Origin of the sequence: Croceitalea dokdonensis DOKDO 023, from assembly GCF_001306415.1 — a bacterium.
Taxonomy (GTDB): domain Bacteria; phylum Bacteroidota; class Bacteroidia; order Flavobacteriales; family Flavobacteriaceae; genus Croceitalea; species Croceitalea dokdonensis.
This window is the reverse complement of record NZ_LDJX01000004.1, coordinates 325,858-383,277: the sequence shown is the minus strand read 5'-3', so window position 1 is coordinate 383,277 and position 57,420 is coordinate 325,858. Positions and strand designations below refer to the sequence as shown.

58 protein-coding genes and 5 tRNA genes (1 of these 63 only partly in view) are annotated in these 57,420 nt (G+C 41.4%); 36 read left to right on the top strand and 27 right to left on the bottom strand.

All coding sequences use genetic code 11. The annotated features are described in order from the left end of the window. Nucleotides 1-81: 81 nt before the first annotated feature. Nucleotides 82-468 carry a DUF1573 domain-containing protein gene (locus I595_RS10750; RefSeq protein ID WP_054559414.1) on the bottom strand — a complete coding sequence of 129 codons (387 nt, stop codon included), beginning with the start codon at nt 466-468 and terminating at the stop codon, nt 82-84. Between the two features lie 197 nt (nt 469-665). On the opposite strand from I595_RS10750, the gene I595_RS10745 reads away from it, so the two are divergent. Further along, nucleotides 666-3,320: a valine--tRNA ligase gene (locus I595_RS10745; RefSeq protein ID WP_054559413.1), complete on the top strand. Its 2,655-nt coding sequence runs from the start codon at nt 666-668 to the stop codon at nt 3,318-3,320. 2 nt (nt 3,321-3,322) lie between these two features. Here the strand turns inward: I595_RS10745 and I595_RS10740 are convergent, their stop codons facing one another. Further along, the gene (locus tag I595_RS10740; RefSeq protein WP_245628268.1) at nt 3,323-4,153 is read right to left on the bottom strand and encodes a DMT family transporter; all 831 of its coding nucleotides are present in this window, start codon (nt 4,151-4,153) and stop codon (nt 3,323-3,325) included. 142 nt (nt 4,154-4,295) lie between these two features. Between I595_RS10740 and I595_RS10735 the strand changes: the two genes are divergently transcribed. The 4 genes from I595_RS10735 (at nt 4,296) to I595_RS10720 (ending at nt 7,256) form a co-directional block, all read left to right on the top strand. Then, nucleotides 4,296-5,183 carry an MBL fold metallo-hydrolase gene (locus tag I595_RS10735; protein ID WP_245628267.1) on the top strand — a complete coding sequence of 296 codons (888 nt, stop codon included), beginning with the start codon at nt 4,296-4,298 and terminating at the stop codon, nt 5,181-5,183. 190 nt (nt 5,184-5,373) lie between these two features. Beyond that, complete coding sequence (locus I595_RS10730) at nt 5,374-5,811, top strand: OB-fold protein (RefSeq protein ID WP_054559411.1); 438 nt, start codon at nt 5,374-5,376, stop codon at nt 5,809-5,811. After that, on the top strand, nt 5,798-6,355 hold the full coding sequence (locus I595_RS10725; protein ID WP_054559410.1) for a YceI family protein: 558 nt from the start codon (nt 5,798-5,800) through the stop codon (nt 6,353-6,355). Before I595_RS10730 ends, I595_RS10725 begins: the two co-directional genes overlap by 14 nt. Then, nucleotides 6,345-7,256 carry a DUF5777 family beta-barrel protein gene (locus I595_RS10720; protein WP_054559409.1) on the top strand — a complete coding sequence of 304 codons (912 nt, stop codon included), beginning with the start codon at nt 6,345-6,347 and terminating at the stop codon, nt 7,254-7,256. The genes I595_RS10725 and I595_RS10720 overlap by 11 nt, the downstream gene beginning before the upstream one ends. A gap of 22 nt (nt 7,257-7,278) precedes the next feature. On the opposite strand, the gene I595_RS10715 is transcribed toward I595_RS10720, so the two are convergent. Further along, nucleotides 7,279-8,379, bottom strand: a complete 1,101-nt coding sequence (locus I595_RS10715; RefSeq protein ID WP_054559408.1) for a LytR/AlgR family response regulator transcription factor — start codon at nt 8,377-8,379, stop codon at nt 7,279-7,281. A 226-nt stretch (nt 8,380-8,605) separates the two neighbouring features. Here I595_RS10715 and I595_RS10710 point away from each other — a divergent pair, with 226 nt between their 5' ends. From I595_RS10710 to I595_RS10695, 4 genes are all read left to right on the top strand, one after another. After that, entirely contained in the window at nt 8,606-10,942 is a 2,337-nt protein-coding gene (locus I595_RS10710) for a spondin domain-containing protein (protein WP_054559407.1), read from the top strand. A gap of 124 nt (nt 10,943-11,066) precedes the next feature. Next, nucleotides 11,067-13,361 (top strand): FdhF/YdeP family oxidoreductase, encoded by a 2,295-nt coding sequence (locus I595_RS10705; protein WP_054559406.1) that lies wholly within the window; start codon nt 11,067-11,069, stop codon nt 13,359-13,361. A gap of 74 nt (nt 13,362-13,435) precedes the next feature. Then, complete coding sequence (locus I595_RS10700) at nt 13,436-14,824, top strand: Gfo/Idh/MocA family protein (RefSeq protein ID WP_054559405.1); 1,389 nt, start codon at nt 13,436-13,438, stop codon at nt 14,822-14,824. An 11-nt stretch (nt 14,825-14,835) separates the two neighbouring features. Then, complete coding sequence (locus I595_RS10695; RefSeq protein ID WP_054559404.1) at nt 14,836-16,104, top strand: sterol desaturase family protein; 1,269 nt, start codon at nt 14,836-14,838, stop codon at nt 16,102-16,104. On the opposite strand, the gene I595_RS10690 is transcribed toward I595_RS10695, so the two are convergent. Genes I595_RS10690 through rsfS form a run of 6 tightly spaced genes read right to left on the bottom strand, consistent with a single transcriptional unit; the run spans nt 16,101 to nt 20,856 of the window. Then, nucleotides 16,101-16,361, bottom strand: a complete 261-nt coding sequence (locus I595_RS10690; protein ID WP_054559403.1) for an acyl-CoA-binding protein — start codon at nt 16,359-16,361, stop codon at nt 16,101-16,103. The genes I595_RS10695 and I595_RS10690 overlap by 4 nt on opposite strands. Next, a complete protein-coding gene (locus I595_RS10685; RefSeq protein WP_054559402.1) occupies nt 16,362-17,027 on the bottom strand; it encodes a phosphatidylserine decarboxylase family protein in 666 nt (221 codons plus the stop codon). Then, nucleotides 17,017-17,820, bottom strand: a complete 804-nt coding sequence (locus tag I595_RS10680) for a phosphatidate cytidylyltransferase (protein ID WP_054559401.1) — start codon at nt 17,818-17,820, stop codon at nt 17,017-17,019. Before I595_RS10680 ends, I595_RS10685 begins: the two co-directional genes overlap by 11 nt. A gap of 2 nt (nt 17,821-17,822) precedes the next feature. Beyond that, nucleotides 17,823-18,431 (bottom strand): LUD domain-containing protein, encoded by a 609-nt coding sequence (locus I595_RS10675; protein WP_054559400.1) that lies wholly within the window; start codon nt 18,429-18,431, stop codon nt 17,823-17,825. A gap of 31 nt (nt 18,432-18,462) precedes the next feature. Further along, on the bottom strand, nt 18,463-20,475 hold the full coding sequence (ftsH, locus tag I595_RS10670; RefSeq protein ID WP_054559399.1) for an ATP-dependent zinc metalloprotease FtsH: 2,013 nt from the start codon (nt 20,473-20,475) through the stop codon (nt 18,463-18,465). Nucleotides 20,476-20,478: 3 nt separating this feature from the next. Next, nucleotides 20,479-20,856, bottom strand: coding sequence for a ribosome silencing factor (gene rsfS, locus I595_RS10665; RefSeq protein WP_054559398.1), 378 nt, complete (start codon nt 20,854-20,856; stop codon nt 20,479-20,481). A 92-nt stretch (nt 20,857-20,948) separates the two neighbouring features. On the opposite strand from rsfS, the gene I595_RS10660 reads away from it, so the two are divergent. Further along, a complete protein-coding gene (locus I595_RS10660; RefSeq protein WP_054559397.1) occupies nt 20,949-21,680 on the top strand; it encodes a biotin--[acetyl-CoA-carboxylase] ligase in 732 nt (243 codons plus the stop codon). Here I595_RS10660 and I595_RS10655 read toward each other — a convergent pair. Both I595_RS10655 and pyrE read right to left on the bottom strand, forming a co-directional pair. Beyond that, nucleotides 21,677-22,072 (bottom strand): hypothetical protein, encoded by a 396-nt coding sequence (locus tag I595_RS10655; RefSeq protein WP_054559396.1) that lies wholly within the window; start codon nt 22,070-22,072, stop codon nt 21,677-21,679. The genes I595_RS10660 and I595_RS10655 overlap by 4 nt on opposite strands. 4 nt (nt 22,073-22,076) lie before the next feature. Next, entirely contained in the window at nt 22,077-22,718 is a 642-nt protein-coding gene (gene pyrE / locus I595_RS10650) for an orotate phosphoribosyltransferase (RefSeq protein ID WP_054559395.1), read from the bottom strand. 7 nt (nt 22,719-22,725) lie between these two features. Between pyrE and I595_RS10645 the strand changes: the two genes are divergently transcribed. Then, nucleotides 22,726-23,325, top strand: coding sequence for an NUDIX hydrolase (locus tag I595_RS10645; RefSeq protein WP_054559460.1), 600 nt, complete (start codon nt 22,726-22,728; stop codon nt 23,323-23,325). A 158-nt stretch (nt 23,326-23,483) separates the two neighbouring features. Here I595_RS10645 and I595_RS10640 read toward each other — a convergent pair whose 3' ends face one another. From I595_RS10640 to I595_RS10625, 4 genes are all read right to left on the bottom strand, one after another. Then, nucleotides 23,484-23,891: a response regulator gene (locus tag I595_RS10640; protein WP_054559394.1), complete on the bottom strand. Its 408-nt coding sequence runs from the start codon at nt 23,889-23,891 to the stop codon at nt 23,484-23,486. After that, entirely contained in the window at nt 23,878-25,710 is a 1,833-nt protein-coding gene (locus I595_RS10635; protein WP_157449721.1) for a PAS domain S-box protein, read from the bottom strand. The genes I595_RS10640 and I595_RS10635 overlap by 14 nt, the downstream gene beginning before the upstream one ends. Before the next feature lie 182 nt (nt 25,711-25,892). Continuing rightward, nucleotides 25,893-26,345, bottom strand: a complete 453-nt coding sequence (gene coaD / locus I595_RS10630) for a pantetheine-phosphate adenylyltransferase (protein ID WP_054559392.1) — start codon at nt 26,343-26,345, stop codon at nt 25,893-25,895. A 15-nt stretch (nt 26,346-26,360) separates the two neighbouring features. Beyond that, complete coding sequence (locus I595_RS10625; RefSeq protein ID WP_054559459.1) at nt 26,361-27,350, bottom strand: D-alanine--D-alanine ligase; 990 nt, start codon at nt 27,348-27,350, stop codon at nt 26,361-26,363. 74 nt (nt 27,351-27,424) lie between these two features. On the opposite strand from I595_RS10625, the gene I595_RS10620 reads away from it, so the two are divergent. From I595_RS10620 to I595_RS10605, 4 genes are all read left to right on the top strand, one after another. Further along, nucleotides 27,425-28,012 carry a PASTA domain-containing protein gene (locus I595_RS10620; RefSeq protein ID WP_054559458.1) on the top strand — a complete coding sequence of 196 codons (588 nt, stop codon included), beginning with the start codon at nt 27,425-27,427 and terminating at the stop codon, nt 28,010-28,012. Next, on the top strand, nt 28,013-29,035 hold the full coding sequence (locus tag I595_RS10615; protein ID WP_054559391.1) for an RluA family pseudouridine synthase: 1,023 nt from the start codon (nt 28,013-28,015) through the stop codon (nt 29,033-29,035). Nucleotides 29,036-29,200: 165 nt separating this feature from the next. Further along, nucleotides 29,201-29,962 (top strand): peroxide stress protein YaaA, encoded by a 762-nt coding sequence (gene yaaA, locus I595_RS10610; protein WP_054559390.1) that lies wholly within the window; start codon nt 29,201-29,203, stop codon nt 29,960-29,962. A gap of 44 nt (nt 29,963-30,006) precedes the next feature. Next, nucleotides 30,007-30,369, top strand: coding sequence for a hypothetical protein (locus tag I595_RS10605; protein WP_054559389.1), 363 nt, complete (start codon nt 30,007-30,009; stop codon nt 30,367-30,369). Here I595_RS10605 and I595_RS17170 read toward each other — a convergent pair. Continuing rightward, entirely contained in the window at nt 30,366-30,500 is a 135-nt protein-coding gene (locus tag I595_RS17170; RefSeq protein ID WP_083467571.1) for a 30S ribosomal protein THX, read from the bottom strand. The genes I595_RS10605 and I595_RS17170 overlap by 4 nt on opposite strands. A gap of 166 nt (nt 30,501-30,666) precedes the next feature. On the opposite strand from I595_RS17170, the gene I595_RS10600 reads away from it, so the two are divergent. After that, nucleotides 30,667-31,332 (top strand): uracil-DNA glycosylase family protein, encoded by a 666-nt coding sequence (locus tag I595_RS10600; RefSeq protein ID WP_054559388.1) that lies wholly within the window; start codon nt 30,667-30,669, stop codon nt 31,330-31,332. Between the two features lie 121 nt (nt 31,333-31,453). After that, on the top strand, nt 31,454-34,000 hold the full coding sequence (locus I595_RS10595; protein WP_054559457.1) for a phosphoenolpyruvate carboxylase: 2,547 nt from the start codon (nt 31,454-31,456) through the stop codon (nt 33,998-34,000). Here the strand turns inward: I595_RS10595 and I595_RS10590 are convergent. The 11 genes from I595_RS10590 to I595_RS10540 form a co-directional block, all read right to left on the bottom strand. After that, entirely contained in the window at nt 33,997-35,493 is a 1,497-nt protein-coding gene (locus tag I595_RS10590) for a M20/M25/M40 family metallo-hydrolase (protein WP_054559387.1), read from the bottom strand. The genes I595_RS10595 and I595_RS10590 overlap by 4 nt on opposite strands. Nucleotides 35,494-35,653: 160 nt before the next feature. Further along, a complete protein-coding gene (trpA, locus tag I595_RS10585; protein WP_054559386.1) occupies nt 35,654-36,436 on the bottom strand; it encodes a tryptophan synthase subunit alpha in 783 nt (260 codons plus the stop codon). A 41-nt stretch (nt 36,437-36,477) separates the two neighbouring features. Continuing rightward, on the bottom strand, nt 36,478-37,689 hold the full coding sequence (gene trpB, locus I595_RS10580) for a tryptophan synthase subunit beta (RefSeq protein ID WP_245628266.1): 1,212 nt from the start codon (nt 37,687-37,689) through the stop codon (nt 36,478-36,480). A 46-nt stretch (nt 37,690-37,735) separates the two neighbouring features. Continuing rightward, the gene (locus tag I595_RS10575; protein WP_054559385.1) at nt 37,736-38,374 is read right to left on the bottom strand and encodes a phosphoribosylanthranilate isomerase; all 639 of its coding nucleotides are present in this window, start codon (nt 38,372-38,374) and stop codon (nt 37,736-37,738) included. 126 nt (nt 38,375-38,500) lie between these two features. Next, nucleotides 38,501-39,286: an indole-3-glycerol phosphate synthase TrpC gene (gene trpC / locus I595_RS10570; protein WP_054559384.1), complete on the bottom strand. Its 786-nt coding sequence runs from the start codon at nt 39,284-39,286 to the stop codon at nt 38,501-38,503. Between the two features lie 21 nt (nt 39,287-39,307). After that, entirely contained in the window at nt 39,308-40,303 is a 996-nt protein-coding gene (trpD, locus tag I595_RS10565) for an anthranilate phosphoribosyltransferase (RefSeq protein WP_054559383.1), read from the bottom strand. A gap of 108 nt (nt 40,304-40,411) precedes the next feature. Then, nucleotides 40,412-40,969 carry an anthranilate synthase component II gene (locus I595_RS10560; protein ID WP_054559455.1) on the bottom strand — a complete coding sequence of 186 codons (558 nt, stop codon included), beginning with the start codon at nt 40,967-40,969 and terminating at the stop codon, nt 40,412-40,414. 117 nt (nt 40,970-41,086) lie between these two features. Continuing rightward, nucleotides 41,087-42,484 (bottom strand): anthranilate synthase component I family protein, encoded by a 1,398-nt coding sequence (locus I595_RS10555; protein WP_054559382.1) that lies wholly within the window; start codon nt 42,482-42,484, stop codon nt 41,087-41,089. 269 nt (nt 42,485-42,753) lie between these two features. Continuing rightward, entirely contained in the window at nt 42,754-43,329 is a 576-nt protein-coding gene (locus I595_RS10550) for a YceI family protein (RefSeq protein WP_054559381.1), read from the bottom strand. A 29-nt stretch (nt 43,330-43,358) separates the two neighbouring features. Further along, complete coding sequence (locus I595_RS10545) at nt 43,359-43,991, bottom strand: NAD(P)H-dependent oxidoreductase (protein ID WP_054559380.1); 633 nt, start codon at nt 43,989-43,991, stop codon at nt 43,359-43,361. Between the two features lies 1 nt (nt 43,992). Further along, nucleotides 43,993-44,439, bottom strand: a complete 447-nt coding sequence (locus I595_RS10540) for a MarR family winged helix-turn-helix transcriptional regulator (RefSeq protein WP_054559379.1) — start codon at nt 44,437-44,439, stop codon at nt 43,993-43,995. Nucleotides 44,440-44,569: 130 nt separating this feature from the next. On the opposite strand from I595_RS10540, the gene I595_RS10535 reads away from it, so the two are divergent. The 19 genes from I595_RS10535 to secE all read left to right on the top strand — a co-directional run. Then, nucleotides 44,570-45,112 carry a TlpA disulfide reductase family protein gene (locus I595_RS10535; RefSeq protein ID WP_054559378.1) on the top strand — a complete coding sequence of 181 codons (543 nt, stop codon included), beginning with the start codon at nt 44,570-44,572 and terminating at the stop codon, nt 45,110-45,112. Nucleotides 45,113-45,130: 18 nt separating this feature from the next. Beyond that, complete coding sequence (locus tag I595_RS10530) at nt 45,131-45,721, top strand: thioredoxin family protein (RefSeq protein ID WP_054559377.1); 591 nt, start codon at nt 45,131-45,133, stop codon at nt 45,719-45,721. Nucleotides 45,722-45,756: 35 nt separating this feature from the next. Further along, complete coding sequence (locus I595_RS10525; protein WP_054559376.1) at nt 45,757-46,065, top strand: rhodanese-like domain-containing protein; 309 nt, start codon at nt 45,757-45,759, stop codon at nt 46,063-46,065. A 24-nt stretch (nt 46,066-46,089) separates the two neighbouring features. Next, on the top strand, nt 46,090-47,373 hold the full coding sequence (locus tag I595_RS10520) for a DUF2851 family protein (protein WP_054559375.1): 1,284 nt from the start codon (nt 46,090-46,092) through the stop codon (nt 47,371-47,373). A gap of 8 nt (nt 47,374-47,381) precedes the next feature. Continuing rightward, a complete protein-coding gene (locus tag I595_RS10515) occupies nt 47,382-47,609 on the top strand; it encodes a PspC domain-containing protein (protein WP_054559374.1) in 228 nt (75 codons plus the stop codon). Nucleotides 47,610-47,612: 3 nt separating this feature from the next. Next, nucleotides 47,613-48,620: a potassium channel family protein gene (locus I595_RS10510; protein ID WP_054559373.1), complete on the top strand. Its 1,008-nt coding sequence runs from the start codon at nt 47,613-47,615 to the stop codon at nt 48,618-48,620. Nucleotides 48,621-48,786: 166 nt separating this feature from the next. Beyond that, complete coding sequence (locus I595_RS10505; protein ID WP_054559372.1) at nt 48,787-50,856, top strand: amino acid carrier protein; 2,070 nt, start codon at nt 48,787-48,789, stop codon at nt 50,854-50,856. Between the two features lie 14 nt (nt 50,857-50,870). After that, nucleotides 50,871-51,734, top strand: a complete 864-nt coding sequence (locus tag I595_RS10500) for a ComEA family DNA-binding protein (RefSeq protein WP_054559371.1) — start codon at nt 50,871-50,873, stop codon at nt 51,732-51,734. Nucleotides 51,735-51,744: 10 nt separating this feature from the next. Next, entirely contained in the window at nt 51,745-52,911 is a 1,167-nt protein-coding gene (locus I595_RS10495; RefSeq protein ID WP_054559370.1) for an acyl-CoA dehydrogenase family protein, read from the top strand. Between the two features lie 111 nt (nt 52,912-53,022). Continuing rightward, nucleotides 53,023-53,217: a 30S ribosomal protein S21 gene (gene rpsU / locus I595_RS10490; RefSeq protein WP_054559369.1), complete on the top strand. Its 195-nt coding sequence runs from the start codon at nt 53,023-53,025 to the stop codon at nt 53,215-53,217. 192 nt (nt 53,218-53,409) lie between these two features. Continuing rightward, a complete protein-coding gene (locus I595_RS10485) occupies nt 53,410-54,300 on the top strand; it encodes a tyrosine-type recombinase/integrase (protein ID WP_054559368.1) in 891 nt (296 codons plus the stop codon). Between the two features lie 49 nt (nt 54,301-54,349). Beyond that, on the top strand, nt 54,350-54,652 hold the full coding sequence (gene hpf, locus I595_RS10480) for a ribosome hibernation-promoting factor, HPF/YfiA family (RefSeq protein ID WP_054559367.1): 303 nt from the start codon (nt 54,350-54,352) through the stop codon (nt 54,650-54,652). Between the two features lie 100 nt (nt 54,653-54,752). Continuing rightward, nucleotides 54,753-54,826: transfer RNA gene (locus I595_RS10475), tRNA-Thr, on the top strand. Nucleotides 54,827-54,926: 100 nt separating this feature from the next. Continuing rightward, a tRNA-Tyr gene (locus I595_RS10470) sits at nt 54,927-55,008 on the top strand. A gap of 17 nt (nt 55,009-55,025) precedes the next feature. Further along, nucleotides 55,026-55,098 (top strand) — tRNA-Gly (locus I595_RS10465). Between the two features lie 64 nt (nt 55,099-55,162). Continuing rightward, nucleotides 55,163-55,234, top strand: a tRNA-Thr gene (locus I595_RS10460). A gap of 265 nt (nt 55,235-55,499) precedes the next feature. Next, the gene (gene tuf, locus I595_RS10455) at nt 55,500-56,687 is read left to right on the top strand and encodes an elongation factor Tu (RefSeq protein WP_054559366.1); all 1,188 of its coding nucleotides are present in this window, start codon (nt 55,500-55,502) and stop codon (nt 56,685-56,687) included. A gap of 123 nt (nt 56,688-56,810) precedes the next feature. After that, a tRNA-Trp gene (locus I595_RS10450) sits at nt 56,811-56,883 on the top strand. A 360-nt stretch (nt 56,884-57,243) separates the two neighbouring features. Further along, on the top strand, nt 57,244-57,420 hold the 5' portion of the coding sequence (gene secE, locus I595_RS10445; protein WP_054559365.1) for a preprotein translocase subunit SecE. The gene runs 12 nt beyond the window's last position; only the first 177 of its 189 coding nucleotides appear in the window; its start codon is at nt 57,244-57,246; the stop codon falls past the right edge of the window.

Sequence of the window (57,420 nt, the reverse complement as noted above, 5' to 3'; positions counted from 1 at the left end):
GTCCATGTTTTTCCTTGTTTTTGGGTATAAAAAAACCCTAACATGTTTATGTTAGGGTTCGTGATTTTATAAGAGCTTCTTTTATTTGGCGCCTTCACCTTTAATGGTGCCTTTAATCTTCAATACCTTGGTAGGTGTATCCGCGTTAGAGGTCACGGTAATGGCCTTTCTAATGGGACCTACACGTCTGGTGTCATATTTTACTTGGATTTCTCCGGATTCTCCCGGTAAAATTGGAGCATCCGGTTTCTTGGGGATGGTGCATCCACAACTGGATTTTACATCGCTGATGACCAAGGGGGCGTTGCCTGTATTGGTAAATTCAAATACACGGATGCCATCACTTCCCTTTTCAATTTCACCGTAATCTACGGTTTCCGTTTTAAATTCAATTTTGGCAACTTGGTCCTGTGCTTTTACAGTGAAAGCCAAAAGGCCAACAAATAATAAAAGTAGTGTTTTTTTCATCTTTTTAATTTTTGAGGAATTTCAAATGTATTATGTTTTAAAGCATCATCCAAAATTCTTTTGTCATCTAATAACGTTACTTACTTTTGTTTCGTATTTAAAAGATCAACCATTCGATAAGAATCGCATAAAATTAACATGCTTATTCTTTGCCAAACGGTTCATCGCCCTTAATTGCTCAAAAACTATACCGAAAAATGGAGATTCCATCTAAATATGATGCCGCCAAGGTTGAGGAACACTGGTACGAGTACTGGACAAAACACAATTTTTTCTCCTCCAAACCAGATGACAGGGAACCCTATACTATTGTGATACCCCCACCCAATGTAACTGGGGTCTTGCATATGGGCCATATGCTCAATAATACCATCCAGGATGTGTTGATCAGAAAGGCGCGGCTCCAAGGAAAAAATGCCTGTTGGGTTCCCGGTATGGATCATGCGTCCATTGCCACGGAGGCAAAAGTAGTAGCCAAGCTCAAAGCGGAGGGCATTGATAAATCCAATTTGTCACGGGAAGAATTTTTAAAACACGCTTGGGACTGGACCGATGAATATGGGGGCGTTATCCTACAGCAACTAAAAAAATTGGGTTGTTCCTGTGATTGGGACCGTACTAAGTTTACCATGGATGACGATATGTCTGCCTCTGTAATTAAGGTATTTGTTGATTTATTCAATAAGGGGTTGATATACAGGGGATACCGAATGGTGAACTGGGACCCTGAAGCCCAAACCACGCTTTCCGATGAGGAGGTTAACTATGAGGAGCGGCAGGGTAATCTCTATTATATAACATACCAAATTGCAAATGAAGATGGCACCCCGTTAGAGGGGCAGGCACAGGTGCTTACCATTGCAACAACCAGACCTGAAACCATTTTGGGCGATACCGCCATCTGCATCCATCCCAATGATGATCGATTTGCCCATTTAAAAGGGAAAAAGGCCATAGTTCCCATTTGTGATAGGGTCATCCCCATTATTGAGGATGAGTATGTAGATGTTGAATTTGGTACCGGATGCTTAAAAGTAACCCCTGCACACGATGAAAACGACAAAAATTTAGGGGACAAGCACCAATTGGAGGTCATTGATATTTTTAATGCAGACGCCACCTTAAATTCCTTTGGAATGCATTACCAGGGTAAGGACCGTTTTGTAGTGCGAAAGGAAATTGCGAGGGAATTGGAGGAAAAGGGTCACTTAATCAAAACGGAACAGCACATCCATAAGGTAGGCACCTCTGAACGCACCAAGGCGGTGATTGAGCCAAGGCTTTCTGATCAGTGGTTCTTAAAAATGGAAGGCCTGGCCCAACCGGCACTGGATGCAGTCTTGGAAACGGGGGACGTCAAACTTTTTCCGGATAAGTTTAAAAATACCTATCGCCATTGGATGGAAAACATAAGGGATTGGAATATCTCCAGACAATTATGGTGGGGCCAGCAAATCCCAGCTTTCTATTTTGGAGATGGTAAAGAAGATTTTGTTGTGGCAGAAACCAAAGCGGAGGCTTTGGAATTGGCAAAACAAAAAACCAACAATCCAGCCCTTAGCTTGGACAACCTTAGGCAAGATCCAGATGTGCTGGACACTTGGTTTTCTTCTTGGCTATGGCCCATTAGTGTCTTTGGTGGAATTTTAGCACCGGATAATGAAGAGATTAACTATTACTACCCCACCAACGACTTGGTCACAGGTCCAGATATCCTGTTCTTTTGGGTAGCCAGAATGATTGTTGCTGGGTATGAATTTCGTAAAGAGCGGCCTTATGAGAATGTATACCTCACCGGGTTGGTGCGGGACAAGCAAAGACGTAAAATGTCCAAACAACTGGGCAACTCACCAGATGCACTGAAATTAATGGAAAAATACGGTGCTGACGGAGTTCGTGTAGGTTTATTGTTGAGTTCTGCCGCTGGAAATGATTTAATGTTTGATGAGGCCCTTTGCCAACAGGGAAAGAACTTTGCCAATAAAATATGGAATGCCTTTAGGCTGGTAAAAGGTTGGGAGGTAGCCGATATGGAGCAACCTAAGGCTACGAAAATAGGCTTGGACTGGTATACTTCCAAATTCTTTGAAACCTTGGTAGAAATTGAAGACCATTTTAGCAAATATCGAATTTCTGATGCGTTGATGGCCATCTACAAATTGGTATGGGACGATTTCTGCTCATGGTTGTTGGAAATCGTAAAACCGGAGTATCAAAAACCGATTGATAAAAGCACCTTGGCCCAAGTGGTTTCTTTATTTGAAGCCAATTTAAAGTTGCTACATCCTTTTATGCCTTTTTTAAGTGAAGAGGTTTGGCAACATATGGCACCAAGAACACCAGAGCAGGCACTTTGCGTGGCCCAATGGCCTAAAAAAATGCAGACCGATGGCAGGTTGATAGCGGAGTTTGATTTTGCCAAAGAAGTGATAACTGGCATTAGAAACGTGCGCAAAGAAAAAAATATTCCGGTTAAAGAGGTACTGGAACTGATGGAGCTCAATTCAGAAAACGCAAGTGCCCGCATGGATTCCATTATTAAAAAATTGGGCAATCTGTCCAGTATAGAGTCAGTGGAACATGCGGTAGACGGTGCTTTGAGCTTTAGGGTAAAGAGCAATGAATACTTTATACCCATTATGGGTGCCATTGATGTGCAGGCCGAGATCCAGAAAATTAATGACGAGCTAAAGTATACTAGGGGTTTTTTACAATCGGTCCAAAAGAAACTATCCAATGAACGGTTTGTGAACAATGCACCGACGCAGGTGGTGGAAATGGAACGTAAAAAAGTAGCGGATGCCGAAGCTAAAATAGAAACCCTGGAGAAGAGCTTGGCGAGTCTGGGGTAGGTTTATGTTTTTTTAACCAAGGTATTACCCATCAATCCGGCAATAATCATAAAAAGCCCAAGAAAACTGAGAAGGGTATAGGTATCACCAAACCAGAAAACGCCAATCCCAATGGTGAAAATTACCTCGGCATATTTAATGGGGGCAACAATGTGGGTTGGTGCCGCCTGAAAGGCTTTGGTCATATACACTTGGCCCACATAACCAAAAACCCCTAGGCTGCCAAGTAACAACCAGTCCCATTCTTGGGGCTGTATCCAAGAAAAACTACTTAATGCCCCGCCAATAAGCGTTGCCAAGAACATAAAGTAGTTCACTACAACCACGGGATGGTCTCCCTTCCCTATTTTTCGGATTAAAATGTAAACCATTCCCGTAAATAGGGATGCGAGGATGACCAAGGCCAATCCTAGGGTACTCATGGATTCATCAAAACCCTTTAACATCAAAACACCCAAAAAAGCTATGAGAAAGAAAAGCCATTGTACCGGTTTAATTTTTTCTTTCAAAAAGAGCACTGCGAATAGGGCTGCAAATATCGGGGCTATATACCTTAGGGAAACTGCGGTGCCCACATTCAAATACTTAAAGGAGAAAAAGAATAGGCTCATGGAAACAAGTCCCGTAATGGCACGCAGTACCAATAACTTTCTTTGGTTTCCTAAAAGGTTGATGTTTCTGGAAAGTAGGTATGTAGTCGCAAATACACATGAGGTCAAAGACCTGAAAAAAACCAATTGAAAGCCCGGAATGTGGTCCAAATATTTTATGATGGCGTTCATTATAGAAAATGACGCCGTACTTATGAGCATAAAAAGAATTGCCTTTTTCACCTAGTTCAGTAAAGCGTACAAAGCTACCCCAAATTTGTAGCTTTTCTTGCGTAAACCAGCTAGTGATTGGGAAACATCTGTGGGATTGTGCTTATTGCAGGGAATTTGGTAACTTCCTTGCATGGAACACGCACTATTATTTATGAAAAGAATTACTGTAATCACGGTAATCTTTGCCGCTTTTACTTCTTATGGACAACGGGATTGGGAAAAGGTGGAAATCACCTCCGAGCAGCTCTCAGAGCATATTTATGTACTATTTGGTTCCGGTGGAAACATTGGCCTCGCCATTGGGGAAGAAACTGCCTATGTCATTGATGACCAATTTGGCCCGTTGACAGATAAGATTTTGGCACATATTACAAGCTTAACGGATAAACCTGTTAAATGGGTCCTAAATACCCACTGGCATGGAGACCATACCGGAGGCAATGCAAATATGGCCAACCAAGGCGCGACCATTATTGCCCACGAGAACGTGCGTAAAAGAATGGCCGCAGAACAAGATAGGGGAGGAGGTAGAATTGTGGAGCCTTCCCCCAAGGAGGCCTTACCGGTGATTACTTTTAATGATAAGCTAACCTTACACTTGGATAACGGCAACGATATGCATGCCATGCATGTAAATGATGCCCACACAGACGGTGATGCCTACTACTATTTTCCGGAAGATAATGTAATTCATATGGGGGATAACTTTTTTGTAGGGCGCTATCCGTACATAGACTTAAATTCTGGTGGGGATATTGATGGCCTCATCAGCAATATTAGTATGACACTGGGTATCATAGATGATAAAACCAAGATTATCCCTGGGCATGGGCCGGTTGCATCCAAGAAGGAACTGGAAGATTACCTTGGGGTAATTAAACAATTACGTACCCTGGTCAAGAACGCAAGGAAAGCGGGAAACACCTTGGAACAGACCCAGCAATTGGGATTGTCTAAACCATGGGATGCCACTCATGGCCAAGGTTTTATCAATGCGGAAAGAATTATTGAATTCATTTATAAATCTGCGGATGATTAAATATCCATCTTGTAAAAAAATTCAGCTTTAACCCTTTTTTTTCACCTTCATGCAAGTTTTTTATGATTCTGTCCAGTTTGATTATTTCTTTGGTGGAGCAAAGGGAAATTCCTTGCTATGAAAACTAACGGGTAAGCTAATTTAGTCCCCACTAAAACTTACCCGTTTTTAAATAAAAGGGGGATATTGCGTGGTTATAAAAAAAACACATAAAATCATTTTTTCCATTATCATTGTGTCCGTGGTGATTGGTTTTGTCCTATTCAATTCCCAAGCATCGCTGAATGACAATATTATGGCCAATAATAAGGCCACTGTACTTCCAATAGATCAGATGATTCAAGTGTTCCAGAATGATGCCCTATCTGCAAAAGAACAATACATAAACCAATTGGTTCAAGTAAAAGGACGGGTTCATGATATTACCTATCTAAACGATCGCCAAACCATTATCTTAAAAGGGGTTGAATTTCAAGATAGTTACATTATATGCGATATGTCCCAGGAGGATACCAATGTTGATAAGAGCATTCAAATAGGTCAAGAAATTAGTTTAAAAGGGGTTTGTAAGGGATTTCTTTTAGATGTAATATTATTAAATTGTGTTAGAATCAATGAAGTACCTTAGATTAAAGATTATCGTATACCTTTTATTCCATCACTTAACAGCAACAGGCCAAAGTGATAGAATGATATGTAGACAGGGCAACGTTACCTTCTTCTCCTATACCGCGGTTGAGAACATAGAAGCGGTCAATAATCAGGTAGTAAGTGTCGCAGACCTGGGCAGTGGGGAAATTGCAGTGCAAATGTTAATGAGGGCCTTTGTTTTTAAAAAAGCACTGATGGAAGAACATTTTAACGAGAGTTATGTTGAGTCCGATATTTTTCCAAAACTGACCTTTACGGGCAACATAGAAGATTTTATAAATAACAGGCCATCGTCAGGGGAGTCAAGAATGATAAGGGGTTTAATGGATTTCCATGGCGTTCAAAAGCAGGTTTTGGTGAAGACTAAAATTGAGATGCAAGATGCCAAGTTGGTATTAAGTGGAAATTTTAATGTTTTAATCGATGATTTTGATATAAAAGTACCTGCTTTGTTGGTGCCCAATATTTCCAAAGAAATACAAATAACTTACAGGTTTGAATATGAAGTTTATGAAGATTAGTAAACCAGCTTTTATTTTTTACATCCTACTTTTTGTAAATACCTTGCTGGCGCAAGACCAAGGGTTAATGCAAATATTGGAGCAGGAAGTTGGGGATACCACGTTCTTTGCCCAAGCAAGTTTTAAGACCAACCGCATTGTGCTCACACAATCCATTGAGACCAGAAAAAAGGGTACAATGGAATTTGTTTTGGGAACGCGGTATTGGAACATACCCAATAATGATAATAGCCAGAGTTTTGGAGCCGACCGTTTTTCAGGCCACTTAGGTGTCCAATACGCATTTACGGATAGGTTTACCGCAGGTATGGGAATAGCCACGGCGGATGGCATATTAAATAGTTTTCTTAAATACCGGTTAATTAGACAAAAACAAGACGGAACGGTGCCTTTTGGCGTTACCTTACTTCAAGGCTCTTCCTATTTTTCTAGAGATGCAGGGATTTTTGCATTGCCAGAAAACACTTCACAACGGTGGTCTTATGTGAGCCAGGTGTTGATCGCCAGAAAGTTCAATAATAATTTTTCCCTTCAATTGAGCCCAACCTATTTAAGGATGGGTAGTGAACAGCCGGTTATTGGACAGCAAAACTTATTTCTTTTGGGAACGGGGGCCCGGTATAAATTAAGTAATCATGTTTCCCTTACCTCTGAATATGGCTTGCTTTTTAATAGGAACAAGGGAGGAACAGAAGGATTTGACTTGTTTGGACTTGGTGTCAATTGGGAAATGGGGGATTTAATCATGCAATTTTCCATGACAAACTCCAAGAGTTTTGATGATATTTCCATCTACTCCTTTAACCCAAATAATTTTCATTTCCGTCCAGGAGGATTACACGTAGGGGTAAATGCTACCTATGTACTACATTTTAAAAAGCAAAAACCAAATAGAAAATAATATTGGGTGGCCTTTTTGGAATTTACAGATTTAACCACTTTTTAAATTCAGCAGCTTTATTTTTCCCAATAATAATGTCTACCTCAGACTTTGGTTTTACCAAAAGCTTAAGCTGGTTGTTCCCATATCTAATTATTTTTTCCAACGAGATAATGGAAACAATAAATTGTCTATTGGCCCTAAAGAAAAAACTGTTATCCAAGTCTGAATATATCTCGTCCAAACTAGAATTTGTCGTGGATTTTTTCCCCTGCATATCTACAACATACGTTATCGTATTTTCTGTATAGATATAGGCAATTTGATCCAGAGGAACGGATAAGAGCTCATTACGCAGATACGTCAACAGCCTTTTTTTTCCGCTGTCCTTTTGATTTAAGCTCTCTTCCGGAGTAATTGCTTTTTCCTCATTTTTGTCCGCAACCACTCTTTTTTGATAGCTACCTATATCTTTGTTCAACTTTGCCAGATTGATGATTTCTGTTTCCAGGGTTTCGTTTTTGAGTTCCAGTTTTTTCTCATACTTGCTACCGATGATTCTAAAACTTATAACGCTACCCAGAACTATGGCAAAACCCATTAGCCCAAATAAGGTATAGAACCTGTTTTTTATATCGATTAGTTGTTTTTTGATTCCTCCCGTATTGGCATGTCCCGCGATTATCCAATCAGAATTTGGTACGGCACCAAGTGCAATTAAGTGGGACTGCGTGGGTGTGGAGTTGCTTACTATTTCATAGAAATTTCCTAGCCCCACTTCACTGTTCATGCTAAACCCAGAAGAATCGTCGTTGGCCACCAATGTACCCACTAATGTAATGTCTGGATGGACAATTCTTTTGCCGGACCAATCCAAGACGCTCATAAAACTATTTTGGTTGTTAGAATTTTTGATGGTTGCCTGTAAGTGTTGTTGAATGTCCGTGGTATTGATTCCGTTGGAAAACTGAAAACCTACAAGGGACGCAAATTCATTGGTATTTCTTTTAATGGATTCCAACTGTACGGAAAGCATCTGCTCTGCGCTCAATTTCACAAAATACTTGGCAGATATGCCTCCAATAATTATAAAGAGAAGGGATATCGCTAAAAAGGTGTAGAGGTAAAGACGATCTTTCCGCATGTTAAGATATTAAGTGATGCTAAATATAGTGAACATGACCATTCTTGGGGGATAAAAAAAGATATGTCCTTCTAAGGTCAGTGTTTATAGGCAATTCCAGAATTCACTTTTAAACCCCATAATTCCTGTTCAACCAGTTTTACTCGTTTTAGGGTGTTTCTTCTGCCTTCTTTTGTCCTGTGATTGAAAACAAATAAAAAACGTATAACAATTTAAAACAAGTATCATGAAAAGAAATCTATTAAAAATTACGGCGCTGTCATTTTTAGCGTTTGCATGTACAGAGGATGATGTAGTGCAGGAAATTGAGGAAACAAATCCACCAATAGAGACGGGCCAAGCGCGTTTGGTCATTAATGAGGTAGAGTACCTTGGAAATAGGGTCGAGATTTTTAACGCAGGGGACGCAGCAGCGGACGTTTCTGGCCATTGGTTCTGTTTTGGGCCGGGAGAATATGCCCAAATTAGTGATCTTCAAAGGGAGGGCGACTTAAATGTAGCTCCGGGACAATACCTTTCTGTCTCATTGGATAAGCCAAGGGAAGCAGGTGGCCTAGGGCTTTATTCTGTTAACCAATTTACCAATGCCGATGCCATTGTGGATTTTGTTCAATGGGGTGCGGCAGGAAACCCGCGTGAAAGTGTAGCGGTAGAGGCAGGTATCTGGACCGCTGGTGAGTTTGTGCCAGTACAACGTAGTGCGGAAAACAGTATTATATTTGATGGTGACGGGCAAGGAGCCGCCAATTGGTCAGAAACTACCTCCATCACTATAGGTGCGGAAAATGTACTAACCATGCCGGAGGCCTTAAAGCAATCCATTGTCATCAACGAAGTTCAGTATGGTAATTTAAATTATATAGAATTATACAACAACGGTGATACGGGCATTGACCTTTCCAATTATTGGTTATGTCTGGGTCCCGGACAGTATGCCCAAATTGGTAATCTATCGCCAAAATCCGGTGATATCAATTTGGAATCAGGTAACTATGTGGTGCTTCCAATGAATATGCCCGATACACAAGGTGGTTTGGGACTATATTCCACAAATCAGTTTACCAATGCAGAAGCGATTGTTGATTTTGTTCAATGGGGTGCCGCCGGAAGCGCACGTGAGAACGTAGCGGTAGAGGCAGGTATCTGGACCACAGGGGATTTTGTGCCAACCGTGGGCTTGTCTGCCAGTATGGAATATGATGGTGAAGGGGATGCGGCAACAGATTGGGCTCCCGAGGCTATTCCTTCATTGGGGGAACCTAACGATGCTGCGGTAAAAACCACTGTTTTTAATGTGACCATAAGTAATGTGATCAACTATTTAAACGTACACACGTTCACTACCCCAGTTGGTCAGTCCAATCCAGGTCCTTTAACGGAAGAGGGAGGTCAGTATCAAATTCAATTCCAAGCTGTTCCTGGAACTAGGTTTACACCAGTGACCATGATGGGAAATAGTAACGATTGGTTTTTGGCGCCCGAAGATTTAAATGGGATAGCATTATGGAGCAATGGTGCGGCACTAAATGGTGTTGACATTGCTAGTGAATTGATTCTTTATGATTTAGGTACTGAGGCCGATAATGATCCGGCCACTTTCCCACCCGCAGGTGCCAATGTAGGTCCTGCAGATGCCAATCCTTTGGTCAGAGTCGTGGAGGGAAATAGCAATAGAGGGGATTTTTACTTGTCTGCCATATTGGATTATACCCCAGGAAACGGTACTGAGGCCGGTACATTTACTTTAACCATTACCAAAAAGGCAACCAACTTTGTGGTAACCCCTGGAATAGCTGTGTTACACGCATTGGCCAATCCATTATTTACATTGGGTGAGCAAGATAGAGGTGTTGGTTTGGAAGCTATAGCCGAAGACGGGAATCCAATGCCGCTATACAATTGGTTTACGGAAACTGGTACCCAGGGTACGCCATTACGTTTGGCCTCTTCTTTGAGTGTGTTTTCCCCGGGAGTGGTGTATGCGTTTAATGGTGAGAGTGATCCATTAGTGGGCCAAGGTCAAGAAAATAATTCTGAAAACGGACTGGAAGAAATCGCAGAAGATGGAAATAACGCTGTAGCTATGGAATATCTAAGGGCAAAAGGCGTCCCAGTCGCCGCAAGCAATGAAATGGCGCCTGTTGGTCCCGGTGGTGAACTTACCTTTACCTTGGAAGTTCCTGATGGACAGAATTTTAAATTTGGTTTTGCCACTATGTTTGTTGCCAGTAATGATTGGTTCCTATCTTATAATAACGCAGGTTTTCCCTTATTTGATGAAGCGGGCGCGCCCGTATCTGGCTTTGGGGCAAGTGAAAAGTCTTACTTGTATGATTCTGGTACGGAAGTAGATGAGCCAGTTGGTTTTGGCATGAACCAAGCCCCAAGACAAAGTGCCGCCAATCAAGGTGGGGCAGATGACAATCCCTTGATTAGAAGGGTAAGTGCCCTAACAGATGTTCAATTTGGAAAAGGTACCATTTCCAGTGGACCTGGGGTTGTCTGGCTGCAAGACCCTAGAGGTGGTTATAACCTTGTTCGTGTTGAAATCAGACCACAATAAGAAGTTTTTTTGGTGTTTTAGTTTGGGAAGGGGCCGTTCTTTTTGGAACGGCCCTTTTTTGCTACCCTAACCTTACTGTATTGCCTATTTACAAATAAAAGGTAACTTTAAAAAACTTTGCAAGATGCCAGAACTTAAAAAACGTAATATCTCCACCGTTGGGGATACTTCCTTTACCAAACTTAAGCTTACCAAGCCTCCAGAATACGCAGCTGGCCTAACGGCGTTGCAAACAACGGTTGCGCACCTAAACAAAGAATCTGGGGTGTTTAAATCGCTGGCTACCTTGGGTAAAATGAACCAAAAAGATGGTTTTGATTGTCCCGGATGTGCATGGCCAGACCCTGAGGAGCCTTCCAAGCTTGGGGAATATTGTGAAAATGGTGCTAAGGCCATTGCAGAGGAAACCACTTTTGAGCGTGCCAATGCCGATTTTTTTGCAACATATTCCGTTGAGAAAATGTCCCAGTGGACAGATATGCAGATTGGGAAGAGTGGCCGTTTAACAGAACCCATGGTCCTAAGGCCGGACTCTGTGAATTATGAACCTATTTCCTGGGAAGATGCTTTTGGGCTGGTTGCCCAGCAATTACATCAATTGGACTCACCGGACCAAGCTATTTTTTATACCTCGGGTAGGTCCAGTAATGAAGCTGCGTTTTTGTACGGCTTGTTTGTACGTGCCTTTGGTACCAACAATATGCCAGATTGTTCCAATATGTGCCACGAATCCAGTGGTGTTGCACTGACAGAAACGCTTGGTATTGGAAAGGGTTCCGTTACCTTGGACGATCTGTATGAAGCTGAGGTGGTCATGGTCATTGGCCAAAATCCCGGCACCAACCATCCTAGAATGCTTTCCGCATTGGAAAAGTGCAAGAAGAACGGGGGTAAAATAATAACTGTTAACCCGCTGGAAGAAGCTGGGTTGGTTCGATTTAAAAATCCACAAAAAATAAATGGAATCCTAGGTTCTGGAACTAGCCTGACGGATGTTTTTTTGCAAGTAAAGATTAATGAGGATGTTGCCTTGTTAAAACTTATAATGAAACGTTTATTGGCCATGGAGAGAGGTGGCTCCAAAGTTTTTGATACGGAATTTATTGCTTCAAAAACTGCCGGATATCAAGAATTACAGGCAGATTTGGACCGTTATGATGAAATGGAACTATTGGAACGTTGCGGTGTACCTTCAGATATCATAGACCTGGCCGTTTCCATTTTAGCGGAACGGAAAAGAATTATTATTTGTTGGGCCATGGGACTCACCCAACATAAGAACGGGGTGGATAATATTAGAGAATGTGTTAATCTGCTATTGTTGAAAGGAAGCATTGGTAAAAGAGGGGCGGGAACCTGCCCAGTTCGGGGACATAGCAATGTGCAGGGCGATCGCAGCGTTGGAATCATGCACCACGTTTCCAAACCTTTAAACCAAGCCTTGAAAAAAGTGTTTGGTTTTGATGCCCCAGAAAAGGAGGGATTGGACACAGTAGGCTGCGTAAAAGCCATGTATAGGGGAGATGCCAAAATTTTTGTTGCACTGGGCGGCAATTTTGTGTCTGCCGTATCCGATACCAACTACACCGCCCAAGCCCTGCAAAACTGTGATTTAACGGTCTCCATTGCCACCAAATTAAATAGGGGACACTTGATTACCGGTAAAACGGCCCTTATTCTTCCTACTTTAGGCCGTACAGAGCGTGACGCCTACAATAGTAAGACCCGTTTTGTGACCGTTGAGAACAGTATGGGGAAAGTACACCAGAGCCAAGGCGGTCGTAATCCCATTAGCGAGTACCTAAAAAGTGAACCAAGCATTGTTGCGGGCTTGGCAAATGCCTATTTTAAGGGTAATTCTTCCGTGGACTGGTTGGCCTTGGGTGCGGATTATGGCCTAATACGGGAGAAGATTTCCCAGGTTTATGAAGGCTATGAAGACTATACCAAACGTTCTAAAGGTTCTGGCTTTTATTTACCCAATAATGCTAGGGTAGGGGATTTTTCCAAGCTTCCAGGGGGTAAGGCACAGTTTTCCATAAACCAGCTAGCATCCCATAGGTTGGCAGAGGATGAATTTGTTTTAATGACCATACGGAGCCATGATCAATTCAATACCACCATTTATGATTTGAATGATAGGTATCGGGGTATTTATGGGGAGCGCAGGATTGTATTTATGAATCCCAATGATATCAAGGACAAAGGCTATGAAAAGTTGCAAGTAGTGAACCTCACGTCTTACTATCAGGGAAAACTGAGACGGGCGGTACAGTTTAAAATTGTACCATATAATATTCCCAAAGGGAATCTTGCAGCTTATTTTCCAGAAACCAATGTATTGGTACCCATAGATGAGTTTGCGACCAAAAGCAATACCCCAATTAGTAAATCTATCGTGGTAAAAATAGAAGTCTAAATCCTCTAATTAATGACATCAGTTGTTGTAGCAAAGTTTCTGCAAACAACATCATACTACAAAACCAAGACATTATGTCAAAAATCAATAGGCGGCATTTTATAAAAAAAACATCCCTCACCGCAGCTGCGGTTTCCACAATGCCAAGTTATCTTAAAGCAGGGTCAGAAATTCCTTTTAATCAGCGGTACATGGGTGGGTTTGCTGCCCCTAAGCTAGAAAACGTGCGTGCGGCGTTTATAGGTGTTGGCGCCCGTGGCGGGTACCATCTTAAATTTCTGGCCGCTTTGCCAAATACGGAGGTCGTAGCCATATGTGATGTTTATGAAGATTTGGTGAATGAAAAGATTGGATGGGTGCGTGAGGTTGCGGAAGATGGCAGGCACCAAAATATCGCATCCTATTTTGGGGATGAAAACCAATGGCGAACCATGTTAAAAGAAGTAAGGCCAGATGTTGTTTTCATAGCGACCAACTGGGCCAATCATGCGCCTATGGCCGTAGAATCTATGGAAAACGGTGCCCATGCTTTTGTAGAGGTGCCCATGGCGGTAACCCTGGATGAGCTTTGGGATATTGTCAATACTAGTGAACGTACCCAGCGCCATTGTATGATGCTGGAAAACGTGAACTATAGTAGGGACGAACTTATGTTTTTAAACATGTGCAGACAAGGTGTCATTGGGGACATCTTACATGCAGAGGCCGCTTACATCCATGAGTTGCGCTGGCAGATGGAAGAGCAGAAAAGGGGTACAGGCTCTTGGCGCACCCACCATTATGCCAATAGGAATGGAAATTTGTATCCCACCCATGGTCTTGGACCAGTGGCCCAATACATGAATTTGGCAAGGGGGGATGATATGTTTGGTATGCTTGTTTCTATGTCCACCGCTGCCAAGGGGCGGGCAGCCTATGCCAAACAGAATTACCCACCCAATCATAAATGGAACCAACTAAAGTTTAAAGGAGGGGATTTAAACACCTCCATAATCAGAACCTTAATGGGTAGGACCATAATGGTACAGTGGGATGAGACCAGCCCCAGACCTTATACCCGGCACAATCTGGTTCAGGGGACCCAAGGGATTTTAGCAGGATTTCCTACTAGGGTTGCCTTGGAAGGAGGGGTGGAGGGCCTAACCAAAGACCACCATTCTTGGGTGCAGGGCGAAGCACTCGAAAAGCTTTATGAGAAATATGACCATCCACTCTATAAAAGACTTAACCAAGCGGCCAAAGGCAGTGGACACGGCGGGATGGACGGAATCATGGTTTACCGAATCGTGGAATGTCTCCAAAAAGGACTTCCGCTAGATCAAAACGTATATGAAGGTTGTTTGTGGAGTGCCATAGCGCCACTTAGCGAACTTTCTGTCCAAGGGGTGGGCACCCCTCAGTTATTTCCCGATTTTACGAGAGGAAGATGGAAGACCACGGCACCTTTGCAAATTGTGACCTAATTTAAGCCGTTATGGAAACTTATGCGAAAGCCTTGGTTTACGCCATTCCCTTTTTTACAGGGTCGGTTTTGCTAGAAGTCTTATATGGACACTTTGTCAAGGACCAAAAGCACAGGGTAATGGACACCGTAAGTAGTCTTAGTTCCGGCTTAACCAATATCATCAAGGATTCTTTGGGCCTTGTGGTGGTTTTGGTCAGTTACCCCATATTACTAAAGCATGTGGCCCTCTTTTCTTTACAGACTTCTTGGTATGTTTGGGTATTGGCATTTATAGCGATAGACTTTGCTGGCTACTGGAATCATAGATTAAGCCACCACATCAACATTTTTTGGAATCAACATGTAATTCATCATAGCAGCGAGGAATTTAATTTGGCCTGCGCACTGCGGCAGTCCATTTCAAATGTGGTTGGATACTTTGCCTTATTATTAATTCCTGCCGCGGTGTTGGGCGTTCCCAATGACGTTATTGCCGTACTGGCGCCAATTCATCTATTTGCACAGTTTTGGTACCACACCCAACACATTGGGGAATTAGGGTGGTTAGAGTATGTTATCGTTACTCCTTCACAACATCGTGTCCACCATGCCATTAACCCAGAATACATTGATAAAAACCTTGGTCAGATTCTCTGTGTTTGGGATAGAATTTTTGGAACATTTCAAAAAGAGCTTCCAGAAGTACCACCCCAATACGGGGTGCTAATGCCAGCGGGCACTTGGAACCCTATCATCATCAATTTTCAACATCTGTGGAGATTGGTTCTAGATGCATGGCGAACCCAGAGTTGGTGGGATAAATTGCGTATCTGGTTTATGCCCACGGGTTGGCGTCCTTTGGATATGATGGAAAAATATCCCATTGCCGCGATCAAAGATGTATATCAATTTAAAAAATATGGACCCCAAGTGTCCATGGCTTTACAGGGATACGCAATTTTTCAATTGCTGGTGAGCACTGCGCTGCTGCTGTTTATGTTTTACAACTATGGAGAAATTGGCTTTAAACAACTGCTGGTATTTGGCGCTTTTGTTTTTATTGGTATATACGGATATACCGCACTTATGGATAAAAAAACCTATGCTCTTTGGATTGAGTTGGTCAGAAGTGTGGCAGGAATGTTGGTAGTTGTATTAACGGGTGATTGGTTTGGTATTAATGCTTATTTTGGTTACGGAAGTATTATGGTGTTTCTCTATTTTACCGTTACGCTTATTGCCGGGATCTACTTTACAATTTTTGAAAGTTTAGACAACCCAAATGGTTATGTAGCCTAGGAATTACGAAGTTCTTTGTCTACCAAGGCAATATAATTCTCCATGGCCTCTTTCCTACTAATATTCTGTGCCTGTATAAGGGCGTTGGCCTTAAATGCGTTGATCAGTGGGGTTTTGCTACCAGGGTTGTTATAATTTTTGTTGGCAATCTTGTAATAGGCATAAAGCTTTAATAGCAAATCCGCCGGAAGGGGTTCACTGTAGTTGCTAACGAAGTCCACGGCATCTTTAAAAGCTATCTGTAACGCCTTTTTCATTTATTCTTGTTTGTCTGGAAGCATGGCAATACAAGTTTTTGCACCGGTTACGGTTTGGTCTAGGGATACGCATATCTTACTATTTAAAGGTAAAAATAAATCTACCCTTGAACCAAATTTAATAAACCCAGCGTCTTGTCCCTGGATTACTTGTTGTCCTTCCTCTGCATAATTTACAATGCGCCGGGCCAAGGCACCTGCAATTTGTCTGTATAATATTTCACCAAACTTTGGGGTTCTGATAACCACGGTGGTACGTTCGTTTTCTGTACTGGATTTTGGGTGCCAAGCCACCAGATACTTCCCTGGATGGTATTTGCTATAGGTTATGGTGCCGCTGGCCGCATACCTGGTTACATGAACGTTTATTGGGGACATAAAGATGGAAACCTGTCTTCGCTTACCTTTAAAATATTCAGTTTCCTCAACTTCTTCAATTACCACTACCTTTCCGTCCACAGGGGCAAGAATCTCATCAAAATTTGGAGTTACCTTGCGCGATGGGTTTCTAAAGAATTGTAAAATAAGAATGAGAAAGGTCAAGGCAACTACCTGCAGCAATACACGTAACCATGGAACGTCAATAAAGAATTGCGATGCCAAAATGGCTATGGCAACCAAAATAAAGGTTAACAAAATTATTTTCTGTCCTTCTCTATGAAACATAAAAAAATAGTTTTAACGTAAAATATGCAAAAGGTGCCGCAAAAATTAAACTATCCAACCGATCCCAAATTCCACCGTGGCCAGGAAGAATTGCGCCGCTATCCTTAACACCGGCCATGCGCTTAAACTTGGACTGCAGCAAATCGCCAAAAGCACCCATGACCACAATGATGACCGCCAACCCAATCCATTGGGCAATATTAATTTTGGATTCTATCATGGACAGCAGGTACGCTGCTATCAACGCAAAAATAAGTCCTCCCAAGGATCCTTCAATGGTTTTTTTAGGGGAAACTGACGGAAATAGCTTTGTTTTACCAATGGTGCGGCCTACTGCATACGCAAAAGTGTCACTTACCCATATCAAGACAAAAATCCCAGCTATCAACAATTTGGCAAATTCATTGTCATTATAAGGAATCATCGTCAAAAAAATAAAACCTCCAGAAATATAAAAAATACCGATGAGGTAGAGATGGATGGTGGAAAATGGTTTTTTTTTCTTTGAGAAGAGGAAAAATAACAAGGCAATATCTATGATAAGGGTGATGGCCAACAAGATGAGTACAGGCAATTCATCATGAATCAAATAAATATAAGCCCACCATAGTGCCAAATAAGCAATGAAGATGTAATACCCCTTAATTCCTACAATGCGCTTGTACTCATAAAGGCAGCCAAGGCCAAAAGCCATGAATAAAAAATCAAACGCATCAGAATTTAGAAAAACAGTGGATAACAAAAGAACAACGTAAACTATGCCGGTAAGGGATCGTCTTAAAAGTTCTTTCATTGTTAGTAGTCTTCTAACAGCAAAAGATATACATTTTTTGTAGCACTGCCGTAGGATAGAAAATCATTTTTATTTTCTGAAGTGAGCTCAAAATGTTTTAGGGTAGTAATATTATCGGGAATCTGTTTTGGGTATTTACCTTTTATGACTTGCAACCCTTTACTTATGGTGTCCACGATTTGACTAGTAGTAGCATAAACAATGAGGTGTGAGGGAAGTTCATGCAATTTTGTTTCTTTTAGCTGTTTGGAGCAAACCAAAATAGAACCGTCTTGGGCTATTAAGTGCTCGCAGGTGGTAAAAAAGACTTCTGCATCCTTACGATTGTCGGTGAAAGGAAGTTTTTCCGTCGCAAACCGTTCATTGATACGCTTGTCCAGGGTAAACAGTGGTTTGTTCTGCCAGTTATTTTCCGCTATGATGTTATGGAGGGCATCAAGGACTTCGTTGAAGTTTTCACAGTATAAAAATTTTCCACCGTTTTTTTTAAAGTATATGGTAAACTTTTCATCTATGGGTATTTTAAGATCGGGCATATGCTCTCCCCGGGTCTCCGCTGTTTCCTTTGTGACCTTTTTTCCCCCGCCAAAAAGTTTGCCAAATATCCCCATATAGGTTGTGGTGCTTTTAGGATAGCGAGGATTATTCCTTGCTATCCGCTGCTTTTACTTCGTCCTCCTCCGCTGGTTCTTCTTTTATGGTAGGTTTGGAGGATACTAATTTTGCTTCTTCAATTTCTTTTTCAAAAGGTCTTTTACCAAAGATTTTTTCTAAATCGTCCTTAAAGATAACCTCTTTGTCCAATAGGCGTTCTGCCAATTCGGTTAATTTATCTTTATGCTTCTCTAAGAGTTCAATGGCCCTTTTGTATTGCTTTTCTATAATTTTAGAGATTTCCTCATCAATGCGTTGGGCAGTTTCCTCACTGTAGGGTTTGGAAAACCCATATTCATTCTGTCCAGAGGAATCATAGTAGGTAATATTGCCCAATTCTTCGTTTAAACCATAGATAGTGACCATGGCACGTGCTTGTTTGGTTACTTTTTCCAAATCGCTTAGGGCACCGGTAGAAATTTTATTGAAAATCACTTTTTCTGCTGCACGCCCTCCCATGGTGGCACACATTTCGTCCAACATCTGATCTGGTCTAACAATCAAACGCTCTTCTGGTAAATACCAAGCAGCCCCAAGAGATTGTCCTCTTGGAACAATGGTGACCTTGACCAAAGGGGCTGCATGTTCCAACATCCAGCTTACCGTGGCATGACCCGCTTCATGGAAAGCAATGGTTTTCTTTTCTTCTTGGGTTATAATTTTATTTTTCTTTTCAAGACCTCCCACGATACGGTCCACTGCATCCAAAAAGTCTTGTTTACTAACCGCTTTTTTTTCCTTTCTGGCAGCGATTAGAGCAGCTTCATTACAAACGTTGGCTATATCCGCCCCGGAAAAACCTGGGGTTTGCTTGGCAAGAAAATCTAAATCTAAGGTTTCGGAAGTCTTTATGGGTCTTAAATGGACTTCAAAGATTTCTTTACGTTCTCTAATATCTGGTAGGTCAACGTAAATCTGCCTATCAAATCTACCCGCACGCATTAAGGCTTTGTCCAGTACATCTGCACGGTTGGTTGCGGCCAAAACAATGACATTGGTGTTGGTTCCAAAACCATCCATTTCCGTTAGGAGTTGGTTTAAGGTGTTTTCTCGCTCATCATTGGACCCCGTAAAATTGTTTTTACCCCTAGCCCTACCAATGGCATCAATTTCATCAATAAATATAATGGCCGGTGATTTATCCTTTGCTTGTTTAAACAGGTCACGCACACGGGAGGCACCAACACCTACAAACATTTCCACAAAGTCAGAACCGGACAAGGAGAAAAAGGGCACTTTAGCTTCACCTGCCACTGCTTTGGCTAGTAAAGTTTTACCAGTTCCTGGAGGCCCTACCAAAAGTGCTCCTTTGGGTATCTTGCCTCCTAAAGAGGTGTATTTGTCCGGATTCTTTAAAAATTCCACGATCTCTTCTATTTCTTCTTTGGCACCTTCTAGCCCAGCTACATCTTTAAAGGAGGTACGAGTATCGGTTTTTTCATCAAAGAGTTTTGCTTTGGATTTCCCGATATTAAAAATTTGCCCTCCTGCGCCTCCAGCACCACCACCAGACATGCGTCTCATTAAATAGATCCAAATACCAATGATAATGATAAACGGTAATAAGGAGACCAGGAAACTCCCAATTAAATCGGATTCCGTATCAAAGTCTACCGTGGTATCTAAGTTGTTTTCTGCTTTGATTTGTTTGATTTCATCTTCAAAATTTTGCAGATCACCATAGTCCAATACGTATTGCGGTACGGCTCCCGTAGATGGTAATAGTGGCTTTTCCGCAACGTCCTTGTGGACACTTTTCTGCAGCGCCTCATTGGTAAGGAAGACTTTTGCCTGTCTGGTGTTGGTGATAATGAGAATTTTCTCAATATCGCCGTTTCTCAGGTATTCTTGGACTTCGGAAGTATTCGTTTTTTTAGTGTTGGAAAAACTACTGCTGCTAAAAAACTGAAAACCAAGTATCAGTAAAGCGATGGTTCCATATATCCACCAAGCATTAAAACGAGGTTTTTTAGGGGAATTTGAATTATTTTCTTTTGCCATTATTTAATTGTTGTAACTACTTTCTACCACGGTAACTTTGGCATCTCCCCAAAGTCCCTCAATATCGTAGTATTCTCTTATTTGTTTTTGAAAAACATGGACCACCACGTTCACGTAGTCCATCAGTACCCATTCTGCGTTCTCAGAACCTTCTACATGCCAGGGTTTATCCTTTATTGCTTTGCTAACGGTCTTTTGGATTGAGGAAACAATTGCATTGACATGGGTGTTGGATGTTCCGTTGCAGATGATAAAATAATCACAAACAGTGTTTTCTATTTCCCTTAAATCCAATAAGTTGATATCAACTCCTTTAACTTCTTCTATTCCCGATAAGACTAAGGCAATGAGTTCATCCGCACCGGCTTTGCTCTTCTGCATTAAAAAATTTTAAATTTGTACAAAGTTATTACTTTTTTGTTTTGTCGTAGTGTCAATTTAACATTACCTTCTAACTGTTCTCAACACTATAAATGCATATAGTCAAACTTGATGCCATCGGTTCTACCAATAGCTATTTAAAGTCATTGTACACAGAGAAAGGGGCAAAGGATATGACAGTTGTGGTTACCGATACCCAAACGGACGGCCGCGGGCAAAGGGGTGCAGTTTGGGAGACTGAACCTGGTAAAAACCTCACATTCAGTTTGTTGAAGTATTTTTCTGGTCTTGGTGTTGATGAGCACGCTAAATTAAATTGTTTGGTGGCCTTGGCCATTTTTAGGGTCCTGCAAGAGTGGGGAATACCTAACGTAAGACTTAAATGGCCTAACGACATAATGTCAGGTAATCAAAAGATTTGCGGAATCTTAGTGGAAAATATGCTCCGGGGTAATGAAATTGCAAGTTCCATAATTGGTATCGGATTAAATGTGAATCAAACAAATTTTACAAACTTGCCCAAAGCAACCTCAATTTACCTAGCTCTAGGCAAAGCCATGGATTTAGAATGGGCCCTAAGGACTTTGATCGTCGGGTTACGGGCAAATCTTGAGACTATTTCCCAACAATCATGGCTAGATGTTAGAAAGAGCTATGAGGAAGTACTGTACAAAAAAGATAGGGTATCCATTTTTTCATGTAAGGACAACGCTCCGTTTAACGGTATAATTAAAGGAATCACTAGAAATGGGGAATTAAAAGTGCTTTTGGAGGATGATACGATCCAACACTACGCCGTAAAGCAAATTCGCCTACATTCTTAGGTAATTTTGGCCAAATTGTTGGAAAGGGTCTCCATAAAGTTGGTGATGGGGGTTTTGATCATCATAGCCATCATTGCGTTAAATTCACCTGTAAAGCTTAAGACAACCTCGGTCTCCCCATCGGAAACGGAAATTAAATCTGCCGTTAGGGTAAAAGGAAGTTTGTCACTTGCCGCACCGTAAACCAACTGGTCGTTAGGGGTGGTGTTTTTTTGCTTTAATACAATTTCTGGCATACCGCTCAATCCAAAGCGGAAAGTGTCAGCATCCAATACTTCAAACTTGGCTATGTTATCAGGCATTAATTGCTCAAAGTTTTTGACGTCCAATAGAAAATCAAATACCTCTTTTTTTGGTTTTTGAACTAATTTCTTATCTATTTCAATATGCATACGATTATTTTTTCCAAAGGGCAGGGTTTTCACGCCACTCCAGTAGGGTTTCTACCAAGTCCTCTTTTACATAATGCGTTTCAGAGGCTTGGTTTATTAAATGGTGGTAGTCGCTCAGGGTATGCAAGGGCACATCTTCCTTATCAAAATTCTCACTGGCCACGGAAAATCCGTACGTAAAAATTGCCAGCATCCCTTTGACATTGGCTCCTGAATTTTTTAATGCGGTTACCGCGTTTAAACTACTCTTGCCAGTGCTTATGAGGTCTTCAATGACCACAACAGTTTGGTTTTCCTGCAATAGACCCTCTATTTGGTTTTGTCTACCATGGGATTTTGGCTCCGGTCTCACATAAATGAAAGGTAGGCCTAGTGCTTCTGCAACTAAAATACCTATACCTATCGCCCCAGTGGCCACACCAGCAATGACATCTGGCTTACCGTAGAGCTGCTCCACTTGTTTTGCCATCTGGTCCCTAACATAATTTCTAATGGTAGGAAAGCTTAAAATGATTCTATTGTCACAATATATCGGGGATTTCCAACCTGATGCCCATGTAAACGGATTTTCTGGATTCAACTTAATTGCATTAATTTGCAACAGCAGCTCAGCCGTTTTTTTGGCAGTGTTTTTATCTAAAATCATGGCGCAAATGTATAAAGTTTTTGTTAATGAATCACCCTTGATCTTAACAAACGAAAAGCCTGAAAATAGTGTTGGCAATGTTTTTTTAATGCAAAATGATGACATCCAATATGCCATTACGTCGCTTTCCAAAAAACTACTGGCCAAAGCCTATATCTATGATCCCAGTGAACATTTATTGGAGAAGTTCAGCAGTAAAATTCCTATAGTCGTGGCCGCTGGCGGACTAGTACGGAATAAAAAGGGGAAGGTACTCTTTATTTATAGAAACGATAAATGGGATCTTCCCAAGGGAAAATTGGATAAAGGGGAATCCATTGAAGCGGCAGCCATACGCGAGATCGAAGAAGAAACAGGCGTAACGGGATTGGTCATAGATAAGTACCTAAAAACTACCTACCATATCTTTAAAAGAAACGGGACCTACAAACTTAAAAAAGTGTATTGGTTTAGTATGGATACTAAGTTTAAAGGGGATTTGGTCCCACAAAAGAACGAAGGTATTACCAAGGTAAAATGGCTCAGCGAGGAGAAAATTGAGAAGGCGCTGGAAAACTCCTACTTAAACATTAAGTTATTGTTCCACAAAGCTGAGGAGGATAGCTAGGGGTTAAAAAGAAAAAGGTTGGCGTACCTGTTGCATATTTCCTGATGGCCCTAAGTTCACGCCCCTAGGCGTAAATTATTCCCCAAGTGAAATCCGTAATTCACCCGTATATGATGTCCCTAGTGCCTTTAGTAACCCCCTACAATCGGGAATACCTCCTAAGACGCGATATTCACGGATAGTAGTTGTTCAATATCAATTTGGTAAATGGGTTTGTTGTCATATTTGATGATATGGTGGCTCTTCATTTTATATTCTTTCCATTTCATTTGATCGTACTTGTCTATAGAGGAGGTTAGTATGTTGATGAGCAATTTTTGGGCAATGGGCAACTTCACCAATTCTTCCAAGAATTGCCATCCATCCATAATAGGCATGTTGATATCAAGAAAAAGTACGTTTGGTAAGGCGTCTTTTTCCATATCTGCCAAAATCCCGGACAAGGCTGTTTTTCCGTTTTCAAATTGCAGCACCTCACAATCAGGGTCTACCCGGCTTAATAATTTTTTTATGCCAAACTGTGTGATGAGGTCATCATCTATGATATATACCTTATTTATTTTCATTGCCCAAGATTACTTTAAATGTGGTTCCTTTATTAATTTCACTGAATACTTCTATGCCACCGCCCATGGACTGTAACTGGTTCTTAACCAAGTAAAGGCCTATTCCCCTTGCATCTTTATTGTTATGAAAAGTCTTGTACATACCAAAAAGTTTGTCGCCGTATTTTTTAAGGTCTATCCCCAAACCGTTGTCAGATATACTTAGAATTACATAGTCATCTTCTTGCTTGGCAGAAAGGATGATTTCTGGACTACGTTGCGGATGTTTATATTTTACAGCGTTGGTCAGCAGGTTTAAGATCACGCTTTCCAGATAAGCAGGTACGGCCAGTACTTCAAGTTTTTTTGGAACGTTGTTTATGACGGTAGCATGGTGTTTGGTCATGAATGCGCTGATGTTCTCCTTAACTATGTTGATTTGTTCCCAAAGGACTATGGATTTCTTTTCCAGATTCATGTTGGTACTGATATCTACTACCTCATTTAAATTTTCCAAGGTATCCATTAAGTTGTCCGATGCCTTGGTCAGCATTTTTAAAATTTTGGATTTTTCAACTTCTTGTTTCTCATTGACCAAAAAGTCCAAGAGCATGGAAAAATTGGCAGTATGGGATCTTAGATTATGGGAAACAATGTGCGCAAAATTGATGAGTTTTTTGTTTTGGAGCGAGGTAACATTGATGAGGTCATTAAGCTGTTCTTCCTTTTGCACCATTACTGTCATATCTATACTGATGCCTATAATGCCTTTACTACTGCCATGAGCATCTAACCACGGTATTTTAGAGGTCAAAAAATGTGTCTTGGATCCATCATGTTTAATAGTGATCGATCTTTTGGATAAAATGGGTTTTTTGCTCTGTAATACTTGCAGGTCCTCTTGCCTGGAAATTTCTGCCGTTTGCTCCGGATACAGGTCAAAATCCGTCTTTCCGATCACATCTTCCATCCTCTCCACGCCCAGATACGAGGCCTCAGCTTTATTCAGGAGAATTTTCTTGAATTCTTTGTCTTTGATATAAATATTAAGGGGTAGGTTATCTATTAGGGTCCTAAGCAACGCTTCACTCTCTTTGATCTTGTTCTCCGCCTCAACTTGTTCAGAAATATCTTGGAAGGTCCCAACCAACTTTACAATTTCACCGTTTTCCTTTATGGCCCTACCCGCCGAGGTTACCCATTTGGGCACGCCCTTGGACGATATTATTTTTGAGGTCACGTTCCAAGGATTTCCATTACTGATGCATTTATGGACCAGCATGGCTATCGTATTTTGGTAATGACCCTTTTCATAGAAATTAAGTGCCGTTTCTATGTCAGGCTCGTAGTCCGGTTCCACGTCATGAATTGTTTTGGTCATTGCAGACCAACTTACCGTACCCGCTTGTATATCATAAATCCATGTGCCTACTTTGGATATTTCTGACTGGTGCCTTAACAAACGTTCTAGTCTTTCAATGGTTTTGACCCCCGTAGTGTTTGTGTCCAGTTCCTCTATTTCCAATATGGCGCCAATGATTACTTCCTCTTGGTCATACCAGGGTGTTGCATTAACGTTAACTGTTTTATTGAAGGTGGCAATGGTAAATTCTCGGCCTAGTCCGTTAAACACCTTGTTTATGTTTGCATCGATGCTATTTGGTGGGATACCGAACATATCTAGCAGCGACATTCCTAAACCAACCCTGTGATCATAACCTAAGAAAGAGGCCAATTTTTCAGAAATATGGATGATGGTATATGCATGGTTAATGCATACTACCTTATTGGGCAGCTGTTTTATGAGGAATCCGGTTGGTGTTGTCAACTTAGTTTTCAAAATACAGGATTTAAGATTTGGGGTGATATTGGTTGTATTTTCCTACAATTATAGTAGTATATAACCGTAATATTTAAAAATTGTTGTGAATGGCGGAAAACCCGTGGTTTGGTGTAGCGTGCCTTTAATATGGGCGGAATGGCGCCATGGCGGTATAGATGTAGGACTGGTTCACCCCAGCATTAAACCCTAACGCTGTCTGGAACCAATCCCTTGTAATCCCCATGGTTTCTGATAACATCCCGCACTATGGAAGAGCTGATGTAGGATTTTCCGGAAGAGGTCAATAAAAAAACGGTTTCTATTTCAGATAGTTTTCTATTGGTATGGGCAATAGCTTTTTCAAATTCAAAATCCCCGGGGTTTCGTAATCCCCTTAAAATAAAATCGGCCTTTATTTCCTTACAAAAGTCTACGGTTAGGCCTTTATAGGTCACAATTTTTATCTTTGGCTCATCCTTAAAGGCTTCTGTGATAAACCTTTTGCGCTGTTCCAAGCTAAACATGTACTTTTTATCCGCATTAATGCCTATGGCGATAAAAAGCTCGTCAAATAAGGTAACACCGCGTTGGATAATATCGTAATGCCCCAACGTTAGGGGATCAAAGGAACCGGGAAATAGTGCGCGCCTCATACGGTAAAGCTTTGCCTAAATGTAAGGATTATTCTTTAAGGCTTCCTCAATGGCACTATCGAATAATGCATCTAGGGAAATACCGGCGGCCATTGCCTGTTGTGGCAATAGGCTCTCCTCTGTGAGTCCCGGCGTGGTATTCATTTCAAGTAAATAGGGCTCGTCACCAAGAAAAATAAATTCGCTCCTAGAGAACCCCTTCATTTTAACCAGTTGGTATATTTTTTTTGCTAGATGGGTTACCTTTTCCTTTTGTGCATTGGAAATTCTTGCCGGTGTTATTTCTTGGCTTTTGCCTTGATACTTTGCCTCATAATCAAAAAAATCGTTATCGCTGACAATTTCGGTAATTGGCAGTACGGTAACCTTGCCTTGGTAGGTAATGACCCCAACGGAAACTTCCGTTCCATCTAAAAACTGTTCTATAATAATTTCATCATCCTCCTTAAATGCTAGGGCAATGGCCTCGTTGAGCGCTTCTTTTTTATAGACCTTGGAAATACCAAAACTACTCCCGGCACGGTTGGCTTTTACAAAGCAGGGCAGCCCCACTTTTTTTATAATGGCATCTTCATCAATAGTTTCGCCTTGGTTTAAGTGATAAGATTTTGCACAAAGGATTCCATAAGGTTTTAAACTGCTCAAAAAATCCCGTTTGTTAAAAGTGAGTGCCGCTTGGTACGATCCACAGGAAGTATGCGGAACCTTCAGTAATTCAAAATAAGCTTGTAGCAGACCATCCTCTCCCGGAGTTCCATGAATGGCATTGAAAACGCAGTGGAAATTTACCTTAACATCATCTATGGTACAACTAAAATCATCTTTGTTAATTGGGTGTTTTGCCCCGTTTTTGTCCAAATAGAACCAGCCATCTTGTTGAATATATATTCCATAACAATGGTATTTATTTTGGTCCAACTTATCCATGACAACAGCGGCACTTTTAAGTGATATTTCATATTCACTGGAAAACCCGCCCATGATTACCGCAATGTTTTTTTTCATATTTGGCATTTATGAGTTGCCAAAGTAAGTAAAAATGGGCTGTTTTTCTATCTTTGTTTGGTTAACGAATGGGCATGAAAGATTTTTTCCAATTTTTAAAAAGTAAAACGTTTTTGATACAACTGGTTCTTGCCCTGGTGGTCTTAGTGGTCATTTGTTTTGGTGCGTTACGCTGGTTAAAGAGCACTACCAACCATGGGGAATTTGTGGAAGTGCCGGATTTTTCAAAGATGTCTGTCCAAGAAATGCGTGATGTAGCTGAGAATAGAGGCCTGCGTTATGAGGTCTTGGATTCCACCAATTATAACCCAGATTTTCCAAGGTTTTCCATTTTAGACCAGAATCCGGCAGCAGGCACCAAGGTAAAGAACAATCGTAAAGTATATTTTACCGTGAATCCTTCCGGATATAAAAAGGTGACCGTTCCGGATATTGTGCAGGTTACCAGAAGGAATGCCAGTTCCATGTTACGCGCGGTTGGTTTGGACGTGCAACGTGTCACCTACATTGATGAACTGGGTAAGGACATGGTATACCGGATAAAATATAAGGGGAAATACGTAAAACCAGGCGATAAGTTGCCCAAGACCTCCAAAGTGGAACTTATCTGTGGTAATGGGACCATTACCGCCGGTGCACGTATTCAAGCGGAATCCAACTAGATGATCCAAGATACACCATTAGAACCCGGACAAGAAGACCTTTTTGAGCATTTTAAGTTTGTGGCCTCAAAAGGACAGGAGCCTTTAAGGGTAGATAAGTTTTTGATGAATTTTATTGAAAACGCCACCCGAAGCAAAATCCAGAAGGCAGCAAAAGATGGGAATATTTGGGTGAACGGCACCATGGTAAAGCAAAATTACAAGGTTAAGGCGGGTGATGAGGTAAAGGTTTTGTTTGAGCACCCACCTTATGAATTTTTGTTGACACCAGAGGATATTCCCTTGGATATTGTTTATGAGGATGATGCCCTATTGGTAGTCAATAAAAAAGCGGGAATGGTAGTGCATCCCGGACACGGCAATTATTCTGGCACCCTGATCAACGCCCTGATCTATCATTTTGATCATTTGCCCAATAATAGTTCCAACAGGCCGGGTCTTGTGCATCGCATTGATAAGGATACGTCCGGTCTTTTGGTCGTGGCAAAGACAGAGACCGCCATGACCCATTTGGCCAAACAATTTTTTGACAAGTCCAGTGAGCGGGAATACGTAGCCTTGGTCTGGGGCAACGTAGAGGCAGATGAAGGAACCATTGAAGGTAATTTGGCCAGACATCCCAAAAATAGATTACAAATGGCTGTTTTCCCTGATGGGGAGGAAGGCAAGGAGGCAGTAACCCATTACAAGGTATTGGAAAGATTGGGCTATGTTACCTTAGTGAGCTGTAAATTGGAAACGGGAAGAACGCATCAAATAAGGGTGCATATGAAACATATTGGCCACACCCTTTTTAATGACGAACGTTACGGTGGTGATAAGGTACTAAAGGGAACCACTTTTACCAAGTACAAACAGTTTGTGGACAATGCATTTAAAGTTTTGCCCCGCCAGGCGCTACATGCCAAGACCCTAGGATTTAAGCACCCGGTAACCGGAAAGTTGATGCAATTTGACTCCGACTTGCCCATGGATATGGAACAATGTATTGAAAAATGGCGGGCATATTCCAAGTTTGCCTAGAGTTTTACCTGGATGTAAAGGAGGTATTTTTAACCCATTTACATAAAGCTACATCATCAAAATGGGCTACGATAAGTTCTATCGATCTACAAATTTAAAAAGTCCATTTACCACGAATGGAAATTCCTATTGAAAGGTGTTATTTTTGAATAAAATAGACGTGAAATGAAAATTGTAGTTTCTCCCGCCAAATCCCTCAATTATGAACAGCCATTGCCCACCGCTAAATTTACTGGGCCGCAGCTCTTGGAAAAAGCTCAAATTATACATAAGGTCTTGGTGAAAAAGAAACCAAAAGACCTTGCCTCCCTAATGTCCATTTCGGATAATTTGGCGCAAATAAACTGGCAAAGAAACCAAGATTTTTCCCTTCCATTTACCCCAGAAAATGCTAGGCCTGCCGTATTTGCTTTTAATGGCGATGTCTATCAAGGACTGGATGCCTACACATTGCCGCTTGCAAAATTAGATCGTTTACAGAATACCCTTAGGATTCTGTCCGGACTTTACGGTATGCTTAGACCCTTGGATTTGATGCAGCCGTATCGGCTGGAAATGGGCACACAGCTCAAGGTGGGCAGAAAGAAGAATTTATATGAGTTTTGGAAGGATACCTTAACAGAACATTTAAACCAGGAATTGGAAGATGGTGAGGTTTTTGTGAACTTGGCCAGTAATGAATATTTCTCCGCCATTGATGAAAAGCAGCTAAAAACCACCGTAATCACCCCAATTTTCAAGGATTGGAAGAACGATACCCTTAAGATTATCAGTTTTTATGCCAAGAAAGCCAGGGGTTCCATGGTCCGCTACATCATAGACAACGATGCTAAAACATTAGAGGATATCAAGGGTTTTAACTATGATGACTACATCTTTAGTAAGGAGCACACCTTAAAGGAAAATCAACCAGTATTCATTAGATAGAATATTTTTTTTCATTCCCCGTTCTTATAGTAAACCTCAAGGTTATGAAAAAGGGAATAGTGGCATTTATGGCGTGCATGGCCATAGCCGTCTCCTGCGCAGATAGGGATGACGAGCTAATGACGGCCAATATCAGAATACGGAACAACACTGCAGTAGATTTTAACCTCGTAGAGGTCATACAGGATAGCCTATTTTATGAAAACGTATCCGCAGATGGTTTTTCCGATTACATCTCCTTTGAAGAAGCGTTTCCACAAATGCCATTGACCATTGTTACGGATAGCACAACATTTAACTACACCGTAAATGATAGCCTTCAGGAACTTTTACCTGTAGGATTGTATACCTATGAAATTGATTTTACGGATAACGGTGCGGTACAGGTTACCTTTAAGGTAGATTAACTTTTTTTAGTGGTTTCCGTGGCAATTTTCTCCTCAACGGTCACCCGTTTCCTGATTTTTCTTCGTCGTCTTGCCCCGTAGGATTTGTTGGCTATTTTACCTCGTTTTGTTTTAATGTCCCCTTTGCCCATAATTGATGTTTCTTGTGATTAATTGGATGCGCTTCACTAAAATACGTTGTTAAAAAAACCTCCATTCGTAAGACACGGTACTGGTTAGTACTATTTTATCTTTCTTTCCTTAAAATAATAATTTTTAGCAATAAAACAAAACAACTGGAAACAGATATCTTTGGGCATGTTTTTGCACAAACACCCTTATGAACCATTTTTATTTCCTGGCGTAAGAAAAGTGATTGTAGGGACCTTACCGCCTCCAAGGTTTAGCCTTGGCCAACTAAAAGATGGGGACGTGGATTTCTGTTATGGAAGCCGAGATGGCCAGTTGTGGAAAATAATTGACCGTATCCATGATCTGGATTTATTGTACGAGACATCGGAAGCTGCCATCCAACAACGAATACAGTTCCTTAAAAGCAATCTCATTGGGATATGTGATATCGTATCTTCTGCCGTGCGACATAAAATAGACGCCTCCGATATGGGAATGCAGGAAGTAAGATTGCGGGATATGCTTTATTATCTTCAACAATTTTCAACTGTTGAAACCCTTTTGTTAACGGGTGGCAACAGTAAAAATGGACCGGAATATTTTTTAAGAAAGCAATTAAGGGAACATCAAATAAAGCTTAGGGTCATTAATGATGAGGTGCCTAGAATCCACTGTTTTGTCCATCCCAAGACCAAGAAGAGCATCCGTGTGGTTTCCCTAACGGCACCCTCTGGTGCCGCCAATAGGGCGGTAGGTAGTTTGCCTGCTTACAAAACCTTAAAGCGTAAGAATCCAGAATTCAATACCATTGATTTTAGAATATTGCAGTACCAAGCCCATTTTAAAGACTAATTTGTGTCAAGGTCTTACCTGAAATATCAATCTTGTGATTTGATTCTAAAACAACCAATAATCTCCCTTTTATTACGATCTTTAACCTTTTAGTGTACCTACCATATATGATATAACTATGATGCAGCAAAACAAACGGTTAAAGGAGTTTAAAAAATCCGTCACCAATAAATACAATATCTATAACAGTCTATTTCTGAGTCTGCCCTATGCCGAAATGGAAAATTTTGGAACCTTGGTTCGGTTACTTTTTGATCAATGCGGGAAAGGGCTCAAGAAAGGGAAAAACCCGCAAGATATTCTGGATAATTTCTTTACCCATTTTACCGATATCAAAACTGAACGGGAACGGTTGGATTTTATGTTCAGGATCATCCAGTATGTGGAAAGGCAGGTAGTCCTCTATGACAGCGTTGAGGATGCCGCATTTCCCAAATTACAACAATACACGGGTTCATCAAGGATTAAGGATTATTTCCAGTTTATAGATCAAAGCAAAAATTGGGATAAAATCACTAAACAACTGTCCACTTTTAGCGCAAGGATTGTCCTAACGGCACATCCAACCCAATTTTACACACCGGCCGTTTTGGATATTATTTCCGAATTAAGGAGTTTAATAGATGAAAACAGGATTGATGATATTGATCTTACCATTCAACAATTAGGTTTAACCTCCTTGTTGAACGCCAAAAAGCCCACGCCGCTAGATGAGGCTAAAAACATCATCTACATTCTTAGACATACCTATTACGATGCGGTAGGGGAATTGTTCCAGTACATTAAAAAGAACACCAGGGATTATGATTTTGATAACTACAATATTTTAAAATTGGGCTTTTGGCCTGGCGGAGATCGTGACGGCAATCCCTTTGTGACCGCTAAGATTACCAATCAGGTAGCGGATGAACTCCGGTTGAATTTGATGAAGTGTTATTACAATGAGCTTAAAGTTCTCCGCAAAAAATTAAGCTTTGAAAAGGTCCAATCCTCGCTAAACGGATTAAATGTAAAACTTTACAAGGCCATGTTCCAAGAGAACTTTGTGATATCCTATGGGGAAATCATCGCACATTTAGAGGAAGCCAAGTCCTTGTTGGAAACCCATTACCATGGGCTGTATCTAGATCAATTAAAAAAATTGATGGACAAGGTACATATCTTCAAGACCCATTTTGCCAGTTTGGATATTAGACAAGACCATAGCAAACACTATGAAGTAGTCACAGAGGTATTAAAAAAACAAGGTGCCATTAAGGAAGCTTTGGAGGAACTTACAAAAGAAGAACTCGCGGATTGGTGTCTCAATAAGGAACTACAGCTAAATCCAGATGATTATTCAGTAGATATCGTTAAGGATACCATTGCCAATATCCAACAATTAAAATCCATTCAGGCCAAAAACGGGGAAGAGGGTTGTAATAGGTATATCATTAGCAATTCGGAAGATATTTTCTCTGTATTATTTGTTTTTGGATTGTTTAGATGGAGTGGTTTTAAGGAGAAAGACATCAGTTTTGATATAATTCCTTTGTTTGAGACCATGAAGGGGATGGACGCCTCTGAAACGGTAATGCAAACCTTGTTTGATATCCCCGCCTACCGTGACCATTTAGAACGCCGGGGCGATGCCCATACCATAATGCTAGGTTTTTCTGACGGCACCAAGGACGGTGGTTATTTAAAAGCCAATTGGTCCATATTAAAGACCAAGGAAACCTTGAGCAGGGTATGTAAAAAGAATGGGATAAAAGCAAAGTTTTTTGATGGGCGTGGTGGCCCGCCGGCCAGGGGTGGCGGCAAGACCCACCGTTTCTATGCCGCACAGACAAAGGCCGTGGCCAACCATGAAATTCAATTGACCATACAGGGGCAGACCATTACCAGTACCTACGGCACCAAAGAACAGTTTATACATAACGCGGAGCAACTCCTTACGGCGGGTTTAAGCAATAACCTTTTTGGTAAGGAGCATGTTATTTCCGCTGCGGATAGAAGATTGATTGAATCTCTTTCTGAAATGAGCTATGCGAAGTATGAATCTTTAAAGCAGCATCCAAAGTTTATTCCATACCTAGAGCACAGGAGTACTTTAAAATATTACACAAAAGCCAATATTGGGAGTCGCCCTGGTAAACGCGGGAACAAAAAACAATTGACCTTATCTGATTTAAGGGCCATTTCATTTGTTGGATCCTGGAGTCAATTAAAACAAAATGTTCCTGGATATTTTGGTCTTGGAACTGCCATAAAAAAATGTAAGGATGAGGGTAGGATGGCAGCGGTAAAAAAATTGTATAAAGAAGTTCCTTTTTTTAGGGCGTTAATGCATAATAGCATGATGTCACTGGCAAAAAGTAATTTTGAACTTACTGCATATATGAAAGACGACCCTGAATTTGGGGAATTCTGGACTATTCTTTACGATGAGTACCAGCTCTCCGAGAAAATGCTTTTAGAGGTCTCTGGACATAAAATATTGATGGAAGACGAAGCGGTTTCTAGGGAGTCCGTAAAAATCCGTGAAAATATTGTGTTGCCCTTGTTGGTCATTCAACAAAATGCATTGTACCAGATTACCCAAAACACGGAGTACAAAGAGCTTTATGAAAAAATTGTGACTCGTTCCTTATATGGTAATATCAACGCGAGTAGGAATTCGGCCTAGTTAAAACTGCCCAATATTCCATAGAAGGCCCGGATGCCATAGGCCAGTTGCCCAATCTTTAAATTTTCATTGGGGCTGTGTTGGTTGTTGTCCGGATTCACCATTGGGACGATAAAGGCTGGCACCTGCAGTTCGTTAATAAACGGTGCAATAGGTACCGTACCTCCCATAATACGAATCTGAACCACCTCTTCTTTAAAGGTCTCCTCTAAAATTTGGACCAATTTCTTTCCAAAAGGATTGTTTAGATCGGTTCTGAATGCATCCGTCACGTTACCCTCTTTTATGGTGACGATTTTGTTGTTCTCTAAGCGTTGCTCCTTGGTGGGAACGGTGTCCAAGATGGTGAATCCTTGTTTGGCAATATGGCTTTTGACCAATGTTTTAAGTTTATTGCCATCGGACTCTGGTACCAATCTTAGGTCTAATTCCGCGGTAGCGGTAGCGGGAACAATGGTCCTTGCTTGATCTCCGATCCAGCCGGACCCCAATCCGCGTATGTTTAAGCTGGGAAACTGTAAACTCTCTTGGTAAAAACCCCCAACTTTTTCTGCTGTTTTAAACTGTAATCTTTCTGCAATTTTAGCATTGTTGTCCGGCACACTTCTTAAAATGGCCTGTGTACCCTCATCCAGGGAGATGCCGTCATAATAGCCTTTTATGGTGACACGGCCTTCGTTGTCTTTCATGCTGGCCAATAGTTGCGCCAATTGAAATCCTGGGTTTGGCGCGTAATTGCCATAATGTCCGCTATGTTGGGGCTTGATTGGCCCATAGGTGGTGATTCCCAAGGTGGTAATGCCACGGCAACCGTATACTAAGGTAGGCTTTTCCGAAGCATGGACTGGGCCATCATTGATGATCAAAAAATCTGCCTCTAACAGTTCTCGATATTGTTTTACGGCCGTTGGTAGGGGCTTACTGCTTCTTTCCTCTTCACCGTCCAAGATAACCTTTACGTTATATTGTAGTTCCCTCCCATCTTTGTTGAGGAGGTCTATGGCATTTAAGAACATGATAATGGGCCCTTTGTCATCAGAGGTAGAGCGTCCAAACAACCTCCAATTATAATTAATATCCTCCAGCATTTCCTCAAAGGGATGGGTCTGCCAACCGTTATCAGTAGGCTCTTTTAAGACCACCTGGTACGGATTTGGTTGTGCCCACTTGGAGGCATCAACGGATTGCCCATCAAAATGCATATAAAACAGCACTGTTGGCTTGTTGTCCTGCATGGGCAGTGCTGCAAAAAACAAAGGGTGGTTTTCCGTAGGGAGTTCGGTGGTGTTAAAGCCCCTAGCGTTAAAATTTTTCTTTAGCCAAATCAAATTATCTTCTATGGCCTCCCTGTCCAAGGCGTCATTGGGCAGCGACACAAAATCACGAAGTTCATTAATGGCCTTGGCCACCTGAGATTTAACTGCGGTTGAATCTTGGGCCTGTATTGCGATACAAAAAATGAAGATAACTAGGGAATTACAAAATCTTTTCATTCGGTAACTTTATTAGGTTAAAAACTAGTACAAAATGGTGGGTATGCCAAAAAACCATGGTAAGGATTTTAAATTAAGGCCGATACCAACAGGGATCTTATAATCCTGTAAAAGAATCCTTAGATATATGACCAAATTATGGAGACCAAAGTAAGACCAATTACCTAATTCTTTGAATAAAGTCTGATATTGATGCTACCCCATGTTCCGTCAGGTGCTTTATAAATGCTGAGCCTATAATGCCCCCTTTTGCGGTTTTGGTGGCCTGTTGAAACGTTTGGGCATCTTTGATGCCAAACCCTACAATTTGTGGGTTTTTTAGGTTCATGGAGGCAACACGTTTAAAATAAGCTTCCTGTTCCGTTCCAAAACCAGATTTAGAACCGGTGACGCTGGCGGAGCTTACCATGTATATAAACCCTTCCGAGGCTTCGTCTATTTCCCTGATGCGTTCTTCGCTGGTCTGCGGAGTGATGAGAAAAATATTGATCAGTCCGTATTTTTTAAAAATCGCCTCATATTCTTCTTGGTACACATCCAAAGGTAGGTCTGGCATAATGATGCCATCAATGCCAATTTCATGGCATTTTTTGCAAAAGGCTTCCACACCGTATTGGAGCATGGGATTAAAGTATCCCATGGCAATCAAAGGAATGGAGACCAAATCCCGAACCCCGCGCAACTGCTCAAACAACTTTTCCGTGGTCATCCCATTTTTAAGTGCTACGGTGGAGCTCTCCTGTATGGTAGGGCCGTCTGCCAAGGGATCGCTAAAGGGCAAACCAATTTCAACCATGTCCACCCCATTCTTTTCCAGTTGTTGAATGATGGTCACGGTATCGTCCAGGTTTGGATAACCAGAGGTGAAATAGATAGAGAGCAACTTTCCTGGCGCTCCTGTAGCCTGGTTTTTCTGTTGCATTTTTTGGTTGATTCTGTTCATAGGTTTTCGGTCATTTCATTTACGCCGTAACGGATATGAAATTAAAGTTTGAAATAATCAATATAGGTTTGTAAATCCTTATCCCCCCGTCCAGAAAGGCTAATGACCACAATGTCATCAGGTTCAAAGGTCTTATGTTGGAAAATGGCAAAGGCATGGCCCGTTTCTATGGCCGGAATTATACCTTCCAATTGCGAAAGTTCTAGGCCTGCCGTCATGGCTTCATCATCGGTGGCGGAATAAAACGCTGCCCTTCCAGAGGTATATAAATGTGAATGCATTGGCCCTACGCCAGGATAATCCAATCCTGCGGAAATGGAGTAAGGTTCCGTAATTTGCCCGTCTTCTGTTTGCATCAGCATGGTCTTACAGCCGTGTATGATTCCAACCTTACCTAATGCTGAGGTTGCCGCGCTTTCTCCGGTTTCCACTCCTTTACCAGCAGCTTCAACCGCTATAATACCAACTTCTGGCTGGTCCAAAAAATGGTGATAGGTTCCTGCTGCATTGCTTCCACCGCCGATACAGGCCACCACATAATCTGGATTTTCACGTCCTTCCTTCTCTTTCAACTGCCATTTTATTTCTTCGGAAATCACGGATTGAAACCGTGTAACCATATCAGGGTAGGGGTGTGGCCCAATGGCCGAACCAATGATGTAATGGGTATCTACTGGATTGTTTATCCAATCCCGTATAGCTTCGTTGGTGGCGTCCTTTAAGGTGCGACTACCAGATAACGCTGGCCTTACGGTAGCCCCGAGCATTTTCATGCGGGCCACATTGGGCGCCTGGCGGGCAATATCTATTTCACCCATATAAACAATGCATTCCATGCCCATTAAGGCACATACCGTGGCGGTGGCCACACCGTGCTGGCCGGCACCAGTTTCTGCAATAATACGGGTCTTCCCTAATTTCTTTGCCATTAAAATCTGTCCAATGGTATTGTTTACCTTGTGTGCCCCTGTGTGATTAAGGTCCTCACGTTTTAGGTAAACTTTGGTTTGATGTTTTTTAGAAAGGCGTTTTGCATAATACAACGGGGAGGGACGGCCCACGTAATCCTTTAAAAGTTGATGGAATTCCTTTTGAAAGGAATCCTCGTACATAATCTCCAAATACCTTTGGCGCAGCTCTTCTACGTTCGGGTAGAGCATTTCAGGGATAAAAGCCCCGCCGAACTCCCCGTAATAGCCGCGTTGGTCTGCATGGTAGCCCCCGATAAATTCTTTTTTCATTTCTGTTTTCATAGCATCATGTTGAGCTAAGCCTAATAATCTTAAAGGATTATGGCATCTAGTTGAGCTCTTTTAATTTGTTTGCAAATTTCTTTAATTTTTTAATATCCTTCAATCCCGCTTTTGTTTCAAAACTGCTGTTTACATCAATAGCATGGCAATAACGCGCTTCTTTTCGCTGCAAAAAGGCTTTAATATCCCCTACGTTGTCCAAACCAATCCCGCCGCTCAAAAAATAGGGTTTTGTTGAGGGGTATTCTTCAAGTACTTTCCAGTCAAAGGTATACCCATTGCCGCCCGGTAGTTTTCCCTTGGTGTCAAAAAGGAAATAATCACATACATCTTCGTAAGCCGTCAATTCCTTAAAATTAAATTGGTCTTTAATGGAAAATACTTTGATAATGCTGCGCACATTGCCCACACTACGTGTTGTGCTCCGCAATGCTTCACAGTAGTCTGGGGTTTCCTTTCCATGGAGCTGTAAGGCATCCAAATCATAAGTGTCCATTGCTTTTAAAACATCATTCATAGGGGCATCCACAAAAACCCCTACTTTTTGTATTCCGGGCTGTACTGGGGGCATTGCACCCTCAAAAAAACGTGATGAGCCTTGCCAAAAAATAAAACCTAAATAGTCTGGTTGCAATGCCGCAACCTCAAGCGGGTTATATTTCATGCCACATACCTTTAGTTTCATATCAAATCCATTTTGCCAGATAGGGAACTTCTATCGCCTACAAAAAAGGAAAAGGTGAATAGAAAGGTGTCCCAACCAAGCTTAATCTGTGTATTGTCGTGCATCATCTATTTATAAAACCTAACCTCAATTTTTTAACTTATGAATAAATGCCTTGGCACTTTCCCCAGGATTTTCCGTTTTCATAAAATTCTCACCAATTAAAAAACCGTGGTACCCGTAAGTCTTTAAGTCCTTGATAGCGTCAATGGAACTAATGCCACTTTCGGAGACTTTCACAAACTCTGCGGGAATAAGTTTGGAGAGGCTTTTACTGGTTTCTAAACTTACCGTAAACGTTTTGAGATTACGATTGTTAACCCCTAACATATCCACATTGGGCATAAGCCCTTTGTGCAGTTCTTCTTGGTTATGAACCTCTAATAAGACTTCTAACCCTAAGCTCTTTGCTGTTTCTGATAGGGTTTTTATCTGCTCCCTTGTTAACACTGCTGCAATGAGTAGGATGATATCCGCGCCAAAGGCCTTTGCTTCCAGAAGTTGGTACTCATCCACAATAAATTCTTTTCTGAGTAGGGGCATGCTTACGGAGGCCCGTGCCAGTAAAAGGTCTTCCAGCGATCCCCCAAAATACTTAATGTCCGTGAGCACGCTCATACCGCAAGCACCCGCATTTTCATAGGCTTTTGCTACTTGGCCCACATTGGTATGTTGATTAATGGTCTGTTTTGATGGGGAGCGTCTTTTATGCTCTGCGATAATTCCAGAGCTGCTATTTTTTAAGGCATTTGCCAAGGAAGCGGTATTGCGGGAAAACAGAACCGATTGCTCCAATTGCGATGCAGGAACCAGGCTTTTTTTTAAGGCGATTTCTTTGTATTTATCCGCAACTATTTTTTCTAGTATGTTCATGTGCTACCCAATTAAACAATGTTAATGCTTGCTGATTTCTTGTAACTTTTTCAAGGCTTTCAATCCCAGACCATTCATTAGTGACTCCTTGGCTTTTTCAAAACCCTTTTTTGGGGTGGTACCCTCTACGGTGGCAATGGCTATACCGGCATTGGCGCAAACTACGTTGTTTTGGGGGTCGGTGCCCTTGCCATTTAAAATATTTAGAAATATTCGAGCGGAATCTGCGATATCTTCCCCGCCCATAATGTCTGTGGCAGCAATAGGCTTTAGCCCAAAATCCTCTGGTTTTAACATGGTTTCCGTACCGTTGGAAATGGACTTGGTTTCCCCAGTTAAGCTAATTTCGTCATAGCCGTCAAGCGCGTGGAGAATGGTAAAATTCTTGTCTGTGTTCTGGTATAAATAACCATACATACGGGCCAGTTCCAAATTAAAGACCCCAACCATCTGGTTCTTTGGGAAAGCTGGGTTTACCATGGGTCCCAACATATTAAAAAAGGTCTTTACCGCCAATTCCCTTCGTATGGGTGCGACATTTTTCATGGCCGGATGAAACAAAGGTGCGTGCAGTACGCAAATCCCAGCTTCTTCAATACTTCTGGTCAGAAAATCTGGTTCATTACTGAATTTGATACCTAAGAATTCCATGACATTACTGCTACCACATTTGGAGGATACACCGTAATTGCCATGCTTGGTTACCTTGATTCCGGCCCCAGCAGTGACAAAAGATGCCAATGTAGAAATATTAAAGGTGTCTTTTCCATCCCCGCCCGTACCGCATAAATCAATGGGGTTGTATGCAGATAAATCTACCGCAAGGCAAAGTTCCAAAAGGGCATCCCTAAAACCTTCTAGTTCATCAATGGTAATGCTACGCATCATATATACCGTTAAAAAAGCAGCTATCTGGCTGGTATTGTAATTACCCTTGGCGATATTGACCAAGACCTGTTTGGCATCCTCTTTTTCTAGGATTTCGTGGTTGATCAATCTGTTTAATGTTTCTTTCATAATCCCTATCTAAGCTCCCAATGGGAGTAATTGGTCACTGTATTTTAACAAGTCAGATTCAAACTAAATGATACTTTTTTAATTCAAAACACGAGCTCGGTTCCTGTTTTAGGAACCAGGGTAGCTTAACCAGTTTTTCAATATCTTTTTTCCTTGCGGAGTCAATACGGATTCTGGGTGAAACTGTACGGCCCGTATATCATATTCCCTGTGGCGTAAAGACATAATTTGCCCGTTTTTATCCATGGAGGTGGCCTCAAGGACTTTTGGTAAATTGGAATTTACCACCCAAGAATGATAACGGCCAACTTCAAGGGTCTTGGGCATTCCTTGGAAAATATAGTCTTCTACTACAGTAGTAATTTCCGTGGACACCCCGTGATATACTTGATCCAAATTAAGTAAGGTGCCTCCGTAAACTTCTCCGATGGCCTGCTGGCCTAGGCATACCCCAAACAAACGTTTTGTTGCCCCGTAGGTGCGGATGATTTCCTTAAGCAGGCCGGCTTCATCCGGAATACCTGGTCCCGGTGAAAGTACAATTTCATCAAAGGCATCCACTTCTGATAGGGCCAGTTGATCGTTTCGTTTCACCACTACCGCCCTACCTAAATCTTCCAGATAATGCACCAGATTATAGGTAAAGCTATCGTAATTGTCTATCATTAGGATAGCGTCCTTTATTGGCTCCCTTACATGGGAGGAACTTTTGCCAGTATGTATATTTTTGCTCATTAAATTCATTTAATTGATCTCCTCCCTAAATGTGTTGGGGAGGGATTTCTAGATGGTCTCCGCAATGTCAAGTGCTTTGTTTAAAGCACCCAATTTGTTATACGTTTCCTGTAATTCATCATTGGCATCGGAGGCTGCCACCAAGCCCGCCCCAGCTTGAAAATGCAGTTTATGGTTTTTACTTAAAAAGGTGCGTATCATTATGGCATGGTTAAAGTTGCCTTTAAAGTCCATAAACCCAATGGCGCCACCGTAATACCCCCTGCTGATTTTTTCATATTTTTCAATAAGTTGCATTGCCCTATGTTTTGGTGCACCGCTAAGGGTGCCGGCAGGGAAGGTGTCGGCCACGATTTTTAGGGTGGAAATATTGGGCTTTTTCATTCCCGTAACCTTGGAGACCAGATGTATCACGTGGGAGAAATACTGGACTTCCCGGTACGTTTCCACATTGACAAGGTTGCCGTTTCTGCTAAGGTCGTTCCTTGCCAAATCTACCAACATCACATGTTCGCTGTTTTCTTTATCATCTGCGGCCAATTTTTTGGCAAGTTCAGCATCCTGCTCATCGTTACCTGTTCTCTTGTAAGTTCCTGCGATGGGATGGATTTCTGCCTTACCTTCTTTTACGATAATCTGTGCTTCTGGTGAGCTCCCAAAGATTTTAAAATCGCCATAGTCAAAAAAGAACAAATAAGGAGAGGGGTTGATGGAGCGCAAAGCACGGTATACGTTAAACTCATCCCCTTTAAACCCTTGGGAAAACCGTCTGGACAACACTAATTGAAACACATCTCCACGTTGGCAATGCTTTTTGGCCTGTGCCACCTGTTCTTTAAACTCTTTATCTTCTAAATTGGTGGTCACCTCACCATCCTTAGAAAAATTATAGGATGCAAAATTCCGGACCTTTAAGGCTTGTTCCAGTTCGGGGATGTTATTTCCGCTATCATAACAATGCGCAAAAAGATAGGCATCATTCTTAAAATGGTTGATAGCGATAATATTTTGATATACCGCATAATACATGTCAGGAATCGCAACGGAGTTGGGCTTTTTCTGTAGTTTGATGTTTTCAAAGTACCGAACCGTATCATAGGCCATAAAACCAAAAAGTCCATTGGTAATAAACTTAAAGTCCTGGTCTTCTACCTGAAACTGTTGGGAAAAGGCATCCAACATCGCGGTCACCTCAGTGGCTTGGGTAATTTCTATTTGGCTTTTGGTGCCGTCTGGAAATTCCTGGGAGATTACCTCATTTTCCACTTTTATAGACGCAATTGGGTTGCAGCAGATATAGGAAAAGCTGTTATCATTGGCATGATAATCACTACTTTCCAAAAGTATGCTGTTGGGGTATTTATCCCTGATCTTTAGATAAACGCTGACCGGGGTAATGGTGTCGGCAAGTATTTTTTTAAAATGTGTCTTTAGGTTGAATGACATAGTTAACGCTATAAATTGAAAAAGGCCTGTCGTGATGACAAGCCTTTATATGATTCCATAGGGACTAGTTCACGATATGTTTCGTTTACTGTTCCACCACCAGATATTTTTTATTGTTTTCATTAGGTCAAATATAGAAATGAATTTGAAACTAACAAACAAAGTTTAGTGATAAAAAAAATCCCACTCATCACGGAGCGGGATATTTTTAGTTTTCTTTTTCCATGTAACGTTATTGAACGCCGCACAGAAAAACTCATCCTTGGGTTTTAGAATTCCAAGTCCACCACAAGATCAAACTCGTCATAGATGGTTTTGTCCCCTAGATTGTCAAAGAAGCTTCCAGAACCATATTTTACATCGTATTTGGTTCTATCCACTTTCATAGTTGCCGTTGCTTTGCTGCCATAGACAGAAACGTCAAATGTTACAGGTTTTGTTATGCCTTTAATGGTCAGGTCTCCCGTTACTTTATAGGAGTTTTTGCCATCAGCTTTTACATTTGTGAAGACCAAGCTAGACGTTGGGTTGGATGCGGTGGAGAAGAAATCATCAGAATGTAGGTGTCCGTCCAGTTTTCCTTTGGAATCTCCTTCTAAATCAGTGGTGTTTATCGTGGTCATATCCACCACAAATTCGCCACCTGTCAATTTATCGCCATCAAACATCAGGGCCCCTGATTTTAGGCTAATGGTGCCGTAGTGGGAACCTGTTACTTTGTAAGCTTTCCAAGTGACCGTACTTTTTTCGGTATTCACTTCTTTTTTGTCATCATCAATTGGGCCTGCGATTGCGGTTGCTCCAAAGACTAAGGCCAAGGCTAGTGTAAAAACATTTTTTTTCATTGTTGTCAATTAATTTAAGTGTTACTAATTTATATATGGGTAAATAATTTTTCTTTTGGTAATCTTACTTTAGGGTAATGTTGGGTCTCATCCTCTTCAGCGCGGTATCCAATGGGCAATACCACCGCAGCGTTTAAATTCTTGCCATGTAAGCCTAAGAGTTCATTGTATTTATCAGCTTCAAATCCTTCCATGGGGCAGGTATCTATTTTTAGTTCGGCCGCTGCTTGCATTAAATTGGCCAAGGCAATATAGGCCTGCTTTTCCGTCCATGTAGATTTGGTTTCAACCGGTAATTCCAGTAATTTGGATTTCATAAAATCGCCATAACCCTTAAGGCTTTCGGCCGGTATGTTTCTTGTTATGGATACATTATTTAAATAATCGTCCATCAATTCCGGGCCAAAATCGGTTTTATTGGCAAACACAATGATGTGGGATGCATCCGTAATTTGTGATTGCCCCCACGATACCGGTTTTAGTTTTTCCTTTAACTCCTGATCAGTAATCACAAAAACATGGTAGGGCTGTAGCCCATAAGAAGAAGAGCTAAGGCGCGTGGCTTCCAATAATAGCTCCAAGTCTGCGTTGGACACTTTTTTGTTGGGGTCAAATTTTTTGGTGGCATACCGCCATGTCCTATGTTCTAAGATGTTGTTCATTTTAAAATTTATCTAATAAATTGTTTAATTCCCTTAATTCCTTTTTGGTAAAATTTTTAATCGCTGTTTGTTCTGCATGTTTCATGGCCACATCCATTTCCGACAAAACGGCAGCGCCTACTTCCGTAATAAAAATTTCAACTTTGCGCCTGTTAGCGGCGCATATATTGCGCTTTACATAGCCTTTCTGTATCAATTTATCAACTAGACGGGTGGTATTGCTCATCTTTGAAACCATACGGCTATTCAAAGTAGACAGGTTTGCCGGTGCTCCTTTTTGCCCCCGTAAAATGCGCAGGACATTAAATTGTTGTAAGGAAACCTCAAAAGGTTTTAATGCCTGGGCCATGAGCTCGTTTAGCTTATTGCTCACCAAAGAAAGATGGATCACCGTTCTGGTTGGCAGTGGTATTTCACTTTTGGTTTTTATAATATCCTCTACATTCATGTAGTTACAACAATTGTATATACAAATGTAAGAAGGTGTAACTTGGTACGGAGAAATGACTGCGCTAAATTTTTGTTAAATAAAATGGGAACCGACTTGTTTTTATACTTTTAAAACTTAATGCAGATGTATGCGCGCAACGCTTTTCTTGTTACTTATTCTATTGATTGCAGGCTGTCGGGAGCAGAACAAACCAAAACTCGGTGCAACCACACAGGCTAAATCTTCCACAGCCAAGGAAAAGCCCTTAGATGTTCCATTCCCGGTTTATGATTACGCTGGGCTTGCGCCCTTGTTAAACCAAAAAGATGGCAAGACCCATATTATAAATTTTTGGGCCACCTGGTGTAAACCTTGTGTGGAGGAACTACCAGATTTTGAAAGAACCTTTGCCGAGCAAAAGGACAATAACGTGAGCATGACCTTGGTTAGCTTGGATATGCCTAGCATGTGGTCCAAACGTTTGGTGCCTTTTGTTAAGGAAAACGATTTAAAGGGTAACGTGGTGATTTTGGATGATCCCAAAATGAACGACTGGATACCCAAAATAGATAAAGATTGGGGTGGTGGGATACCTGCAACCTTAATTTACAACGACAATAAGCGTGCGTTTTATCCCCACGGATTTACGTATGAGGAACTCAACAAGGAACTTCTTAAATTTACTAACTAACGGAATTATTTAAACGTAATGAAAAGTCTTTTATTTGGCCTATGTTTGGTTATATGTACTACCATTGGCGCACAGGGATATAAGGTAGGGGATGTAGCTACCAATTTTTCGCTCAAGAATGTTGATGGCAATATGGTTTCCTTATCGGATTATTCACAGGCAAAGGGTTTTTTGGTGATTTTTACCTGTAATACCTGTCCCTATTCAGTGGCTTATGAAGATAGGATCAATGCCTTGGATTTTAAATTTAAGTCCAAGGGTGTTCCCGTCATTGCCATTAATCCAAATAATCCCAAAACGCAAGAAGGAGATAGTTTTGAGGCCATGAAAGTACGGGCAGAGGAAAAAGGATTTACTTTTCCCTACCTCATTGACGAAGGGCAGATAGTTTTCCCGGAATACGGTGCGCAAAGAACGCCTCATGTATTTTTGTTACAAGCCACTGCTGCCGGAAATTTGGTAAGATATATTGGTGCAATAGACGATAATTATCAGGACGCAGAACAGGTAGAGGCAACGTTTGTTGAAGATGCCGTAGAGGCAATGTTAGCGGGTCGTGAAATTCTGATAACGGAAACCAAAGCTATTGGATGTAGTATTAAAGTGTAATAAGAATTAACATACCATCTTTAAAATTAGAACTTATGGATTTGTCTCAAGAGGAATGGGCAGAACAATTAAAAAATGATGAGAATGCATTTCTTTTGGATGTTAGGACTCCAGAAGAACTGGAAGAGGGCAAAATACCCAATGCGACCAATATTGATATTTATTTAGGGCAAGGTTTTATGGATGAAATCCAAAAATTGGACCCTTCTAAAAATTACTACGTTTATTGTAGGTCCGGGAATAGAAGCGGCCAAGCCTGTGCTATCTTGCATAGTATTGGAATAAAAAATGCATACAATCTTGAAGGTGGTTTTATGAATTGGACCGGTGAGGTAGCGGACTAAAACCACACATTTTTAGTACTGGCCATGCGTGAGGACCTTTTACATTTTATTTGGAAAACCAAAAAGGTCTTACACCAAAGGTTGTACACTACGGACGGTGAAGCCTTAGAGATTCTCCAAACCGGGGAGCATAACTATTATGCAGGACCAGATTTTTTCAACGCAAAGGTGAACATTGGTGGGCAACTATGGGTTGGCAACATAGAAATGCATCTGAAGTCCACGGACTGGTACGTTCACGGCCATGAGACTGACCTTAGTTATGATAACGTAATCCTCCACGTAGTTTGGGAAGATGATGTACAAGTTTTTAGAAAGGATGGAAGTCGCATTCCCGCCCTTCAACTTAAGGATGTTCTGCCGCCATCTTTTATAGAACGCTACAAACAACTTCTTAAAAATACCACGATTAAATTCATTAATTGTGAGAAAGAGCTGGGCCAAATAGATTCCTATCTAATGGAGTCTTGGCTAGAAAGCCTGTACGTGGAAAGGTTAATGGAAAAAACCCAATTCGTTAAAGCATTATTGAGACAGTCAAAAAATGACTGGGAAGCAGTCCTGTTTGCCTTGTTAATGAAAGGTTTTGGCACCAAACGTAACCAAGAGGCCTTTCTCCAAGTTGCAGGGTCATTAGATTTTAGTACGGTCAGAAAACTGAGCAAGGATGTTTTTAGACTCGAAAGTGTTTTGTTGGGGCAGGCAAAATTATTGGACAAACAGGATGTGGCCAATCACCAATTAAAAGCCTATCAAAAAGAATATGCGTTCCAAAAGACTAAGTTTCATTTATCCAATGCCGGAGTCGTGGAGCCTTCGTTTTTTGGTTTGCGGCCAAACAATTTCCCAACTGTTCGGCTTTCACAATTGGCCAATTTGTATGGCAAAACAACCAACTTTTTTGCCGGGTTAATGGCCGCTTCCACTGTGGACGATGTTTATATTTTGTTTGACGTGGCCCCCTCTGAATATTGGAAATCGCATTACACCTTTGGTAAGACCTCTAAATCGAGTGCCAAGAAACTTTCCAAAAGTTTTGTAGACCTTCTCATTATCAATACGTTGATACCTTTAAAGTTTACGTACTTCCAAGAACAAGGCAATGCCAAAAAATTGGAGGTTTTGGAGATGGCAAAGATGCTACAACCAGAAAAAAACACGATTATTGAATCATTTAAGCAGATGGGTTCACCTGCTGCCAATGCTTTTGAAACACAATCCCGTTTACAGCTATACAATAGGTATTGCTCCAAGAATAAGTGTTTGCAATGTAAGGTTGGTGCTGCGCTATTAAACAAGAATAGTTAATTTTACATATGCGTTGGATATACGATTTGTTGTATTATTTTCAGAAAAGGGGTTTTGAGGTGTGTAGGCGCATAGCGGAACGTTGGGGCATCAGGGCAAGGGTGGTGCGCACTACGTTTATCTATTTAACCTTTGCCACCTTAGGTTTTGGATTTGCACTGTATCTTTTTATTGCCTTTTGGTTAAAAATTAAGGATTTAATTTATGCCAAACGCACTTCCGTTTTTGATTTGTAACCTATGATACGTCTTTTTAGATCAAAACTCACCATTGCATTTTCGTTGATGTTATTGATTTTTGCCATTGGTGTGGTAGGGTATAGGATTATTGCAGACTATTCCTGGGTAGAATCTGTTTACATGACCATTATCACGGTCACCACTGTAGGTTTTTCGGAAGTCCGCCCGCTAGATGCCAATGCCCAAATTTTTACCATTTTTTTAATCGTAAGTAGTGTTTTTATCTTTGGTTTTGCCATCTCGGTAGTCTCGGAGTATATCTTAAGTAGAAATTCATTAGAAGTATTAAAACGAAAACGGGTGAAAAATAGAATTAATAGTTTAACCGGTCATGTGGTTGTTTGCGGGTACGGCAGGAACGGCCAGCAAGCGGCCCAAAAACTAATGGCCTATAATGAGCCTTTTGTGGTTGTGGAAAAAGATGAAAACATAATTAAGGCCAATGAAGATGAGGTTTTGTTTGTCCAAGGCGATGTAAATGAGGATGAGGTGCTTTTTGAGGCAGGAATTGATAGGGCCAAATACCTGGTAACCGCACTGCCGGATGATGCCAGTAACTTATTTGCAGTGTTATCGGCAAGGCAGATGAATGAAAACTTGTTCATTATCAGTCGCGCTTCTAAAATTACCTCCGTCAAAAAATTAGAGTTTGCGGGAGCCAATAAGGTGGTCATGCCAGATAAAATTGGGGGAGACCATATGGCATCATTAGTGGTGATGCCAGATTTGGTAACTTTTATGGATAAACTATCAGTAGAAGGGGAGCATACGACCAACCTAGAGGAGGTGGAGATCGAGGACTTTCAAGGGCAGCTGAACTGCAACTCCATTAGGGATTTGGATTTACGAAGAAAAACAGGCTGTACCATTATTGGGTACATCACTCCCGGTGGCAATTATATCATCAATCCAGAGGCGGATTTAAAGTTGGAACCCAAAGGCAAGATCATTGTACTTGGACGTGCCGAGCAGATAGATAAGCTAAACCAAATGTTTCAGTTAGATTAACAGCGGATTTACATGCTTACCTCCAGTCCGTTCCAGAAATCATCAAAGCGGTAGAGATTTAAGGTAAATAAGTTGCTGGCCTGGTTGTCCCAATTGTTGGCATAAATTTGATTCCGATAGTTTTTTTTAAGATATTGTCAACTTATCAACTAACTAAAATATAAGAATGAAATTCTTTTTAACGGTATTTGCAGTATTCTTTAGTTCCTTTTTGGTTTCCCAGAGTTTAACGGTTACCGGGAAAACACTAAACCCATCTAGTAACATCAACGATGGCGTTATTGAGGTGCAGGTAGAAGGTGGTGTGGAGCCCTACACTTACAAATGGAGCAATCAGCAGACTTCGCTTCGTTCAAACAAAGCTACGGGACTGGTAGAAGGTATTCCCTATAATGTGGTCGTTACCGATGCCAATGGGGAAAGTGTAACCAAAGTCTTTAAGGTAAAAACGGAGGCCATTACGGAGGTCTTTAATGGTACTATGACTCCCGCCGTTAGCGCCCTGGGCTCGGTTCTGTTTTGGGACCCTTTTGCAGCTATTGGGATTTATGATCCGGTAGCCTACGCAGATGTCAAAAGAATAGCCATACCCAATTGGTCTCCCGATGTGGAAAATGCCTACGTTTTAAAAAAGTGGTTAAAGAAAGCGGGGGCAAAGGTTAAAAAGGGGGATGCCATTGCTGTGCTATCCAACGCTAAAAGTGCAGATGTTACCATAACCTCCTCCGCTAAGGGAGTCTTGAATCACTTAACCAAGGAAGGGAATGTGATATACGATTCCAATAATCCGGAGGACGTGATTGAACAAGGGGCACATTTTTTTGCAGAAATTGTTTATGATGAACCGGAGGTAATTACCCACCCCAATGGGGACCCAGTGACCAAGGATATTCCATTTATTGTGATATGGTTGGTGTTGGGTGCCACTTTTTTCACTATTAGAATGGGCTTTATCAATATCAGGGGATTCAAACATTCCATTGATTTGGCCAAGGGTAAATATGACGATCCAGAAGCGCCAGGGCAGGTAACCCACTTCCAAGCATTGGCCACCGCCGTGTCCGGAACTGTAGGATTGGGAAATATAGCCGGTGTTGCAGTAGCGGTTTCCCTTGGTGGTGCCGGAGCAACATTTTGGATGATCGTTTGTGGGTTATTGGGAATGTCTTCCAAATTTGTAGAATGTACCTTAGGTGTAAAATATCGAGATATATTACCTGACGGACGTGTTTTTGGTGGCCCAATGAACTATTTGCGGTATGGTTTGGAAAAAAGGAACATGAAAGGCTTTGGAAAAGTTTTGGCCGGCCTATTTGCAGTTCTTGCCGTGGGGGCCTCCTTTGGTGGTGGTAATATGTTCCAAGCCAATCAATCCTTTGAGCAGTTGGCGGGCCAGTTCCCCGTTTTGGAGGGAAATGGATTTTGGTTTGGGGTCATCACCGCTATTTTGGTTGGAGTGGTCATTATTGGCGGTATTAACAGTATTGCAAAGGTCACCGGCCGGGTTGTTCCGATTATGGCCTCCATTTATATTGTTGCGGCTTTGGCGGTTATTATTATGAACATTCAAAATATTGGTCCTGCCTTTTCAGCGATTATCGATGGTGCTTTTAGTCCCTCTGCCCTAAAAGGCGGTATCATAGGTGTTCTGGTGGTTGGTTTTCAACGTGCGGCATTTTCCAATGAGGCAGGGGTGGGGTCTGCGGCAATTGCCCATAGTACGGCCAAGACCAATCATCCTCCTTCCGAGGGTTTTGTAGCCTTATTGGAACCATTTATAGATACCGTAGTAGTCTGCACCCTCACTGCATTGGTATTAATTTTTACTGGAATGCACGAGGTAGAGGGTATGGCGGGTGCACAGTTAACCTCTGATGCCTTCGCTAGCCAAATTTCATGGTTCCCTTACGTGCTTGCACTTGCAGTGTTTTTGTTTGCCTTCTCCACCATGATTTCTTGGTCTTATTACGGAATGCGGGCCTGGACCTATTTGTTTGGAAAAAGTAAAAGAACAGAGTTTATTTATAAAATGGTGTTCTTGGTGTTTGTTGTGGTGGGTGCCTCCGTAAGTTTGGGCGCTGTTCTCGATTTCTCTGATATGATGATTTTAGCCATGTCCTTCCCCAACATTATTGGCTTGTATATCATGTCTGGCGAGGTACGCGGAGATTTACGAGAGTACCTAAGGAAGCTCAAGAGCAATCAATTATTCAAGAAACAACAGGCTGCCGAATAACAGCTTAGGACACTATGGATAAGTTTTGGTCCCACTTTCGTTTCAACAAACAAGAACGGAGTGGGATTTTCTTTTTGTTGCTCCTTATAGTAATCCTGGTTTTTGCTCTTTATTTGTACAGAAAACGTTTCGTACGTTCGCCATTTGCCACCGTGGTGGTGGATACGGTTGAACAGGCACGAGTCGATAGTTTAATATCGATAAAGAAAAAAGAAAAAATCAGCAATAACTATCCATTCAACCCCAATTACATTAGCGATTATAAAGGGTATATGCTAGGAATGTCCATTGACGAAATTGATAGGCTTCATCAATTTAGAAAGACGGGTAGTTTTGTTAACTCGGCATCTGAATTTCAGAAGGTAACCTTGATTTCAGATTCCTTACTCTCAGTTTTGGCCCCAAACTTTAAATTTCCGGAATGGGTGACCAATAAATCATCCAACCATGCCTCAAAAAACAAAACCAAAGGGAACAATCAAATCAAGGACATTAATTCAGCAACTCAAGAAGATCTGAAAATGATAAGAGGTATTGGTGAAACCCTCGCTGCCAGAATCCTAAGATTCAGGGATCGCTTAGGAGGGTTTAGACATTTGGATTTGCTCTATGATGTTTATGGATTGGATAGTACGGTCGTAAAAGAAATAAGAAAGGGTTTTCAAATTCAAAGTAAACATCAAGGTCCGGTCTTAAACCTTAATGAGGCCTCAGAAGAAGAAATGTCAGATTTTGTCTATTTCGGTAAGTCCAAGGCAAGGAAGATAGCCGCATATCGTTATGCCAAGGGCAAGATTGACTCGCTGGAAGATTTGTTTAACAATATTGGTATACCGATAAACAAAATAGATAGAATAGCATTATATTTGTCACTCTAAACAATGCAGTATGACGAGCATGTACTTCACTGAAGAACATCAACTTTTCCGCGAAAGCTTAAGGGATTTTTTACAAAAAGAAGTGGTTCCACATATAGATAAGTGGGAAGAAACTGGGACCATAGAACGTTTTATTTGGAAGAAGTTTGCCGAGATGGGATACTTTGGACTATCCACTCCAGAGGAGCATGATGGTCTAGGGCTAGACTTATTCTACACGGTGATCCTCTTGGAAGAATTACAACGTATCAATTCCGGTGGTTTTGCCGCAGCTATTTGGGCCCATGTTTATTTGGCCATGACCCATTTGAACAAAAATGCAAATGAAAGCCAGAAGCAAGCCTATTTGATTCCCAGTGTGCATGGCGATAAAGTTGGCTGTTTAGGTGTAACTGAACCCTTTGGCGGGAGCAATGTAGCTGGTATGAGAACCACTGCTGAGCGTAAAGGTGACCATTACGTTATAAATGGCTCCAAGACCTTTATCACAAACGGGGTGTATGGAGATTACATTATTCTGGCTGCCAAGACTGATGTACATGTTGGAAACAAGGGAATTAGCCTGTTTATTGTGGATAGGCACGCAGCGGGGGTTACCGCGAACAAATTGAACAAGTTGGGCTGGCGCGCCTCGGATACCGCGGAGTTGGCTTTTGATAACGTAAAGGTCCCCATAGAAAATCTTTTGGGCGAGGAAGGGGTAGGATTCACATTTATCATGGAAGCTTTTGCCCTAGAACGTTTGATTATGGGGGTAAACGCACATGCAAGGGCAGAGTTTGCCTTAGAGTATACCTTACAATACATGTCAGAGCGGGAAGCTTTTGGTAAAACCATAGACCAATACCAGGCATTAAGACACCGTTTGGTAGATATGTATGCGGATGTAGATATGTGCAAGCAATACAATTATGCCGTAGTGGGCAAATTGGACCGTGGCGAGTATGCGGTAAAAGAGGCCACAATTTCCAAATTAAAGTCCACCAAGATAGCAGATGAGGTCATCTACAATTGTTTGCAGTTTTTGGGTGGTTACGGTTACATAGAAGACTATCCACTTGCACGAATGTTAAGAGACAGTAGATTGGGACCAATTGGTGGCGGCACCTCAGAAATTTTAAGGGAAATCGTTGCCAAAATCATTATTGATAAAAAGGAATATAAAGTCCCAAGGTAAAAGGATAAATTTTATTTTGCTTATCCACTTTTAAAAACGGAATAGATTTGTATATTTGCACGCCTGTAAATAACGGGAAAATAAAAACTTAAAGAGAGGAGGTTGTAGCCAATGTTAATAATACCAGTTAAAGAAGGAGAGAACATCGATAGGGCTTTAAAGCGTTTTAAACGTAAGTTTGACAAAACAGGAACCATGCGCCAATTGCGCAAGCGGCAACAGTTTACCAAACCCTCTGTAAAGCGAAGGGCTGAAATCCAAAAGGCAGAATATATTCAAGGCCTTAGGGATAAAGAGGAGATTTAAACCCTTTTCTAGAGATATAAAAAAATCCCGTTTCCATGGAAACGGGATTTTTTATGTTTTTACCTTTCCTCATTCGACTACTGTATCGTGGTCTTTTTTGTTGCTATTAAAGGGTTTAGCTTTAGATTTTTATTATGATATCCCAAAAAATACCCAAGTATCCCATTTCTTGGAATTTGGTTACATTTGAGTATGTCCAAAAACGCATTTTTATCCTACCTTTCCAAAGAAAAGAATTATTCTGGGCATACCGTTGCAGCTTACCAAACGGATATAGAAGAGTTTAGCGCATTCTTAGCGCAACATCATGATGGCCAACTGTTGGAAAACGTCGCTTATCCTTTAGTACGTGATTGGATCGTATTCTTAGTGGGCAAAGGAGTCAGTAATAGAACGGTCAACAGAAAAATAAGTGCATTAAAGGCATATTACAGGTTTTTACAAAAATCAAATGTGATCGATCATAATCCTTTGGGGAAACATCGTGCGCTTAAAGTTGAAAGAAAAATAGAAATTCCCTTTTCTGTCGCCGAAATGGAGACGGTGTTGGCCAGCTTGCCTTTTGAAAAGGATTTTGAAGGATATAGGGACCGCTTGGTGATAGAGTTACTGTACGCCACAGGAATAAGACGTGCAGAACTGGTTAACTTAAAATGTGCTGATGTAGATTTGGCCAATAACACTATCAAGGTATTGGGTAAGCGAAATAAGGAACGCTACTTGCCTATACTATCCCAATTAAAAAATACGCTAAACGATTATCTTTTGCATCGTAATTCCTTGGGCTTTATTGAAAATGATGCTTTTCTTCTATTAACAAAAAACGGTCATAAAATATACGAAACCCTTGTTTACAGGGTTATAAATAAGTATCTTGGGTTAGCATCTGTAAAGGTAAAAAAGAGCCCTCATATTTTAAGGCACACCTTTGCCACACATTTGTTGGGAAAGGGGGCAGATTTAAATGCCGTAAAAGAATTATTGGGACATGCAAGTTTGGCTTCCACACAGGTATACACCCACAGTAGCATATCCGAGCTTAAGCGGGTGCACCAAACTGCACATCCTAGAAGTAAGGAATAACGTTATAATTTTCTAATTTGCCCTATGGGGCTAACTAAAACCTAAGCATATGAAGGTAAATACACAGTCTGTAAATTTTGTGGCCGACGGTAAATTATTGGACTTTGTTCAAAACCGCATGGATAAACTTGAAACTTTTTATGATAAAGTTATCAATGCCGATGTCTATTTAAAGGTGGAAAATACCAGTGAAAAAGAAAATAAAATTGTAGAGGTAAAGGTGCATATTCCCAGAGATTATTGTGTGGTAAAGAAACAATGTAAAACCTTTGAAGAGGCTGTGGATTCAGCATGTAGTTCTTTGGAAAGACAGCTCGTAAAAAAGAAGGAAAAAATGAGGGCCCACGCCTAGATAAAATTTTCTGTTATTTGTTTTGATTCAAAAAATAAATATTTACATTTGCAGTCCGTTAGAAATAGCGGGCTTTTTTTGTGTCAAAAAGTAATGAAAAGCCGATGTAGCTCAGCTGGCTAGAGCAGCTGATTTGTAATCAGCAGGTCGTGGGTTCGAGTCCCTCCATCGGCTCTAGTTAAAGTTTTGAAGCTAAAAAAGAAAAGTCTTTGAAAGATACGTTCACCGTGCAACAAAGGCCTCAAAGTTCATATTTTATTGAAGTAAAAATAATGGGGAGATACTCAAGCGGCCAACGAGGGCAGACTGTAAATCTGCTGACTATGTCTTCGCAGGTTCGAATCCTGCTCTCCCCACTTATTGGATTTTTATTGCGGGAGTAGCTCAGTTGGTAGAGCGTCAGCCTTCCAAGCTGAATGTCGCCGGTTCGAACCCGGTCTCCCGCTCAATAGTTCCTGCGAAGGCAGGAATCTCTTCCTTTAACGTATGAAGAGATGTTAAACACTTTACGCCGGTGTAGCTCAGGGGTAGAGCGTTTCCTTGGTAAGGAAGAGGTCACGAGTTCAAATCTCGTCATTGGCTCAAAAAAAAGATAGGGTTAACATTGATATGTTGATTTGTTTTTCTAGAAGTGACCTAGGGGTCACGCCTGCCTGCCGGCAGGCAGGAGTTCAAATCTCGTCATTGGCTCAAAAAAAAGATAGGGTTAAACTGATATATTGATTTGTTTTTCTTAACGTGGCCTTTTGGTCGCCGCTGCCAGTGGTCAGTGTAAATTTCAAATCGCATCAAAGACTCATAAACGATTTTGTACACTAATATAAACTAAGATTAAAATCACTTTAAAATGGCAAAGGAAACTTTTGATCGTTCCAAACCGCACTTAAATATTGGTACTATTGGACACGTAGATCACGGTAAAACCACATTGACTGCAGCTATTACAACCGTATTGGCCAATGCAGGATTGTCTGAGCTCAGAAGCTTTGACTCAATTGATAATGCTCCTGAGGAAAAGGAAAGGGGTATTACCATTAACACCTCACACGTGGAGTACCAAACAGAAAACCGTCACTATGCCCACGTTGACTGTCCAGGTCACGCGGATTACGTAAAGAACATGGTTACCGGTGCTGCTCAGATGGACGGTGCCATATTGGTTGTTGCTGCAACTGACGGTCCTATGCCACAAACAAGGGAGCATATCCTTCTTGGACGCCAAGTTGGTATTCCAAGAATTGTTGTTTTCTTGAATAAAGTGGACATGGTTGATGACGAAGAGCTACTAGAGCTTGTAGAAATGGAAGTAAGGGAATTACTTTCGTTTTACGAGTATGACGGTGATAATGGACCTGTGATTTCTGGTTCTGCACTTGGTGCATTAAACGGGGAACAAAAATGGGTTGACACCGTTATGGAGTTGATGAAAGCTGTTGATGAGTGGATTGAACTTCCAAAGAGGGATGTTGATAAAGACTTCCTAATGCCAGTTGAAGATGTATTTACTATTACTGGACGTGGTACGGTAGCTACCGGACGTATAGAAACAGGAGTTGCCAATACTGGTGATGCTGTAGACATCATTGGTATGGGTGCGGAAAAGTTAGCTTCCACCATTACTGGTGTAGAAATGTTCCGTAAAATCCTTGATAGGGGTGAAGCTGGTGATAACGTAGGTATTCTGCTAAGAGGTATTGAAAAGTCAGACATCAAAAGAGGTATGGTAATCTGTAAGCCAGGTTCCGTAAAGCCACACGCCAAGTTTAAGGCTGAGGTCTATATCTTGAAAAAAGAAGAAGGTGGTCGTCACACCCCGTTCCATAACAATTATCGTCCACAGTTCTATGTAAGGACAACGGATGTTACTGGTAACATTGGGTTGCCTGATGGTGTGGAGATGGTAATGCCTGGTGACAACCTAACCATTAATGTTGATTTGATTCAGCCTATTGCCCTTAGTGTAGGTCTTCGTTTCGCTATCCGTGAAGGTGGTAGAACCGTTGGTGCTGGTCAGGTTACAGAAATCTTGGATTAATATCCTGAATAAATAATCTAGTTTACGCAAAGGGGTATCCCGATTTTTATCGGGATACCTTTAAGTGTAAATACAAACGGGTGTATATAGGACGTTTTGGATAGCGTGTTAAAACTCCCAATTACGGGCGTAGCTCAGTTGGTAGAGCACTGGTCTCCAAAACCAGGTGTCGGGAGTTCGAGCCTCTCCGCCCGTGCAAAGCACAAAGGAGTGCGAGAAGTTTATCCTGAGCGTAGTCGAAGGAAGCCTCTCCGCCCGTGCAAAGCAGAAGGCAGTGCGAGAAGTTTATCCTGAGCGTAGTCGAAGGAAGCCTCTCCGCCCGTGCAAAGCACAAAGGAGTGTGAGTAATTGTAATAGGTTATAGCGGCTGGCGATTTTTTTTGAAAAGGTCTCTAGATGTTATTGAAATAAAGCCGTTATTCATTAGGCCGTGACCGTATGGTTTTTAATGAGCCCTTGTGATTGTTAGTTGTAAGTAATTAACAGTTGTCACTGGCAGGCCAGATGAATATAAATGAGGTCAAAAAAGAAACCTCTTTGAGTTAAAATACATGTTATGTTGACATACGTAAAGGAATCTTGGGAAGAGTTAAAAAACAATGTTACTTGGTTAAGTAAGGAGCAAGCATCAAACCTTATGGTAGTGGTTGCGGTTTTCTCAATTTTGTTTGCTTTGGCAACCTGGGGTGTTGACACCGTTTTTAGTGAGTTGATTCAGCTCTATTTTGATAAT

Excerpts from the sequence above, each read along its gene's own strand:
- I595_RS10530 (WP_054559377.1), top strand. The coding sequence starts at position 45,131 with ATGAAAAGTCTTTTATTTGGCCTATGTTTGGTTATATGTACTACCATT.
- hpf (WP_054559367.1), top strand. The coding sequence starts at position 54,350 with ATGAAGGTAAATACACAGTCTGTAAATTTTGTGGCCGACGGTAAATTA.
- I595_RS10485 (WP_054559368.1), top strand. The coding sequence starts at position 53,410 with ATGTCCAAAAACGCATTTTTATCCTACCTTTCCAAAGAAAAGAATTAT.
- I595_RS10660 (WP_054559397.1), top strand. The coding sequence starts at position 20,949 with ATGCATATAGTCAAACTTGATGCCATCGGTTCTACCAATAGCTATTTA.
- ftsH (WP_054559399.1), bottom strand. The coding sequence starts at position 20,475 with ATGGCAAAAGAAAATAATTCAAATTCCCCTAAAAAACCTCGTTTTAAT.
- I595_RS17170 (WP_083467571.1), bottom strand. The coding sequence starts at position 30,500 with ATGGGCAAAGGGGACATTAAAACAAAACGAGGTAAAATAGCCAACAAA.
- pyrE (WP_054559395.1), bottom strand. The coding sequence starts at position 22,718 with ATGATTTTAGATAAAAACACTGCCAAAAAAACGGCTGAGCTGCTGTTG.
- I595_RS10735 (WP_245628267.1), top strand. The coding sequence starts at position 4,296 with ATGAAAAGAATTACTGTAATCACGGTAATCTTTGCCGCTTTTACTTCT.
- I595_RS10715 (WP_054559408.1), bottom strand. The coding sequence starts at position 8,379 with ATGCGGAAAGATCGTCTTTACCTCTACACCTTTTTAGCGATATCCCTT.
- I595_RS10595 (WP_054559457.1), top strand. The coding sequence starts at position 31,454 with ATGCAGCAAAACAAACGGTTAAAGGAGTTTAAAAAATCCGTCACCAAT.
- I595_RS10510 (WP_054559373.1), top strand. The coding sequence starts at position 47,613 with ATGATACGTCTTTTTAGATCAAAACTCACCATTGCATTTTCGTTGATG.
- I595_RS10680 (WP_054559401.1), bottom strand. The coding sequence starts at position 17,820 with ATGAAAGAACTTTTAAGACGATCCCTTACCGGCATAGTTTACGTTGTT.
- trpD (WP_054559383.1), bottom strand. The coding sequence starts at position 40,303 with ATGAAAGAAACATTAAACAGATTGATCAACCACGAAATCCTAGAAAAA.
- I595_RS10645 (WP_054559460.1), top strand. The coding sequence starts at position 22,726 with ATGTATAAAGTTTTTGTTAATGAATCACCCTTGATCTTAACAAACGAA.
- I595_RS10700 (WP_054559405.1), top strand. The coding sequence starts at position 13,436 with ATGTCAAAAATCAATAGGCGGCATTTTATAAAAAAAACATCCCTCACC.
- I595_RS10545 (WP_054559380.1), bottom strand. The coding sequence starts at position 43,991 with ATGAACAACATCTTAGAACATAGGACATGGCGGTATGCCACCAAAAAA.
- rpsU (WP_054559369.1), top strand. The coding sequence starts at position 53,023 with ATGTTAATAATACCAGTTAAAGAAGGAGAGAACATCGATAGGGCTTTA.
- I595_RS10600 (WP_054559388.1), top strand. The coding sequence starts at position 30,667 with ATGTTTTTGCACAAACACCCTTATGAACCATTTTTATTTCCTGGCGTA.
- I595_RS10555 (WP_054559382.1), bottom strand. The coding sequence starts at position 42,484 with ATGTCATTCAACCTAAAGACACATTTTAAAAAAATACTTGCCGACACC.
- I595_RS10575 (WP_054559385.1), bottom strand. The coding sequence starts at position 38,374 with ATGAAACTAAAGGTATGTGGCATGAAATATAACCCGCTTGAGGTTGCG.
- I595_RS10520 (WP_054559375.1), top strand. The coding sequence starts at position 46,090 with ATGCGTGAGGACCTTTTACATTTTATTTGGAAAACCAAAAAGGTCTTA.
- I595_RS10745 (WP_054559413.1), top strand. The coding sequence starts at position 666 with ATGGAGATTCCATCTAAATATGATGCCGCCAAGGTTGAGGAACACTGG.
- rsfS (WP_054559398.1), bottom strand. The coding sequence starts at position 20,856 with ATGCAGAAGAGCAAAGCCGGTGCGGATGAACTCATTGCCTTAGTCTTA.
- I595_RS10695 (WP_054559404.1), top strand. The coding sequence starts at position 14,836 with ATGGAAACTTATGCGAAAGCCTTGGTTTACGCCATTCCCTTTTTTACA.
- I595_RS10750 (WP_054559414.1), bottom strand. The coding sequence starts at position 468 with ATGAAAAAAACACTACTTTTATTATTTGTTGGCCTTTTGGCTTTCACT.
- I595_RS10675 (WP_054559400.1), bottom strand. The coding sequence starts at position 18,431 with ATGGGGATATTTGGCAAACTTTTTGGCGGGGGAAAAAAGGTCACAAAG.
- I595_RS10540 (WP_054559379.1), bottom strand. The coding sequence starts at position 44,439 with ATGAATGTAGAGGATATTATAAAAACCAAAAGTGAAATACCACTGCCA.
- I595_RS10655 (WP_054559396.1), bottom strand. The coding sequence starts at position 22,072 with ATGCATATTGAAATAGATAAGAAATTAGTTCAAAAACCAAAAAAAGAG.
- I595_RS10495 (WP_054559370.1), top strand. The coding sequence starts at position 51,745 with ATGACGAGCATGTACTTCACTGAAGAACATCAACTTTTCCGCGAAAGC.
- trpC (WP_054559384.1), bottom strand. The coding sequence starts at position 39,286 with ATGAACATACTAGAAAAAATAGTTGCGGATAAATACAAAGAAATCGCC.
- I595_RS10615 (WP_054559391.1), top strand. The coding sequence starts at position 28,013 with ATGATCCAAGATACACCATTAGAACCCGGACAAGAAGACCTTTTTGAG.
- I595_RS10705 (WP_054559406.1), top strand. The coding sequence starts at position 11,067 with ATGCCAGAACTTAAAAAACGTAATATCTCCACCGTTGGGGATACTTCC.
- I595_RS10620 (WP_054559458.1), top strand. The coding sequence starts at position 27,425 with ATGAAAGATTTTTTCCAATTTTTAAAAAGTAAAACGTTTTTGATACAA.
- tuf (WP_054559366.1), top strand. The coding sequence starts at position 55,500 with ATGGCAAAGGAAACTTTTGATCGTTCCAAACCGCACTTAAATATTGGT.
- I595_RS10720 (WP_054559409.1), top strand. The coding sequence starts at position 6,345 with ATGAAGATTAGTAAACCAGCTTTTATTTTTTACATCCTACTTTTTGTA.
- I595_RS10625 (WP_054559459.1), bottom strand. The coding sequence starts at position 27,350 with ATGAAAAAAAACATTGCGGTAATCATGGGCGGGTTTTCCAGTGAATAT.
- trpB (WP_245628266.1), bottom strand. The coding sequence starts at position 37,689 with ATGAAAACAGAAATGAAAAAAGAATTTATCGGGGGCTACCATGCAGAC.
- I595_RS10725 (WP_054559410.1), top strand. The coding sequence starts at position 5,798 with ATGAAGTACCTTAGATTAAAGATTATCGTATACCTTTTATTCCATCAC.
- I595_RS10710 (WP_054559407.1), top strand. The coding sequence starts at position 8,606 with ATGAAAAGAAATCTATTAAAAATTACGGCGCTGTCATTTTTAGCGTTT.
- I595_RS10690 (WP_054559403.1), bottom strand. The coding sequence starts at position 16,361 with ATGAAAAAGGCGTTACAGATAGCTTTTAAAGATGCCGTGGACTTCGTT.
- I595_RS10560 (WP_054559455.1), bottom strand. The coding sequence starts at position 40,969 with ATGATAGACAATTACGATAGCTTTACCTATAATCTGGTGCATTATCTG.
- I595_RS10525 (WP_054559376.1), top strand. The coding sequence starts at position 45,757 with ATGGATTTGTCTCAAGAGGAATGGGCAGAACAATTAAAAAATGATGAG.
- I595_RS10550 (WP_054559381.1), bottom strand. The coding sequence starts at position 43,329 with ATGAAAAAAAATGTTTTTACACTAGCCTTGGCCTTAGTCTTTGGAGCA.
- coaD (WP_054559392.1), bottom strand. The coding sequence starts at position 26,345 with ATGAGGCGCGCACTATTTCCCGGTTCCTTTGATCCCCTAACGTTGGGG.
- yaaA (WP_054559390.1), top strand. The coding sequence starts at position 29,201 with ATGAAAATTGTAGTTTCTCCCGCCAAATCCCTCAATTATGAACAGCCA.
- I595_RS10685 (WP_054559402.1), bottom strand. The coding sequence starts at position 17,027 with ATGTTTCATAGAGAAGGACAGAAAATAATTTTGTTAACCTTTATTTTG.
- I595_RS10535 (WP_054559378.1), top strand. The coding sequence starts at position 44,570 with ATGCGCGCAACGCTTTTCTTGTTACTTATTCTATTGATTGCAGGCTGT.
- I595_RS10640 (WP_054559394.1), bottom strand. The coding sequence starts at position 23,891 with ATGAAAATAAATAAGGTATATATCATAGATGATGACCTCATCACACAG.
- I595_RS10590 (WP_054559387.1), bottom strand. The coding sequence starts at position 35,493 with ATGAAAAGATTTTGTAATTCCCTAGTTATCTTCATTTTTTGTATCGCA.
- I595_RS10500 (WP_054559371.1), top strand. The coding sequence starts at position 50,871 with ATGGATAAGTTTTGGTCCCACTTTCGTTTCAACAAACAAGAACGGAGT.
- I595_RS10605 (WP_054559389.1), top strand. The coding sequence starts at position 30,007 with ATGAAAAAGGGAATAGTGGCATTTATGGCGTGCATGGCCATAGCCGTC.
- I595_RS10505 (WP_054559372.1), top strand. The coding sequence starts at position 48,787 with ATGAAATTCTTTTTAACGGTATTTGCAGTATTCTTTAGTTCCTTTTTG.
- trpA (WP_054559386.1), bottom strand. The coding sequence starts at position 36,436 with ATGAACAGAATCAACCAAAAAATGCAACAGAAAAACCAGGCTACAGGA.
- I595_RS10515 (WP_054559374.1), top strand. The coding sequence starts at position 47,382 with ATGCGTTGGATATACGATTTGTTGTATTATTTTCAGAAAAGGGGTTTT.